The sequence below is a fragment of the Clostridium estertheticum genome, from assembly GCF_011065935.2.
Classification (GTDB): Bacteria; Bacillota; Clostridia; order Clostridiales; family Clostridiaceae; genus Clostridium_AD; species Clostridium_AD estertheticum_A.
In genome coordinates, this window is sequence record NZ_JAAMNH020000002.1 from 1 (window position 1) to 57,671 (window position 57,671).

47 protein-coding genes, 2 pseudogenes and 1 riboswitch (1 of these 50 running past the window's edge) are annotated in these 57,671 nt (G+C 31.4%); of the genes and pseudogenes, 42 read left to right on the top strand and 7 right to left on the bottom strand.

Annotated features, from left to right (window positions below; translation table 11 throughout):
• Window positions 1-383 precede the first annotated feature (383 nt).
• The 5 genes from G9F72_RS26230 (at window position 384) to G9F72_RS26250 (ending at window position 11,323) form a co-directional block, all read left to right on the top strand.
• On the top strand, window positions 384-1,988 hold the full coding sequence (locus G9F72_RS26230; protein WP_164960148.1) for a hypothetical protein: 1,605 nt from the start codon (window positions 384-386) through the stop codon (window positions 1,986-1,988).
• On the top strand, window positions 1,988-3,961 hold the full coding sequence (locus G9F72_RS26235) for a hypothetical protein (RefSeq protein ID WP_164960147.1): 1,974 nt from the start codon (window positions 1,988-1,990) through the stop codon (window positions 3,959-3,961). Before G9F72_RS26230 ends, G9F72_RS26235 begins: the two co-directional genes overlap by 1 nt.
• On the top strand, window positions 3,954-5,027 hold the full coding sequence (locus tag G9F72_RS26240) for a hypothetical protein (protein WP_164960146.1): 1,074 nt from the start codon (window positions 3,954-3,956) through the stop codon (window positions 5,025-5,027). Before G9F72_RS26235 ends, G9F72_RS26240 begins: the two co-directional genes overlap by 8 nt.
• Complete coding sequence (locus G9F72_RS26245) at window positions 5,024-10,327, top strand: DEAD/DEAH box helicase (protein ID WP_164960145.1); 5,304 nt, start codon at window positions 5,024-5,026, stop codon at window positions 10,325-10,327. The genes G9F72_RS26240 and G9F72_RS26245 overlap by 4 nt, the downstream gene beginning before the upstream one ends.
• Window positions 10,328-10,720: 393 nt before the next feature.
• Window positions 10,721-11,323 carry a Wadjet anti-phage system protein JetA family protein gene (locus G9F72_RS26250; RefSeq protein ID WP_224676327.1) on the top strand — a complete coding sequence of 201 codons (603 nt, stop codon included), beginning with the start codon at window positions 10,721-10,723 and terminating at the stop codon, window positions 11,321-11,323.
• Between the two features lie 112 nt (window positions 11,324-11,435).
• Here G9F72_RS26250 and G9F72_RS26255 read toward each other — a convergent pair whose 3' ends face one another.
• Window positions 11,436-12,896 carry an IS1182 family transposase gene (locus G9F72_RS26255; protein ID WP_164960224.1) on the bottom strand — a complete coding sequence of 487 codons (1,461 nt, stop codon included), beginning with the start codon at window positions 12,894-12,896 and terminating at the stop codon, window positions 11,436-11,438.
• A gap of 135 nt (window positions 12,897-13,031) precedes the next feature.
• Here G9F72_RS26255 and G9F72_RS26260 point away from each other — a divergent pair, with 135 nt between their 5' ends.
• From G9F72_RS26260 to G9F72_RS26325, 14 genes and pseudogenes are all read left to right on the top strand, one after another.
• Window positions 13,032-13,883 carry a Wadjet anti-phage system protein JetA family protein gene (locus G9F72_RS26260; protein ID WP_224676328.1) on the top strand — a complete coding sequence of 284 codons (852 nt, stop codon included), beginning with the start codon at window positions 13,032-13,034 and terminating at the stop codon, window positions 13,881-13,883.
• Between the two features lie 5 nt (window positions 13,884-13,888).
• Window positions 13,889-14,512: a DUF4194 domain-containing protein gene (locus tag G9F72_RS26265; RefSeq protein WP_164959379.1), complete on the top strand. Its 624-nt coding sequence runs from the start codon at window positions 13,889-13,891 to the stop codon at window positions 14,510-14,512.
• The gene (locus G9F72_RS26270; protein WP_164959380.1) at window positions 14,484-17,690 is read left to right on the top strand and encodes an ATP-binding protein; all 3,207 of its coding nucleotides are present in this window, start codon (window positions 14,484-14,486) and stop codon (window positions 17,688-17,690) included. Before G9F72_RS26265 ends, G9F72_RS26270 begins: the two co-directional genes overlap by 29 nt.
• The gene (locus G9F72_RS26275; RefSeq protein ID WP_164959381.1) at window positions 17,687-18,862 is read left to right on the top strand and encodes a Wadjet anti-phage system protein JetD domain-containing protein; all 1,176 of its coding nucleotides are present in this window, start codon (window positions 17,687-17,689) and stop codon (window positions 18,860-18,862) included. Before G9F72_RS26270 ends, G9F72_RS26275 begins: the two co-directional genes overlap by 4 nt.
• Before the next feature lie 335 nt (window positions 18,863-19,197).
• The gene (locus G9F72_RS26280) at window positions 19,198-19,479 is read left to right on the top strand and encodes a hypothetical protein (RefSeq protein ID WP_187356109.1); all 282 of its coding nucleotides are present in this window, start codon (window positions 19,198-19,200) and stop codon (window positions 19,477-19,479) included.
• Window positions 19,480-19,603: 124 nt separating this feature from the next.
• Complete coding sequence (locus tag G9F72_RS26285; RefSeq protein ID WP_164959382.1) at window positions 19,604-24,241, top strand: hypothetical protein; 4,638 nt, start codon at window positions 19,604-19,606, stop codon at window positions 24,239-24,241.
• A gap of 25 nt (window positions 24,242-24,266) precedes the next feature.
• The gene (locus G9F72_RS26290) at window positions 24,267-25,733 is read left to right on the top strand and encodes a metallophosphoesterase family protein (protein WP_164959383.1); all 1,467 of its coding nucleotides are present in this window, start codon (window positions 24,267-24,269) and stop codon (window positions 25,731-25,733) included.
• Between the two features lie 81 nt (window positions 25,734-25,814).
• Window positions 25,815-26,354, top strand: coding sequence for an AAA family ATPase (locus G9F72_RS26295; RefSeq protein WP_164959384.1), 540 nt, complete (start codon window positions 25,815-25,817; stop codon window positions 26,352-26,354).
• A 36-nt stretch (window positions 26,355-26,390) separates the two neighbouring features.
• Window positions 26,391-26,639 carry a hypothetical protein gene (locus G9F72_RS26300; protein ID WP_164959385.1) on the top strand — a complete coding sequence of 83 codons (249 nt, stop codon included), beginning with the start codon at window positions 26,391-26,393 and terminating at the stop codon, window positions 26,637-26,639.
• A gap of 894 nt (window positions 26,640-27,533) precedes the next feature.
• Entirely contained in the window at window positions 27,534-28,073 is a 540-nt protein-coding gene (locus G9F72_RS26305) for a sigma-70 family RNA polymerase sigma factor (RefSeq protein WP_164959386.1), read from the top strand.
• Between the two features lie 164 nt (window positions 28,074-28,237).
• The gene (locus G9F72_RS26310) at window positions 28,238-28,462 is read left to right on the top strand and encodes a DUF1659 domain-containing protein (RefSeq protein ID WP_164959387.1); all 225 of its coding nucleotides are present in this window, start codon (window positions 28,238-28,240) and stop codon (window positions 28,460-28,462) included.
• 71 nt (window positions 28,463-28,533) lie between these two features.
• A complete protein-coding gene (locus G9F72_RS26315; RefSeq protein ID WP_164959388.1) occupies window positions 28,534-28,770 on the top strand; it encodes a DUF2922 domain-containing protein in 237 nt (78 codons plus the stop codon).
• Window positions 28,771-28,835: 65 nt separating this feature from the next.
• Window positions 28,836-29,372: pseudogene (locus G9F72_RS26320) on the top strand (N-acetylmuramoyl-L-alanine amidase family protein); the annotation flags it as partial.
• 95 nt (window positions 29,373-29,467) lie between these two features.
• Entirely contained in the window at window positions 29,468-29,893 is a 426-nt protein-coding gene (locus G9F72_RS26325; protein WP_224676329.1) for a hypothetical protein, read from the top strand.
• A gap of 398 nt (window positions 29,894-30,291) precedes the next feature.
• On the opposite strand, the gene guaD (G9F72_RS26330) is transcribed toward G9F72_RS26325, so the two are convergent.
• Window positions 30,292-31,569, bottom strand: coding sequence for a guanine deaminase (gene guaD, locus G9F72_RS26330; RefSeq protein WP_164959391.1), 1,278 nt, complete (start codon window positions 31,567-31,569; stop codon window positions 30,292-30,294).
• A 264-nt stretch (window positions 31,570-31,833) separates the two neighbouring features.
• Between guaD (G9F72_RS26330) and G9F72_RS26335 the strand changes: the two genes are divergently transcribed.
• The 7 genes and pseudogenes from G9F72_RS26335 to G9F72_RS26365 all read left to right on the top strand — a co-directional run.
• Window positions 31,834-33,354, top strand: a complete 1,521-nt coding sequence (locus tag G9F72_RS26335) for a 4Fe-4S dicluster domain-containing protein (RefSeq protein WP_164959392.1) — start codon at window positions 31,834-31,836, stop codon at window positions 33,352-33,354.
• A gap of 274 nt (window positions 33,355-33,628) precedes the next feature.
• Window positions 33,629-34,063 (top strand): MarR family transcriptional regulator, encoded by a 435-nt coding sequence (locus G9F72_RS26340; RefSeq protein WP_164959393.1) that lies wholly within the window; start codon window positions 33,629-33,631, stop codon window positions 34,061-34,063.
• A 185-nt stretch (window positions 34,064-34,248) separates the two neighbouring features.
• The gene (locus G9F72_RS26345) at window positions 34,249-34,803 is read left to right on the top strand and encodes a nitroreductase family protein (protein ID WP_164959394.1); all 555 of its coding nucleotides are present in this window, start codon (window positions 34,249-34,251) and stop codon (window positions 34,801-34,803) included.
• A gap of 32 nt (window positions 34,804-34,835) precedes the next feature.
• Window positions 34,836-35,999 carry an iron-containing alcohol dehydrogenase gene (locus G9F72_RS26350; RefSeq protein ID WP_164959395.1) on the top strand — a complete coding sequence of 388 codons (1,164 nt, stop codon included), beginning with the start codon at window positions 34,836-34,838 and terminating at the stop codon, window positions 35,997-35,999.
• Between the two features lie 107 nt (window positions 36,000-36,106).
• Window positions 36,107-36,760 carry an oxygen-insensitive NAD(P)H nitroreductase gene (nfsB, locus tag G9F72_RS26355; protein ID WP_164959396.1) on the top strand — a complete coding sequence of 218 codons (654 nt, stop codon included), beginning with the start codon at window positions 36,107-36,109 and terminating at the stop codon, window positions 36,758-36,760.
• Window positions 36,761-36,859: 99 nt separating this feature from the next.
• Window positions 36,860-37,066: a hypothetical protein gene (locus G9F72_RS26360; RefSeq protein ID WP_164959378.1), complete on the top strand. Its 207-nt coding sequence runs from the start codon at window positions 36,860-36,862 to the stop codon at window positions 37,064-37,066.
• A 14-nt stretch (window positions 37,067-37,080) separates the two neighbouring features.
• Window positions 37,081-37,236, top strand: a pseudogene (locus G9F72_RS26365) (ssDNA-binding protein); the annotation flags it as partial.
• Window positions 37,237-37,523: 287 nt separating this feature from the next.
• Here G9F72_RS26365 and G9F72_RS26370 read toward each other — a convergent pair.
• Window positions 37,524-37,901, bottom strand: coding sequence for a hypothetical protein (locus G9F72_RS26370; protein ID WP_164959398.1), 378 nt, complete (start codon window positions 37,899-37,901; stop codon window positions 37,524-37,526).
• A gap of 140 nt (window positions 37,902-38,041) precedes the next feature.
• Between G9F72_RS26370 and G9F72_RS26375 the strand changes: the two genes are divergently transcribed.
• The 3 genes from G9F72_RS26375 (at window position 38,042) to G9F72_RS26385 (ending at window position 40,233) form a co-directional block, all read left to right on the top strand.
• Complete coding sequence (locus tag G9F72_RS26375; RefSeq protein WP_224676330.1) at window positions 38,042-38,233, top strand: hypothetical protein; 192 nt, start codon at window positions 38,042-38,044, stop codon at window positions 38,231-38,233.
• 305 nt (window positions 38,234-38,538) lie between these two features.
• Window positions 38,539-40,020, top strand: a complete 1,482-nt coding sequence (locus G9F72_RS26380) for a ComEC/Rec2 family competence protein (RefSeq protein ID WP_224676331.1) — start codon at window positions 38,539-38,541, stop codon at window positions 40,018-40,020.
• Between the two features lie 12 nt (window positions 40,021-40,032).
• Window positions 40,033-40,233, top strand: coding sequence for a DUF3006 domain-containing protein (locus G9F72_RS26385; RefSeq protein ID WP_164959454.1), 201 nt, complete (start codon window positions 40,033-40,035; stop codon window positions 40,231-40,233).
• Between the two features lie 369 nt (window positions 40,234-40,602).
• Here G9F72_RS26385 and G9F72_RS26390 read toward each other — a convergent pair whose 3' ends face one another.
• A complete protein-coding gene (locus G9F72_RS26390) occupies window positions 40,603-41,847 on the bottom strand; it encodes a glycosyltransferase family 4 protein (protein WP_164959400.1) in 1,245 nt (414 codons plus the stop codon).
• A 336-nt stretch (window positions 41,848-42,183) separates the two neighbouring features.
• On the opposite strand from G9F72_RS26390, the gene G9F72_RS26395 reads away from it, so the two are divergent.
• From G9F72_RS26395 to guaD (G9F72_RS26415), 5 genes are all read left to right on the top strand, one after another.
• Complete coding sequence (locus G9F72_RS26395) at window positions 42,184-43,110, top strand: NTP transferase domain-containing protein (RefSeq protein WP_164959401.1); 927 nt, start codon at window positions 42,184-42,186, stop codon at window positions 43,108-43,110.
• A gap of 293 nt (window positions 43,111-43,403) precedes the next feature.
• Window positions 43,404-45,521: a xanthine dehydrogenase family protein molybdopterin-binding subunit gene (locus G9F72_RS26400; RefSeq protein ID WP_164959402.1), complete on the top strand. Its 2,118-nt coding sequence runs from the start codon at window positions 43,404-43,406 to the stop codon at window positions 45,519-45,521.
• 54 nt (window positions 45,522-45,575) lie between these two features.
• Window positions 45,576-46,049, top strand: coding sequence for a (2Fe-2S)-binding protein (locus G9F72_RS26405; protein WP_164959403.1), 474 nt, complete (start codon window positions 45,576-45,578; stop codon window positions 46,047-46,049).
• Window positions 46,043-46,870 (top strand): FAD binding domain-containing protein, encoded by an 828-nt coding sequence (locus G9F72_RS26410; RefSeq protein WP_164959404.1) that lies wholly within the window; start codon window positions 46,043-46,045, stop codon window positions 46,868-46,870. The genes G9F72_RS26405 and G9F72_RS26410 overlap by 7 nt, the downstream gene beginning before the upstream one ends.
• A 25-nt stretch (window positions 46,871-46,895) precedes the next feature.
• Window positions 46,896-46,996: riboswitch (purine riboswitch) on the top strand.
• A 121-nt stretch (window positions 46,997-47,117) separates the two neighbouring features.
• On the top strand, window positions 47,118-48,383 hold the full coding sequence (guaD, locus tag G9F72_RS26415) for a guanine deaminase (protein ID WP_164959405.1): 1,266 nt from the start codon (window positions 47,118-47,120) through the stop codon (window positions 48,381-48,383).
• Between the two features lie 130 nt (window positions 48,384-48,513).
• On the opposite strand, the gene G9F72_RS26420 is transcribed toward guaD (G9F72_RS26415), so the two are convergent.
• Window positions 48,514-48,702, bottom strand: coding sequence for a hypothetical protein (locus tag G9F72_RS26420; protein ID WP_164959406.1), 189 nt, complete (start codon window positions 48,700-48,702; stop codon window positions 48,514-48,516).
• Window positions 48,703-48,968: 266 nt separating this feature from the next.
• Between G9F72_RS26420 and G9F72_RS26425 the strand changes: the two genes are divergently transcribed.
• The 5 genes from G9F72_RS26425 to G9F72_RS26445 all read left to right on the top strand — a co-directional run bounded on the left by G9F72_RS26425 (window position 48,969) and on the right by G9F72_RS26445 (window position 51,747).
• Window positions 48,969-49,079, top strand: coding sequence for a DUF1016 N-terminal domain-containing protein (locus G9F72_RS26425; RefSeq protein ID WP_411955974.1), 111 nt, complete (start codon window positions 48,969-48,971; stop codon window positions 49,077-49,079).
• A gap of 100 nt (window positions 49,080-49,179) precedes the next feature.
• Window positions 49,180-49,491: a hypothetical protein gene (locus G9F72_RS26430; protein WP_164959407.1), complete on the top strand. Its 312-nt coding sequence runs from the start codon at window positions 49,180-49,182 to the stop codon at window positions 49,489-49,491.
• Window positions 49,492-49,875: 384 nt separating this feature from the next.
• Complete coding sequence (locus G9F72_RS26435; protein WP_164959408.1) at window positions 49,876-50,790, top strand: RDD family protein; 915 nt, start codon at window positions 49,876-49,878, stop codon at window positions 50,788-50,790.
• A gap of 411 nt (window positions 50,791-51,201) precedes the next feature.
• Window positions 51,202-51,426, top strand: a complete 225-nt coding sequence (locus tag G9F72_RS26440; RefSeq protein ID WP_164959409.1) for a DUF1659 domain-containing protein — start codon at window positions 51,202-51,204, stop codon at window positions 51,424-51,426.
• Between the two features lie 84 nt (window positions 51,427-51,510).
• Window positions 51,511-51,747: a DUF2922 domain-containing protein gene (locus tag G9F72_RS26445; protein WP_164959410.1), complete on the top strand. Its 237-nt coding sequence runs from the start codon at window positions 51,511-51,513 to the stop codon at window positions 51,745-51,747.
• Window positions 51,748-51,789: 42 nt separating this feature from the next.
• Here the strand turns inward: G9F72_RS26445 and G9F72_RS26450 are convergent, their stop codons facing one another.
• Entirely contained in the window at window positions 51,790-52,104 is a 315-nt protein-coding gene (locus G9F72_RS26450) for a hypothetical protein (protein WP_164959411.1), read from the bottom strand.
• Window positions 52,105-52,218: 114 nt separating this feature from the next.
• Window positions 52,219-53,178, bottom strand: a complete 960-nt coding sequence (locus G9F72_RS26455; protein WP_164959412.1) for a helix-turn-helix domain-containing protein — start codon at window positions 53,176-53,178, stop codon at window positions 52,219-52,221.
• 111 nt (window positions 53,179-53,289) lie between these two features.
• Between G9F72_RS26455 and G9F72_RS26460 the strand changes: the two genes are divergently transcribed.
• The 3 genes from G9F72_RS26460 to G9F72_RS26470 all read left to right on the top strand — a co-directional run.
• Window positions 53,290-55,911: a DUF5054 domain-containing protein gene (locus G9F72_RS26460; RefSeq protein WP_164959413.1), complete on the top strand. Its 2,622-nt coding sequence runs from the start codon at window positions 53,290-53,292 to the stop codon at window positions 55,909-55,911.
• Between the two features lie 229 nt (window positions 55,912-56,140).
• Window positions 56,141-56,962, top strand: coding sequence for a response regulator (locus G9F72_RS26465; RefSeq protein ID WP_164959414.1), 822 nt, complete (start codon window positions 56,141-56,143; stop codon window positions 56,960-56,962).
• Window positions 56,963-56,965: 3 nt separating this feature from the next.
• Window positions 56,966-57,671 carry the beginning of a sensor histidine kinase gene (locus tag G9F72_RS26470; protein WP_164959415.1) on the top strand. 1,022 nt of this gene lie beyond the right edge of the window, so 706 of the gene's 1,728 nt are visible here — the first part of the coding sequence; its start codon is at window positions 56,966-56,968; the stop codon falls past the right edge of the window.

Genomic DNA, 57,671 nt, shown 5'->3' on the forward strand with positions numbered 1-57,671 from the left:
AAATGGGAAGCTGGTATTCCATAAATTGAGTGGGGAAATAATAGCATAACAATTTATGTTCACATGTTCATCGTCTCTGGTAATTATATAAAAAAATGAAGATAAAGCAGATTATTTGTATTTTCTATGAAAGGCTACGCACTAAACAGGGAGATTTAATAGGTGTTTCAAGGTACACTATTATGCAGGTTGCAAACAAAAAATCGAAGAATACCTGAAATGTATTTTTTAAAAATAGTGATACTGATAGAATGTGTAGCGGGCTTGAAATTTATACAGATCAAAGTAATAGTGTGTTGAAATTAATAGGGTAAAATGAATACGAACTGAGATTATTTGAAAATTAAATATTGTGGTTTTTTAAGTTAGGGGGGATATGAAATATGGCTTCAATCGAATATGCAATAGACATAAATGGGAAAAGAATATCTGCACAGGAAGCAATTTGTTACTTAACTTACCAATGTCCATACTGTTTGGACAGCGTAAATGTTCGTAAAGGTAATGTGTATGTTGATTATTTTGCACATTCAAAAATCAAGGATAGAACGCCACTCCAGCAAATATGTCCTGGTTATAAAGGCAATGAGCATTCTATCATTAATAATACACTTGATAAAATGTACATTAATAATGGGGGTGTTCCATTATATTTGTGTAGTGAAAATGATAGATTTGAGCTAAGAGCTTACTTTCCAACACTTAGTGATACTAGCATGTTGAAATTAAAAGAAATTAATGCGAAAATATGCGTTAATACTAAAGCTACATATGACACTGATAGAGCAATTTATAATATAAATAACTTACACTATTATAAAGTTGATACGCCAAGGGCTTGGATTGATATAAAGTGTGAGCCCAATGTGTATTTACCAGAAATGCAAAGGAAGTGGCTTTGGGGCATTAGAGGTATTGATCTGAACAATGATATTTATCATTGTAATAAAGCAGGTGGATATAGAGTTGCATTAAAGGCAAATATTAGTGTGGGTAAAACATATAGGGTTATATTTGAAAATTGTAATCCAACTATAAACGGCATTAAATTTATTGAACTTGGTAGTATTCAATTAAATCAAGGCTACTTAAATAGAAAAGTAATATTTAGTGTTTATTCAATGAAATTAAACTTATATACAGAAGAGGCAAGGAAATTCATAGAAAGTAAGGGATACAATTTGATTGATGGTGATAATGAACTGTTGCCACTATGGCCACCTGCTGTGTTTGAAGGTAATGAACTTAAATATGATCATTCTAATGCACTTTTTTTACATATTGATAACACAAATAAAGAACGTGTATATTATACACATGCTAATGGACTTACTCCAGTAAGTGGTGATAACAAATCTGCAATTATAAAAATTGCGATTAATGATAACAAAACTGTCGCTGTGTCAGGCACAAAGGATAATCTAATAGAAGAAATAAAGTATAATATAGTTCGAGTAGATAGTCTCGTGCAAAAAGATCCAATAACACTAAATTTGATAGTGAGGGATATTAATGATAACATATTTGATTTTACGAATGAGTACTTAAAGCCAGCTGAAGATGGGATACTTATGATAAATTCAAATATGCTTTTTACCGCGGTTGTTTCAAATGAAAATTATGTGGTATCTTCTAGCAAAGTTCGCTTTGAAAAGGTTAGGTCTTTCGATGAATTAGTTATAAATAGTAAAGCGTTTGGTATTCTTAAATATAAATATAAATATAAATATAAAAGTAAAAACCAAAAACAAAATGTACCAGTATTAGATTTTAGAAAAATATATTTGGTTTTATATGGGTGTACGGCGCCTACAACAAATACAAATGAGCATAATGTTGAGTTATTATATCTACTTTCAAAAAATAGTAATGACGATAATATTAATCTATACAGATTAATTGAGTTGTGGGTTAAAACTAATAGAATTCCGGTATCAGCTATAAAACACTTAGAAAGAATGAGAATAGCTTTAGGAGGTATTAACTAATGAAACAAAGAATTCAAATATCCGAAAATGTTTTGAATGATTTAAGTGATGATGAACTGCATTTATTAATAAATATAATTAGTAAAGAAGACCTAATTGATTTAATAAAGAATAATCAAAAAGAATTTAAGAAAGATATTAGGGGATTTAATAGACTTGATGTCAAACATTTCCCCACCAATTTATTGCACAAAATTTATTTGAATCGATTTAAAAAAGGTGATTATATTGTAATTAAAAGAATAAAGATATGCGCAAAGTTTGTTGTAAATATTGTAAATGATTCGATGATTGAGGAAACCTCAAATGAAAACTATTTTTATGACACAGTTCAGAACAATGATATTAATAATTTTTCTAACCTTGTTGAAAAAATTTTAATTGAATTAAAACCAGAAAACATAAAACTTTTCTTTAAATTAATGGGACATGAATTAAATGCTATCCAAAATGATTATATTGATAAAAATATGCAGTTCATATTAGAAAAACAGGCTTTGAGTGTAAAGATTAAAAAAGATTTTGAAGAGAAGGCTAGTGAGTTAAATTCGCAACATAAAACTGAGATTTCTACTTTAAATGATGAAATTAAAGATTTGGAGAATCAATTGAAGTTAAGGAAACAGGAAGTTGTGGATGAGCAAAACCGTTCAAGTGCATCAGTTGATAAACTTAATTCTATAGGAGAAACTGCAAATACTAAAGTGAAAAATCTAAAAAATAACATTAATGATTTAAATAAAAAAATTGAAGAACTGATAACAGAAATTTCAAATAAAGTTGCTATTATAAAAGAGCGAGATATAATGATAAATTCTTTGAATGAAAGATTAAATTTGAAATTTGAAGAATATTCTGTCATAGCAAAAAAGCAATGGGAAACAGAAAATCAAGTTTTATTGAATAAGCATAGGGACTTGGATAACGCTTGCAGTGAATTTCAAAAGGAAGAGAAAAGATTAAAAGCTGTTATAGAGTTATTAGTTGGTAAGGTAGGTTATTACGATTTGATAGTGAAACAATATATTCAAGATATTGATAAAAATATAATAGAAAATGCATTAAATACTTCTTTGTTAAAATTTAGTACTAAAATAAACAAACAAGAAACTTCCAACATTAACAGTACAAGCAGACCGTATACGAAAATAAACGTAAAAGGCGAGAAATTATCGGGTTGCCAAGATATAAACACCTTTTCTGAAAATATAGCAAATAATTTAGAAAAAATAGGGGTTGGAAACATCTCAGATGAAATCGCAAACTATATTATTGGCATTTTAGCTTCCGGATTAACCCCGTTAATTTGTGGTTATAAATCTAGGGAAGTTGCAACTGCAATTAGCACAGCATATGGGGGAGAAACACCATATATTATTACATTGCCGAATGGTTACACAAATGCTAGAGAGTTGACAGATATATATTATGAATCGAGTGCTTCGTCAATTTTGATTGAAGACGCACTGGGAACTATGAATGAAAATGCCTTATTGCCATTGCTAAGGGATAAATCGCAAAATGATTTTGCACAGAAAATGCTAATCCTATCAGCAGAAAATTCTGATTCAGTTAAATATATGCCAAAAAGTTTTTTCAATTATGTCGCATTAGTATCTATTGACAAGTTTTCATCAGCTAAAAAAGTAGAATACATATACAGCAATGCGCAGGATGTATTAGAGAAATTTATTGTTTATGAGAGTTTTGATGCTGAGCTCAAGAAAATAAAAAAACTATTAAAAGATTTAAAATTGGGAAATTCATATAAAGCGCTAAGAGCAACTATTGTTGCTTATTCGAATAGACTGTCTAATATTAAAGATGCTATTCAAGGGTATGCAAGGTGTGAATTGAAAATGGTATGTCAGTATAATGATTTATATGATCAAATAGAGAAAAATATTAATTCAAATATAAGCGATTTAGAAAATAATTTATTCGACATTGTCAAAGGTGATTTTGATGAGTAACATTTTAATTGAACAATTATGTTTTGATTTGAATATTAGTAAATTCAATACAGAAACTGAAGAGGAATATGGCAGTAGACTAATATATTCAGCATTAGTATCATGGGCAAGAGTTCAAGTATTAGGTAAATCATATACTGATATTCATTATTTTAATGATGAGGAATTAGAGTATCATAATGTGGATATTATGCATATTCAATCTAGATTAGCACAAGTCGCATATGGTATGTTAAATGCTATACCACATAATTCTAAATGGAATAAGAATGCTGATTTTGAAAGTTGCTCTAATGAATTATCAAGCAGCATAGTTGATGAATTAATTTTTTGCTATGAATTATCAAAACTTAATAATAGACGATTGACACCTTCACCTAAAAGAATTGCAACCTTTAACAATAATCAATTGGTGTTGGGTGGAACTACCTGGAAGGAGAAAAACCTATATTCTGTTGGCATCGGTAGATGGTCAGTTGCATCAGCATTACCCATTGATTACAAAGATACTATGAATTTATCTAAGTATCCAACTATTGAATATTGCAAAATATTAAAAAATAATGCTGTATGGCAAGTAAATGAATTAAATGGTATATATCAAATTTTCAAGGTTGGTAGTAACAGTTGGTATTCAAAATCATGGGTTGATTTAAACAGCAATAAAATACCAATAGGATTATCTTTGCTAAAGAATATGGAAACAGATGGTGGTTATTTTTTAGTAAAAAATGACGATGATGGTATTTTGTCTGCTAAACTTGATAAGTGGTATTATGATGAAAAAGAAATATATAGAATTATGTATTCATTAAATACTTATAACAAAACTCCTGCTATATTTAAGGCTGAAAATCATGATGACAATATATTGCTTAAATGCAACAGTAGAATACCTAATGCAGAAATGAGAATTTTACTTATGTCATCTTGGCCACAAACAACATATGATGATATTTTCAGAAGAATAATCCCCAAGTTTCTTTGGGAGGATGTTGAAAAATGTTTAAATGACCTAGGAGTTATTATACAATTTGAAAGTGAAAATAAGGAGTTGACACGATGAGCGAACTTGGTATTAGAAAAACGCATGAAAAATTAAAAGGAAAATTATCTGATTATATTAAAGCACAATATTTTGCTGAAAATGAACTTTTACTTCAAGCAACTGATGAATTATTAAACAAGAGAGGCGTGCTTTTTCAAGATCCATTTATAGAAGCAACAAAAAGTTATGAAATAGTATCTGATGGCTTTCAAAACTCAAACTTGAATTTAGATATAAAAAATTACTTATCAATGCTTATTGAAAATAAGCTTGGTGTATTCAATACTCCATTTTATCATCAAGTTAAGGCCTTAGAAGAATTTTATGAAGGTAAGGATTTACTTGTAACAACGGGGACAGGTTCTGGTAAAACAGAATGTTTTATTTGGCCTATATTAACAGAATTAATTAGAGAGGCTTCAACATCAGAAAAAAATTGGCAACAAGAAGGGATTAGGGCGTTAGTTTTATATCCAATGAATGCACTTGTATCCGACCAATTAGGAAGAATACGTAACATAATTGGGAGAGAAGATGATGCTTACATGGATATTATAAAATCTATGTCAAATAAAGAAATAAGAAGACCACGATTTGGTATGTATACAGGTAGGACTCCCTATGCTGGAGACAATAATGAAGATAAAAACAAAAATTTAGCGAAATTAATAGCTAAAAACTATATAAATTGCAATGAGAACGCTTATATAGAGCTTTCAAAAATTGGTCGAATTCCAACAAAAGATTTGAATTGTTTTGTAAGCAACTTAAGAAACAATGAACAATCCCCATCACCTAATGATTCAGAATTATATACAAGGGGTGAAATGCAAAAGATATGTCCAGATATACTTATTACCAACTATAGCATGCTAGAATATATGTTAATGCGACCAATTGAACAATGTTTTTGGAGCAAAACGCTTGAATGGTTAAATAGTTCAAAAGAAAACAAATTACTGTTAGTTATTGATGAAGCTCATATGTATCGTGGTGCATCTGGTGGAGAGGTATCATTGCTTGTCAGACGACTAATGGATAAATTAAACATAAATAGAGATAAAATCAGGTGTATCTTAACAAGTGCCAGTGTTCCAGATGGAAAAGAAGCAGAACTCAGAGAATTTGCTTGTGGATTAACAGGACAAAATTTAGAAAATGATAGATTTTCTATTATACGAGGAAAATCTGAGAGTTTTTCTAAAAATGCAAAGGGCACTCTGGTTGATGCTGAAGCATTAGGTTCTTTAAATCATGACAAGTTACAAGGCTCAAATCAAGAGGTAATAGTAGAATTAAATAAACTGGTAAATATATTTAAATGGAAATCTGAAATAGAAAACATTCCTGTTTGGTTGTATGAAAATTTATCAACATATCCACCAATGTTAGAATTGATTATGATGTGCAGTGGCAAAGCCATAGAATTCAGCAAAATTGCAAGTGGTGTTTTTGAAAATGTAGAGCAAAAACAGGCTGAAAAGGCAACAGAAATATTACTTTCACTTGGGACTTTATCAAAATCAAAACAAAACAAGGTATTACTACCATCTCGGGTGCATTTGATGTTCAAAGGATTAAATGGTATATTTGCATGCTTAAATCCTAATTGTACTCATAACCACGAGTTTATGGGAATTAAAATTGGTAACATAGATGAAAATTTAAATTTTGAATGTCCTCATTGCAAAGCAAGAGTTTTTGAACTTATTTGTGATAGAAGATGTGGAACTATTTTTATTCGTGCTTTTAAAGATAAAAGTGATCCGAATAATTTTCTATGGCAAGAGCAGAACAAGCTTATATATGAACCTGAAGAAATACATTTATGGATTGCGCCCAAAGATAGAATGGATATATTTAAGAATGATGTTAAAAAAAGTAAGGCTAAAGAAAATTCCATGTTTGGATATATAGATTCTAAAACAGGCATATTATTTTACGATGAAAAGTATGAGAATAATTGTGAATTCATTAAAGTATTAATACCAACAACGCAATACAACAAAAATCTTAGGGCCTATACTTTTACAAGTTGTCCTAATTGCGGAAGAGAAAAAACCAAATTAACTCCATTTAGAACGAGAGGAAATGAGCCATTTGCCAATATTGTAACCGAACAATTATTAGCTCAACCAGTGCGGGATGGAAAATTAAAAAATGATGGTAAAAAAGTGTTGTTGTTTTCTGATAGTAGACAACGGGCGGCTACGCTTGCCCGAGATATAACTATAGCTACAGATGGAGATGCTGGAAGGCAAGCATTATTTTTAGCTGCAAAATTATTAGAAGGAAAATATGGGCACGGAGCTGTACCGATAAGCCTGCTTTATTATGCATTTTTAAAGGTAGTTTATGATAATGAGTTGAGCTTTTTCTATGGGGACGAAAAGGATAGCTTTAAATCTCAGCTTAAGAATTATGCAGAGTTATATGCAGATAAAGAAAATCCACGATATATTAAGATGGCAAGTAATATAGGAAGTCCACCAAAGATGTTTTATCAATTGATATTAAAAAACATAAGTGACAGTTATAGGTCTTTTAATAACCTGTGCTTAGGACAAATTATTTTAATTGAAAATGGAGAGGATGGAGAGGATTTAGAAGAAGAAGTTTTGGATAAGGTAGCAACAAAATCAAAGATTTCGATTAATTTAATAAGAAAAATTTATAATGCTTGGATTCAAAGTTTAATTGTTAGGGATATTGCGGTTTTTCCGGAATTAGAAGATGAAGTTAGAGATAGCATATTATCATATGACAGTGGTGGATTTGGTATAGATGAAAAGGATAAATTTCCACAATACTTAATAAAATTACTTAAAAGAAACAATATTACAGATGAACAGATCCTAATATTGCGTGAAAAATTTGATTTACTTACAGATAATATAAAAGATATTGAGAGTAATCATAATAGAAAATATATATTGCCAGGCAGGTTAACTCTAAAAACTAATGAAAGTGGAATATGGTATAGGTGTAACCGATGTGCTGGAAAATCAACTTTCACACTGTTTGATAGTTGCATTTATTGTGGAAGTGATAAACATATATCAGAAATATCTAACAAAGGATTAGATAGATATAACTTTTGGAGAAAACCTGTTATAGAAGCTATTAATGGTAGTCAGATTAAAAATTCCACTACTGAAGAACATACCGCTCAATTATCACATAAAGACCAGAAAAATGATGTGTGGGTTACTACCGAACAGTATGAAATGAGATTTAGGGATATTGTTATCGATGAAGATAATGAACCAATAGATATATTAAGTTGTACGACCACAATGGAAGTTGGTATTGATATAGGTTCCTTGACTGCAGTTGGACTTAGAAATGTACCGCCTATGCGTGAAAATTATCAACAACGTGCGGGAAGAGCAGGAAGAAAAGGAGCAGCGGTTTCAACGATTGTTACATATACGGAAAATGGCCCTCATGATTCTTGGTATTTTAAAAATCCAGATGAGATAATAGCTGGTGAACCAAGAATACCTTGGATTGATTATAATAACCCTAAATTAATTAAAAGGCATGTTAATTTAATTTTTTTACAAGAATATTTTTTAACTAAAAATAGCAGTATTGATGCTGCAGATGTTGTTATATTTTTCAATTCAACTTCAACAATGAATTATATGGACTTTATTGATTGGTTACAATCTAAAGTACCTTTAGACGAAAAGAGAGCAAAAATATTAATGCCTAACGTAGCGGATTTTGATTGGTCTATATACAAAAGAGAATTTGAAAGAGACTTATCATTATTAGGTGATAAGGTAAAAAACAATCCGATACTTTATAAAAGAAAAGAGATATCTAAAGTAGACAAAGATGAATCAGAACAATCAAATAATATTAGGTTACTTGATGTATTGTTTACTGAAGGATTTCTTCCTACTTACTCATTTCCACGCAATATTGTTCATTTTTGGATAGAAGATAAGTATGGCAAGATAAAGGAAAGTCCAGAACGAAGTGTTGACCTATCTCTTAGTGAATATGCACCTGGAAGAATGATTGTTGTAGATAAAAAATCATACGTTTCTGGAGCAATATATGATCACTATACTAAGTATGAACCGGATTTTAGATATAAAGCAGCTGAGCCTTGGCTTAAAATTAAAGAATATAATAAGGATGTATATTGTTGTACTAATGACAATTGTGGCTGGTTCGGTTTAGAAAATGATACTTTAACTTGTCCATTGTGTGGTAATTCAGTAGAAAAACATACACTAATTAAACCTTGGGGGTTTGCCCCAAGAGATGGAAAAAATATTCCGGAAACTCGTGATACACAAGAATATTCAACAGTAAGCATTCCATCATATTCAGCAATGCCGAAAGATTTGAGTAAAATGAAAGAGATTTCAAACACAGGCTTGCTTAAAATGGAAAACAGAGAAAATCAATTGCTGGTGATGATTAACAAAGGACCTAAAGATAGTGGCTTTGATTTGTGTACAAAGTGCGGTGCAATAGATCCTACTGAGTTATCACCTGATGAAAAAAATAATCGCAAACGCCCATATAAAGTACCATTTTCAAAAAATGATAATCAATCTTGTTCTCATGCAAGATCGAATGTATATTTAGGACATGAATTTAATACTGATATGCTTGTGTTAGGACTGAAAATAGATGGAAGTAAAATTAATATTACTCCTGATTATTTTAATGTTTGGTTAATACCAGCGTTGACGACTTTGTCTGAAGCATTAGCTTTATCTGCAAGCAAGGTTTTAGATGTAGAATTTAGCGATTTGAAATGTGGATATCGAATTAGATGTGTAGAAGATTGTACTTATGCAGATGTTTATTTGTATGATAGCTTGTCAAGTGGTGCAGGATATTCTAATAGAGTTGCTGATTTAATTGATGATGTGCTTGATGGAGTTGAAATATTATTAGAAGGCTGTGACTGTGATTCATCTTGCCCAAAATGCATTCGACATTTTTGGAATCAAAGAATACATGAAAATCTAGACCGTAAAGCAGGATTGCAGTTGCTAAAATGGGTTAGAGAGGGCATTATTGAAACGAAATTGCCTATTTCTAAACAGAAAGCTTATTTAGACACATTGCAAAGCATAATAAGACTGCAGTGTGATAAACAAAGTGGAATTGAAGAAAATCACACGGGGTTTAAAATTAATATCAATGGTAAAAAGCGCGACATATTGGTATATCCATCTATGTGTGCTATTAAATCCATATCAAATGAAAATAATGCGATTCTTATACCAGATAGATTATTTAAAGTGGCAATATCTAATGTTTGGAAAATAGTCAGAGAAAATATATGAATCACCGACTAAATTAAGTCGCTTGCACAAAGCAACAGTGATTATACGATTCACTACCAATCTCTGAAAGATGCCTGTGAAGCTTCGAAAAGGTATTTGTTTAAAAACTGGCGATACCATAGGGTCGGGAAGTATAGGATTCAACCACTACCTATGGTATAGTTGGTTACTAACTAAGCTTTTTTGGAGGAGTTCCTGTCATTTTCTGTTGTTTGATGGACACCAATGTAAATCAAAGCCATTGTGATAAATAGAAGATGATAAGAAGTGATGTTATTTTCGCGATTGATGTGGTGAACAGGGGATATCTGCAACTTGATTATTTGAAAATGTAATAGCAATTGGAGTAGTGGTAGATATAGCCTGCAGAATTGTATATGTATTTTAGTATTAATGAAAAAAGAGGTGATTCAAATAAATATATTTAACATAGTACCAGAAGAATTTTTTAAACCACTAACAAGTAAATATAAATCTACCTATATTGATTGTCTAAGGCTTATTTATAATACCTATAAAACTGAACTTTCTTTTGGTGTGGATAAAGAAGTTATTATTTCAGAATTAGAGAACTATTTTGACAATGAATCAAATATAGAAATGGTGTTTGAAGAGGATGAAGAGATTGCAAAGGATTCACGCTCAAAGGCAAATGCGATAGTACGTAGACTAAAGGACAATGGCTGGATTGAATATGAAGTATCAAATAATTACAAGGTAAAAGTAAATTTATTTGATTATGCCGCCACCATGATTGAGTCTTTCAATAAAATAATAAAGAATGAAGAAATAGAATATCAGAGTTTAGTATCTCAAATTCATGCTACCCTTTTAAATCAGGAAATGTATATGAAGCCCTATGAATATATTATAAAACGTGTTAAAGAGAATACAGAAGAATTGATGGTAGGACTTAAAAAACTAAATAGTAACATTAAAAAATATATTGATGCTATCACCAATGAAAAAACAGCAGGTGAAATAGGAGGCCACTGAAAAAAGCACTCTTTTTTCAGTAAAGTTTTTAAGCTTGAACAGAAAAAGCATGAGATATCTATATTTATGGATATTTCATGCTTTATATTTTTATAATTAAGTTAAAAAAGCCCTATTTCATGCTTTTCAACTTAATTATTCTCTTTAGATTCACTGTGAAGATTGATAACGCACCTTGCATTTGCATGCCAATTAAGCCTGACGATATTGCTACATCATAGCCATGCTGGTGCTTAAGTTCACTGTTTTTAGCCTCTATCATATAACGTTGCCTAGCACGTGTTTTAAAATATTCACTTTTTTCGAACTCTATTTGATCTTTGTGAGTATTTGACTTTATTTTAACTGAATAAGTTTTAGATTTAGCGCCTTCTTTATAGCATCCATCTTTATGAGCACAATTTTTGCACTTTTCTACATCAAAATAGTAAGTTAGCACTTGATTTTTACCAACATTCTTCTTTCCTTGTTTTGCTTTTTTAATAGCCATATGGCCTACTGGACATACAAATAAACCAGCATCTTTATTAAACTCAAATTCATCTTCTTTTCTTCGTGTTCCTTGTGAAATTATAGGATTTAGTCTTGAAATTAATGCAATTTTATTTTCTTTCGTATATTCTAGGTTTTTCTTTTCAGAATAAGCTGCATCTCCAATAACTTCATTAACAACAACACCAGCTTCACGGCTTTTTTCTATTAAGGTTATGAGTTCCTTTCCATCACTTTTTTCGCCAGTTGTAATAACAGCTGCGGTAATTATACGTTCTTCACTCATAGCAAGGTGTGATTTATATCCAAAAAAGGAACTATCCTCAGTTTTATGTCCCACTTTTGCATCCGCATCTTTTGATAGTTTTAGATTTTCTAAGTCATCATTAAAAGCTTCAGTTAAGTAGTTTAATTTAGTTTTTACAGCTGGATTTGCTACAATTTCTGGCTTCTTGTTTATGCTATCAATTAATAGTTTACAGTACTCAAGAATATCTTCAAGTACTCCCGTTGTAACTTTATTAGGTAAATCTTCTTTTATCTCAGGATTTACCCCGTATAACGTTTTTCTTAAGTTTTTTGCGCGTTCCAATAATTCTTCTCCTGCTGATTTTTGGTTATAACGTGACTTGGTATGTGTCGCATCAACTATTATTGCTTTACTTTTTAAAACTCCCTCTTTTATAGCAAGTTCTACAGTTTTATTTATTAACAAATCCAATAAATTCATGTCTTTAATGCGAAGCTTTCTAAATTTAGTTAATGTACTTGAGTTTATTAAATTTGTTTCTTCTGGGGCTAAATTTAGAAAATATTTAAAGGACATGTCATAAAGGGCTCTTTCAACAACATCTTCATCAGACAATTCATAGATTACTTTCAAAATCAAATATTTAAATAGCATTATAGGATTAAAAGCACCTCTACCCATTGATAAACTATAGTTAACCATTAATTCATCATAAACAAATGAAAAGTCAACAAGGTCATTAATTTGCTTTAAAATATTATTTTTTGGAATAATTAACGAGTATAAGTTATGATATGTATTTATTTCTATCTCCAACTGTCCTTTTAGCATAATAGTTTAGCTCCTTTTATTTTACTCTACTATACTTATTCGACATATCTTTTGAAATTCCTTTTTGCCTTTTAGTCATTTATACAAAAAAATCGCCATCTTTAATTTGATGACGATTTTTTATATAGTTTTTCAGTGGCCTCTGAAATAGTGCAGGATTTCTTTGTTTATCATAAGGATATTGGTTCAAAAGCATATCACCGTATTAAGACAAGTGATAATATCTCTCATTTTAGAACAGCGATAATTGAAAATCTATATAACATTATAAATGATAAAAATATTTTTGAAAGAGCAATTTTAGGATATATGGAAGTAGAGCAGGTGGAAGATAAAGAACAAGCTGAGGATGATTTTAGAGGTCAAATAGTACAAATTATAGGGGCTTTTAGAAATTATGATGATATTATTTCTGAGATAGATAATAAAAACTCAAAGTATATCGCAAGTGCAATAGCAAGGGCGAAGTTTTTGCTTACTAATACAAATAACGCGGAGGGTAAAATTTCAAAAATACTTTCATTCCTATCGGATGAATTTAATAATGATGAAACCTTAAATCTATATGATGAAGTAGATGATTCACTCTTTGAGGTGTTCAACATATTCCCTCAGGGCTTTATTGATAGTGATTCATTATATGTTGTTCCCATTTCAAAGAAAATGTGTTTGCCACAAGAGCTTGATACAACACTTGGAATATCAGTAGAAGAACGAGAATTACGCAAATTAGCATTGCAAGAAAAAAACAAAAATAGATTTTCACGCAAGAATATTAATACCTATGTTGGAGAGCTTTTAAAGAACAAGAAAGTTATACTTGTTTCTACACTACCACTAGATTGTAAGCGTGATTTAATTAGAATTATTTTTATTAGCCTTTATGGAAAGGATAATAAATCAATATATAAAACAACCTATACGAATGAAATTATAGCAGTTAATGATTTTAGCTTTTGTGATTTTATGATAGAAAGGTGTGAATAGTAAAGATGGATATTTTAAAAGAAAGTGTCACCCAAAAAGAAAAATTTAGAGTTGCTGCTAATAAACTTCTCAATAACTGCTTTATTATAAAGAAAAAAGAAGATACAAGAAATGACTATATCTTTATTATTCAAAACAAAGACATTTTTATAGAGTATTTTGACTTACTTGGATATAAGATTGAGATTAATGATATACAGGGGGTTGTAGCACTCACTAGCGTAAGTGGTACAGGTAGATTAAGACTTAAAAAAATTGAAAGTATTATTCTACTTATATTAAGATTACTGTATATAGAAAAACGTAGAGAATTAAGCCTTAATGAGGAGGTAGTAGTTTTATCAGATGAAATACATCAAAAGTATAGTATGCTTAAAATCGAAGCTAAATTAATCTTAGATAAAACAATATTTAGAGATACAATCAGGTTATTTAAAAAATATAATATAGTTACTAACCTTGACAATGATGTTACTATATCTGATGCCAGGATTAGAATTTATCCATCAGTATTATTTGCTATAACAAATGACAATTTAACTGGGATGTACGATGCTATTAATGAGAAGCTAAATAGATATGTTAATGGAGGTGAACAAAATGATGATGAAGAAGCTATGCAGGATTAGATTAATTAACTGGCATCATTTTGTTAATGAAACAATCAACGTTAGTGGCTCATTTCTGATAAGTGGTGAAAATACCGCCGGAAAATCAACGGTTTTAGATGCGATTCAATTAGTGCTGACTACTAATAATAGGAAATTTAACACAGCCGCAAATGAGAAAAGCAGTCGTGATTTAAAAGGTTATGTACGCTGTAAAACTGGTAATGAGGGTAGTGCATATATCAGAAATGGAAGTGTAATTACATATGTTGCATTAGAATTTTATGAGGAAAAAACAACTAAATATTTTACCCTTGGCGTTAAAATAGATTCTCCTGATGAAGAAAGTAAACTTACAACCAAATGGTTTCGTGAAGAATGCAAGCTAGAAGAACTGACATTTTTAACAGTAGGAAGACCGTCTTTAGCAGAAGAATTCCGAAGAAATAATAAAAAAATACAGCTCATTTCTCAAGTATCAGAAGCAAAAGCAAGATTTGGTCAAAGGCTAGGTAATTTAGAGGATAGATTTTTTGACATGATACCTAAGTCGTTAGCATTTAAACCCATGGATAATGTTAAAGATTTTATAAATAAATTTATACTTTCGGAAAAAGCAATTGAGGTTGCCACTTTAAGAAATAATATTGCGGCATTGAAAGAACTTGAAGATCTAATGGAAAGTACTAAAGAAAAGATATCAGAACTTAACACTATACTTTCTAAAAATGAAGATATTACTTTAAAAGAGCGTGAAATAAAAACTAATGAAATCTTAATTAATAAAGCTGAAGTTGATGCTAAAAAGATAGAGTGTGAGGGGATTGAGAAAAACAATCACATTTGCCATCAAAAACTAAGTAATGAACAAAACAATGAAATAACTTTAAAAGCAAGCCTTGGAAATGAGAGGGATAGATTTAATAATTTATATATTGCACTTGGTCAAAATGAAACAACTCAACTTATTACAAAAACAAAGCATAGAATTGAAATACTGCTAAAAGACAAGGATAAACCTTTTAGTGCAGTTAAAAAACTTCAAAATATGTTAAAAAAAGTTGTTGAAGCATTGAGTTTGCTAAATAAACATGAAATTTTTGTAATAACTAAGGAACAAATTTTGAAGATAAGTGCTTTAGATTTAGAAACAGAAGAAAAGATGAAAATTATATATCCATTGAAAAAAGAGTTTGAAATATTATTAGATAAGTACAGTACTGATAATGTTAGAACAAAAGATTTGATTGACAAATATAAACTTCAAAAGTTTAAATTGGAAAATGAAATAAAAAATCTTAGAAATAAAAAGTTAACTTATCCGGATAATGCCATTAAACTTAAGGTAGCTATTGAAAAAGAATTTTCAAACCTGGGAATAAATAGCAAGGTCAGAATATTTTCTGATTTACTGGAAATAACAGATGCTAAATGGCAAAATGCAGTTGAAGGATATTTAAATAGCCAGAGGTTTTATATCATTGTAGAACCACAGCATTATAAGGTGGCTTCAGAGGTTTACAATAAGATAAAAAAAGAACTTCATACAGTTGGACTTGTGAACACAAACAAACTTGATATAAATGCCCAAGTAGATATTAATTCTCTTGCTTATTTGGTAAAGAGTGATAACCGTTTTGCAAAAGCATATGCAGTATATTTGCTTAATCGTGTAATTCGATGTGATGATGTTCAAAGTTTAAAGGACCACAAAGTGGCCATAAATTCAGATTGTATGTTATACCAAAACTATGCACTTCGGAAAATTAATGAGGAGATTTATCGTACTCCTTTTATTGGTGCCTTTGCATACGAAAAACAGCTTAAAAATAAACAATCTGAGCTTGAAATTTTAAATGAGGATATTAAAAGTGAAAATAACAAACTAATTATTTGTAAAGAGATTATAGAGAAGTTAAACCCTTGCAAAATTGATGTTTTAGAAGAAAATATAGATGCGCCTAAGGAATTACAACAGATTGAGGAACTTATATCTAATGAGAAAATAGAGCTAAAAAAAGCAGAATCCGATCCTAGCTATCTTCAGATACAAATTCAAATTGAAGAGTGTAGAAGAAATGTTAGCAAAAAAGAGACAGTGCATTCATCTTCTATTGAATCAATAGGAATACTTAAAAACAAATCAGAAACTAATAAAATAATTATAGAGAGTATGCTGAGATTAATTTCTACTTTAGATAATAACTTCAAGGTGCTTTGCGATAAAGATATGGAAACAACAATATCAGGTATAAATAAATTTAATGAGCAAGTTAAAATTAAATCTCCTGCGACCATTGTTCAAAACTTTTCACCACTTAAAGTGGGATTAGAAAAAAAGAAAAGTGAATTTTGTGGGGAACTTATTAAGCTGCAAAGCAATTATTGCAGTAAATATGATTGTGATTTAGGCTCAGGATATCTGCAAATCCATGAATATATTAAGGAAAATCATAAGCTTGCCTCATCTGATATTATCAAATACGAAGAAGAATTAAAAAGAGCAAAGGAAAACTGTGAATTAGAATTTAGAGAATCCTTTTTAGCAAGATTAAAGGAAAATATTGAAAATGCAAAACTAGAATTTAGAAATCTTAATTTAGCATTGAAAGATATTTATTATGGTGAGGATAGTTATAAATTTGAAATAACTCACAACAAGAAAAAAGAAAGTATTTACCAGATGATTACTTCAAAAAATAATGTCGAGGGATTTAATTTATGGTCCAATTCTTTTGATGATGAATACAAAGAAGAGATGGAAGATTTATTTTCCAAGTTAACCGCTTATGATGATAAGGGTGAAAAAGTTCTTGCGGAATATACTGATTATCGTAGCTATTTAGATTATGATATTCTCGCTCTGAAAAAAGATGGTACAGTTCAGCGTTTTTCTAAAATTTATGGAGAAAAAAGTGGTGGTGAGACCCAAACTCCCTACTATGTTGCAATAGCAGCATCATTTGTACAGCTTTATAAGCTTGGTGATACCATTAGAATAATTATGCTTGATGAAGCATTTGACAAGATGGATGATAATAGAATAAGCGCCATGATGGACTTTTTTAATAGCCAAAACTTTCAAATAATACTGGCTACACCACCTGCTAAAATTGAAGTGATTGGTGAAAAAGTAGACACCATTCTAATGGCAATGAGAGAAGGAACTACAAGTATAATTGAGGAGTATGACCTATGATAAGTAAGTATGAGAGGGGTATTATTGACAAGTTATTAGATAAGTATGAGAAAAGCAAAAGTTTTACTGGGGAAAATAAGGTTAATCAAAAGTTCTCTATAAAGATTACTTCTCTATTCTCAAAATATATTGATCACTCAAATTATGAGATATTTCAGGGGGTAAATGAAGCAATTGATATTTTAGTTAGGAAGCAATTTATAATTGCAAAAGCAAATTCTGCGAATGTGTATAATGATGTTCTTTTGAATTTAGCTGAATTGGAACAGGTATATGAGTATATTGGTAGGATGGCTAAGAAAGATATTAATAAATCGGTATTGAAACTTTTAGAAAACTATAAAAATAGGAATGAAATATTAAATCGATATTGTGAAACCCAATATAAAAGGATTAATTCAAATAAATCTATACAATACTTTATTGATGATTTAATAGAATTAGAAAATGTTTTAATAGCAGTTGATGAATTGTTAAAGGTTGATACTGAAACCTTTGTTAGGGATTTTTCAGTTAGGATTTTTAAGGACTCTAAGGTGTTTGAAGGATTAATATCTAAAGTGGTAAACCTTCTTTATGAATATGGTAGTTTTCCAGAAAAGGAACAGGTATTAGGCAATTTAAATATTATAAAAAACCCTACCTATGTAAATTTTAAAGGTGCTGGTAGTATTACAATTAAGGAGCAAAGAATCGATTTAACAAATCTTAGTAGTGACATTGCAATCTCATCCGCTATGCTATCAGATATCCATAGAATTGATGTAACCGGGAAGGCTGTTATAACTATTGAAAACTTAACAAGCTTTCACACATTTTATGATGAGGATATGTTTGTTATTTATCTTGGAGGTTACCATAACAGTGTCAGACGTAAATTTATTAGAAAAATACATCAGCAAAATCCAAAGGTACTCTTTTACCATTTTGGTGATATTGATGCTGGAGGATTTTATATATTGGAACATTTAAAGCATCAAACAGGAGTAGATTTTAAAGCCTTTAAAATGGATATTGAAACGTTAAAAGCCTATAGTAAGTACACCAAAAAACTAACAGAAAATGATAATCAAAGACTTATGAGGTTAGTTAACAGTGAGTATAATCCTGTAATTAAATATATGATTGAGAATAATTGTAAGTTAGAACAAGAAGCTATTAACGTAAAATAGTTAGGTATGACAATTAAAGTGGAGGATCCATAGCAGTAATATAAAATTAACTTCTAACCATTAATTTGAAAAGGGTGATTTTCTTGTTAAGGTCATATAACATTCCCCGAAATATAGTATTCAGGTAAAATAAAGGGCACTTAATCTTATGGTTGAGTGCTTTTGTTATGCATTTAAAACGCTTTAATATAAAAATAAGAAAAAAATAGAGTAGCCTCATTTTTGAAAATGTAAAAATTATTTACAACATTTATTGTATGTATTTATTCCTTATGGAAATAACTTGTACAAAATGTTACAATGGAAAGTAGAATATTGTAAATTGAGGTGAAAAAATGCAACAACCTAAGGTATTAGACAATAAGAGGTTTGGAAAAGTCGGAGATGAGCTTAAGGAACATATAAAGATAGGTTCTAAATTATCAGTTGTTTCTGCATATTTCACTATATATGCATATAAAGAATTGGGCAGAGAACTTAATAAAATAGATAATATGAGATTTATTTTTACAGAACCTACCTTTACAAAGGAAGATAAGGGAATAACACGACAATACTATATTGATAGAGGCCTTAAGCGAAATAATTCCATATTCTCCTCAAAAAATAAGAATTAGTAATACTCACGTTTTAAAACCAGGAAAGACTACAACTTTGTAGGATTTCAAATAGACTATAAAACATATATAAGGAGCCAGTAAGCTTATAGTACGTACGAAAAAAAGAAGGAGGTAAATTAGTATGAGTTATGTTGAGAATGATATTACAAAAACAATCGAAAATCCATTCTATGAAGTTTTTAGAAGTGGAGATCGTCTGACACTTGGATTAAATAATAGAACATATTTAAGCTCAAAAGCTTGGGCAGCCTGGTTTGGTGTTTATCAAGATGCTTTACGTACCCAGTTGTTGAATGGTTCTAAATTTACAAATATAACTATAGATTTCACAAACTTTTTAGGCGCTGATCCTCTACCACTAATATCTTTGACTATGTCATTAAAAGAGTTTAGTGATTTAGGTGGTAAAATTGAATTTTCGATGTTTAAAAAAATGGATATAGGAGACAATGCTAAATGCAAATTAGCTAAGTCTATGCTTAAAAATGGATTTATAAATACTCTTTCGGATATTACAGATGAAATATACCTATTTTCTAAAAAATATGAGAAAGGTAGCACGATTCTCTTAAAAGGGTTAGATGCAGTTGATGAGCATCATTATATTGATATTATGCCTATTACAGTAATTGATACATTGGATATTAAAGATATTGAAGAGTGGATAGATGAGAGATTAATTGAATTCTACACTATTATAAGCAGTACGATTCCTGACTATGCGATTGAAGATATGATGACGCGTATTAAAATATTTTTGACTGAAACCGTTGAGAACATTGCCAGGCATGCATACCCTAATAAGGAAAAATATAAGTATGCTGGAATATATATTAGATTCAGGGAAGGGCTCAATATAAAAACAACTACAGAAAAGTCTTTTGAGCAAAGAGAGTATATTAAGAAACTACTAAAATTAGAAGAAGCAAACAATCCCAAACTTATAAAGGAATTGCTTGAGGAGAGAGCGGGAGCTATAGAAGTATTTATATTAGATTCAGGTATTGGAATTTCTGAATCACTAAGGGAGTATTTAGATTATGCTAACAAAAAATTTAAATATCCATTTGTAGAAGCCTTTCGTTTAGCATTTATAGAAGGGAAAAGAAGGATGGGAAGCCAAAAAAATAATTTTACTAATATGGGAGGACTATATCTAATTGGTGAACTTATGAGAGAAAATAAGGATTTTATATGGGGAAGGGATGATAATAACTGGGTGGGATCTTATTTTCCTGTTGATTTATCTTCCGCTACAACTATATATCAAAATAATTTGTCATATGAGCACTGCGGTAGTAAAATTAATGGATTGTCTTGGGTGTCTAGATTTACGTGGATTGAAGAAACTGAAAATATAAAGAAGTTTCAGTTTGAATGGAATAAGGCACCTAGTGAGCATCCAGTGTATAAGTTACTTCAGTCAGAAAGTACAGCATTTACTCAGGACGATGATATTTACTTTCAAGATTATAGATTCTCTGCTGATCAGAAATTTTACCAGGATTATAAAAGCAACAATACAAAAAACTCAATGTTTTTTATTTTTCCTAAGGAAAGGTGCAGTAAGAAAAATGTATGGAAAATGATACAAGATTATTCGGATATTATTGTAGAGGTAAACAATGCAACCCTTATAATTGTAGACATTCCAATATATGATATGGTTACTTATATAAATGCGCTTAACAATTCACAAATTTTCGATTACAGGAACCACTTCAGCAGAAAGTTTGATAAGATCATACTCGTTTCTCGAAGAATGGGAGTTTCGGTTCTCAAACTTGAGAAAGGGGATAAAAAATATACATATGAGTATAATCTTGAGTTTACAGAAGCATTATTTGAGACACAAGATGGAGAATTTTCAAGAACTGAGTTACATTTAGACGACATTATGTCATGGGTACGATGGCATGATTCACTGGTATTCTGGAATATAATAAAAAATAGCTATAATAAAGACCAGCTATTTATAAATGCAAAAGTAAAATGGGGAGATAATTTTTATGTTAAGGGATTTTTGAATTTTGCACAAACCATAACCATACCAATTTGTATGAATTTATATCGTATAAATTTAGAGCGGATAGCAGGTTTGTTTAATAGTAGAGAATGCAAATTTAATAACCTAGATTCACTTACAAGTAGAATTAGTTCTGAACTTAATTCTAAACTTTTACCGAAATTTGAAGAAAGTAACCTAGTGAACTTGGGAAGTGTATACGCTACAGGATATACTGAAAAAGACAAAGGGGAATCTGGAGATAGTAGTAACTTTAGTATAAGTATACACCTATTTCAACATGATGATTCAAAACATAAAGTAGCTCACTTATTTTTGTGGCCAAAGAAGGAATGGATAGATAGACATTTCAATAATAATAATAATGATTTTGAACGAATAGGTAAGACATATGCAATAACAGAGGTTAATGGCAAATACTTTAGTGAAAATAGAAAATCACTTTATTATGAAGGTGTTTATAGAAGGTCTTTACAAGAGAGTTATAAGGATTTTCAGAAAATTACTCCTCGGCTCGTCAGATACGGCCATTATGTAGATGAAGCTTATCATGATTTAATACAGTTTAATATAAGGGACGAATTTGACCAAAGTTTTAAGACAAAAGGTGAACTTGCTTCATTTGTATTAATAGAGATCTTTATTTCTTTAGGGGGAAAGGATATAAGTGATTTATCAGTAGCTGGACGCCAATGGTGGAAAATTATTGAGAAACAAATGGAAGTATTAAAGTATGAGGAGTCAGTACTACTTGTATATAATTCTAATCTTAATACTGATTTTGTAATGGAGAAAATTAGAATACTTCTTTCAGATGAGCTGAATAAAAAGATATTTGCATTTATACCTATCAATAAGCATCGTGATGGATCATCACTACTAATATCTCCTCTGTTATTTAATGATATAGAGACTAAAATAAAATTATTCAAGGATAAAAAAGAGAGGGCAACTATTGTTTTATTAAGCTCAGTAATTGTATCAGGACGCACTATTAATGAATTTAAGAATATACTTCTTGGGCTAGGAGCAGATGACATAAAAACACTAAGTATAATTGATAGACAACGTTTAATGTATTGTAATCAAAAGGATATTATGCACAAATCATATTGGAGAGTTGATTTGCCTAGATTAGGGTTTAAAGATGCATGTCCTTTGTGCAAAAGTTTAGAATTAGCAAAACTTTTTATAAATGAATTAATATCAAACTTGGCCAAAAAGAGAATAAATGAATGGATATATGCTTGGGGTGAAACACAGGACTTTGTAAATAGACAAGAACATGGAATTACTAAATCGAACGTAAATCTCGAGGATACCAAAAAATGGGATGTTGATATTAAAGACTCTATTGGACTAACATTATATGTTACTGAAATGCACAGTATGACTTCAAGAAATGATATTGCTATTGAACTATGTAAAAACGAGAAATTAACATCAGCTAATAAGATTGAATTGTTATGTAGTCAAATATTGCTATTTGGAAGAGAATATTCTAGAGCTATGCATATTCAAATATTAAAAGAGCTGTTTGAGGCTACAAATTTAGTATATGAAGCTGACAATTATTCCGCATTAGCTGCATTGGTTCTCATTAATCAAGAAGATTATTATATTGATAAGTTGATAGAAGAGTTGTGCAAGAACCCAGAATTTGACGAGGACTACATAATAAATGAAGACATGTGTATAGTTTTAGCATATTTCAACCAACGAGTAAACAACTTGAAAAAAATAAAAGAGTTTAAAAAATTAGAGAGATTAATTAAAGGAAGGAACGATATTAGAAGTTTATACAACTGCCTTCATTCAGAAATATATAGTGACCATGGTAGCATACATTCAAAACCGATTCCATTTTTAATTAATAATTCTATTGATAATTCTAACATACTTAAGAGCAAATTAGAGGACACTTTAAACAGTATTGACCAAATTATATATATCCTTAAATCCATTTCTAACTCATACTTTATAAAGGGAAAAGGTGAAAATGTTAAGAATATTAAAGAAGAAATTATTAAAGATTTGCAAAATTTATATTGTGAAATTGAGTGTATTATTATTGAGATGAAAGTAATGTCTATTAGTGATAGTGGGACGGAACTGTTGAAAAGGGTTAAAAAAACTATAAGTCCTGTTTTAGGACTATTGATGGAGATTCATGAACTTTTATTTTGCAAAGTAGGTAAAAATGATTTTGCTTGCCAAAAATACTCACCTTTAAATAATAAAATTGACAGTATAATAGATGGCCTACCACAAACAGAAGAGTATTGGTTAAATTCATATAGAAATAAAGGTTTGTGCCATCCTGCAAAAGTATATATTATAAAAAACGTTGGCTACATTAGTGCTACATTTCCAAATTCGCCTAAAAATGAAATTTGGTTCTGCTGGGATGCTATAATAGAGGAGGAATTTAAATTTTTACTTAATAATATTATTTATTCTGAAATACCTATAGCTAATCCGTTTACAGATGAGGAATATGATGAAACTGCTGATATGTGGGTGAATTATGAGTTTAACAAAGATAATCTTACTGTATCTTTAGCAAATTCCACATGTTTAAAAGCAGAAGAGATAATGAATCGGGTCAATAGAAATAAAAGATTTCAACAAGAGCACATTGAAAATATCGGTGGAAAAATTACATATAATCAAAGAAACATTAAGAAACAAAATATAATAATTGTAAAGATAATGATTCCTTATTTACTTTAATATGTAGTGCTTGGAGGAAGAAAATATGAAAAAATTTAAATTGTTGATTATTGATGATGAGGTTAAAACTAGAAAAAGTAGTTATAAAAAAATCCTTGATAATAATTTTGATATATCTTTTATAGAAAGTTATATGGTCGCAGATGAGCTATGTGAAAAGATAAATGATTTTCATGCAGTGGTTTTGGACGTATATTACGATAAGAACTGGAACGATCTAAGGTTGATAGACATAATTAAAGGTATCCAAGGAAGAAAACCAATTATTTTAGTAAGTAGCAAATGGATGGAAGCTGATGTCGATCTCATGAGATTATTAAATGATATAAAAAATAATGGTAATATAATACATTTTTTTTCTTGGTCTGAATTTGATGAGGAAGCTGGTTCAGATGAGATGGAAGAGAAATCAAAAATGCTAAGCTATAAGATTAATAGAGAAATATCAATTTTTTATAAGCGATTTATGGATAAATTAGAAGAAGATAAAACAATAAGACTTTTGCATATCTCAGACTTACAGTTTGGTGATATTGGTACAGAAGAGTCAGGTTACTTGGATTCAAACAAAATAGCCAAATACCTAAAGAGATTAAAAATAGTTCCAGAAATCTTAGTTATATCTGGGGATATAGCATATAGCGGAAAACCGTCAGAATATAATATGGCTTATCTTTGGATAGTAGATTTATGTAAAAAACTTTGGGGAGACATTGACTATAAGGATAGGATTGTTTTAGTTCCTGGAAATCATGATTTTAATGTGCAATTTTGTGCATTGAACAAATATAAATATGATTTTAAAGAAAAGAAATTTATTGATATTAAGGATGGAGATAAAGAAGAATACTACGATGGATTTGGATTGACACCATTCCGAGACTTTGCATATAGATTAACAAGGGATACTAGATGGATAACATGTGAAAACAACTTATATATTATAAATGAAATATTTGTAAATTGGGGTATAAGATTTATTCATTTGAATACGGTGTTTAGCATAACAGAAAAGGAACCCAATAAGGTTAATATAGATATGCAGGCTTTAAAAAGGCTTAGTGATGAACTTGATCCTGAAAAAAATAATAATGAAATATTTAATATTATGGTAGCACATAACAGTCCAGGTAATATTGGATATGGAGCAGATGAATCAAGTAATGAATGGAGATGTGTCAGGGAGTTTATAGAAGATGTACATGCTAATTTATTTATGTATGGTCATTTTCACAGAAGTAAAATAACTTTATTAAATGATGATGGTGAATTTTCTAAGAAGTTAATTACTTCACTTGCTTCGACATTAACCCTTAACCAGACTTTAAGGCAGCCAGATCAGCGTCGTGGATTTAATGTGATTGAGTTAATAAGAGAAAAGGATGTTGTAAAAAAGGTTGAAGGTAAAATTTTTGAATTTAATGATACTAAAATTGAATTTGTTAACGAAAGCAAGATGGAAGAGTATATATGGGATGGAATAATTTACTAGGAGTTGTGGAATTAAAGGTTACTAATTGCAGTAAGTATTACTATGAATCTAGAAGCGTGAAAAGATAGGAGGGTTTGATATATGAATAACAATAGGATAATTTGCATAATAGGAAAAAGTGGAAGTGGAAAAACAACAGTAGTTAAAGAATTGGAGAGACAGGGATTTAATATAATACATTCTTACACGACTAGACCAATGAGAGAAGATAATGAATGGGGTCATACATTCGTTGACGCTCCGTTCTGTTTTGATGATAATTATCAATTAAATATTAATGTTATAGCTTATACATTTTTTAATAATTATCATTATTGGGCTGGAAGAGAGCAAATAAAAGATGCAAGTATTTATGTTATTGATCCTAAAGGAGTCGAATATCTAAGAGAACGAGTTAAGGATATACCTATTGAAACTGTGTATTTTAAATGCTGTGAGAGGATATTAGTGGAAAGGATGTGCTCAAGAGGTGACAGCCAACAGAACATAGAGCAGAGGATATCACACGATAGATTAGCATTTAAGGATTATGAGATTATTTCAGATAACATTGTAAATTGTGAGCGGGATCTAAAGGATGTTATTGAGGAGGTTAAATTTATAATTGATAAAACCTCATAAAAAAAAGATGGTATAGGCATTAAAAGTGTTGTGTCTATGAGACCCAAAGATTGTGAATTAAGAAGGACAGTCCAGAAGCAGTCATTGGATATTGTGTCTTTAAGAGAAAAAATAAGTCCCGTAGTGAAGAGTAGTTTAGGAATAGATGCCTGTTCTAATGAAATTGGCTGTCGTCCAGAAATTTTTGCACAAGCATTCAGATTTTTAAGTAGCAAACAAAAGTTGTCCACTTCGTTTCCAACATTTATAACGACCTCAGAGGAAGAACTAATTTTTACCAAATGATAAGATTTAATATTGATATATATTTGTTTTACTAATGATATTTATCAGAGTAGTTAAGTACTTGTAGGTGGATATTATTTAAGATTTAGATTTTACATTAATAATAAAAATAACAAAACTGCACTTGGGGGGGAACCCGGTGCAGTTTTGTATTTAATTAATTCACTATTTAAGAGGACTGAAAATTAAATTATAGACTATTTGGGTGATTCAATTCAGTGCCGTGTTTATATTTTTAAAACTTGCTTAAAAAATCCGCTTAATTCGATTTTACCTAGAGCTAAGTAAAACCCTTATATTTCATTAGTAAGCTCAGACAATGCATGGTAAAGTGTGAGCAACAAATACTCATTAAAGATTGAGGGGTGGGAGAATATTAATGATAGAGTTTACTTACCTATTTATGGAAGACAAAGAGTTTTAATGAGAAAATTTGCGGGACAGTGTGGACAGTAGCTTATAGGTTGTCCCATAACCTTGTCCTACCACTCAAGCCGTTATGAAATAAAGGTTTGGAGATGATTTGGGACAGTTAGGACAAGAATTGTATATAGAGGTATATGAATTAGAGAGAATAGTAAGGACAGGTGTGCCTAATACGCATACCCGCGTAAGAGAATCTTGTCCTCATTGTCCCAAAGATCTATTAAAACCTAGTAAATAAGCCATTTGTACCTGGGACAAGGGGACAAGAGGCAAAATAAAAGTATTGATCAGGTAGCCCAGTTAAATGTAGTTAAGATAAAGATTAAAAAATCACAGAGTAATGGGAGGATTTTATGGAAAAAAGAGAACTAAATTTTACTTAAATTAAGGCCTTTTGATGCTTAATTAACCATGGATAAATGCGAGGGATGCATAGAGCTTTTATAATATAAAAAGGCGGTGTATATCATGGAAAAATTAGTTGAAAAGGCGAAAACTAAAGAAGAAAGCGCTACAGAAGAAATAATGGAAAAATTTAAATATCTAATATTCAAGGAGGCCTCCAGATATCACATTCCAAGTTATGATTTTGAAGACCTAGTTCAACACGGGTATCTTTCAGTTTTGAAAGCAATAGCCATGTACAAGCTAGGCAGCAACAGCTTTAACGGTTATTGCGTAAATTCCATAAAAATGAACTTTAGAGCCCTTTTAAAAGGACAAATAAAGCATTTTAGAGAGACGCCAAACAGTGAAATGTTAGATTTTGATACAATCGGAGATTATGAATTCACCTTAGAAGATGAGGTAATAGCATACGAGGAGGTTAAAAAACTATATGTAGCTCTTGATAAGCTGAATCCCACAGAGCGTGAGATTGTGGAGAAATATTATATTTTGGACCAGTCCCTAGGTGAAATAGCCTGTGATAGTGATAAAAGCTACCATCAATTTGCACTAATGAAGAAAAAAGCTTTAAAGAAACTGAGAACACTTATGTCCCCTTAGGGTAACTGTGACTTGGGAAAAACAGTAAATCATAAAGAGAATTATAGATTGAATATAGAAAAATTAATAGCACTTATATAAAACTATATATTTAAAAAAACTTCGCAAAAAACTTTCATAGGGCATATATATTCAATGAAAACAAAATGAAAGGGGGAATTAACATGGCAGTTAAATCAACAAAGGTAGCCAGTGCGCTAAAACTTACTATGATAGTAGGCGTTGACACAAAAGGCAAAGATAAATTTGCAACAAAGAGGCTCAGCAATTTAAAAGTTGCTGCATTAGATGCAGATATTTTTGCCGTAGGACAAGCTATTTCTAATATCAAAGCTTATCCATTATTCGGACTAGACAGAGAAGATCAGTACAGCTTAGTTAATGAGTAGTTGTTAGTTGAAAATTGAAAGCAGAGAATTCAAAGCCCATGAGTCAAATAATTAAAAGGAGGTAACGTGATATGCATAAATTAGCTATGAGATTTTTAACATCTACAGAAGGTAAGTATTTTACTTTAACGGTAGATGACATTAAATCAGATGAAGATGGAGTTCCAACTGTTACAGAAGCTGAAGTAAATGCTCTTATGGATTTAGTAATTGCGAAAAATATTTTTGCATCAGCTAATGGTAATTTAATTGGCAAGAAAGATGCTAAGATAGTTACTACTGATACTAGTATAGTTGAAGTAGCTTAGGGAAGATAGTGCCTGCGAGGGCACTATTTTTCTGCTTAAAAATTTAAATAAGGAGGATTAGAGTAATGGTTAGATTATGTTTTGATTATGGACATGGAGGAGAAGATAGTGGGGCAGTATACAGTGGAAGGAAAGAATCCAATGATGTCTTAAGCTTAGGCAGAGCTATAGCTTCAGATATTAGAAGGCATGGAATTGCTGTAGATGAAACAAGAACTTGCGATATGACAGTAAGCCTTAGAGATAGAAGTGATTTTGAAAATAGAAGCACATATGATTATTTTATATCTTTTCATAGAAATGCGTATCTGCCTGAAAAAGCTAAAGGAGTTGAAACTTACACTTACTTAAATCCAGGTGCAAAGTCTAAAGGGTTAGCAAAAGGGATACAAGCTTCACTTGTTGCTATGGGTTTTGTTGATAGAGGAGTAAAGGCGGCTAATTTTCATGTGCTAAGAGAAACCAAGGCCTCAGCGGTACTAGTTGAGGTTGGGTTTATTGATAATAGTAATGATAATAACATTTTTGATAGTAAAAGAAGTGAGATTATTAAAGCATTAGCTAAAGCTATACTTGCAGAATTAGGTGTAAGCTATATTGAGCCTTGTCATGTGCTCTAAATATTGTGTGGATTGTAAGTTTTTCTTATAATCTAATTGGTTTGTCTACAATTTTTATTTTTACTTTTTTAATTATCATGGTTTTGGTTACAAAACAAATTGGAAAAATTCAGTCTCAAAAACGTTGGTTGCTCCCTCTTACTTTTGGTTTATATTCAGGATGGCTTTTTATAGCAACTGTTGTAAATATATCTGCTTGGCTAGTAAAGATTGAATGGGGTAGATTTGGTATTGCGGCTGAAATTTGGAGTGTAGCTATTCTTCTTGTTGCAGTAGTTTTGACAGCGTTGGTAGTATTAAACATTAAAAATGCTATATTTCCAATTCCTATTGCATGGGCCTATTTCGGAATCTATAATGCTCAATTAACTACAAATGGTAACACTATATTGCTACAGAGCGTTTCATTAATTGGAATAGTTCTCTTAGTTGAAGTATCAGCAATTCAATTTTACAAAAATCATTATCATATTATTTCAGTTGTTTCAGTAAAAAATGTTTAATTTGAAGTAGCAAGTGACTCCAGTATGTGCTCACTAGGAACCCTAGGTAAATGAATTTTTTGATAAATATATTTGGAAATTATAATTTCAGGTTGAAAAATAGAAACTAAAACTTTGTTGTAGCTAGTATCATAGTAATTTTAATTTGTAATATACAAAATATTAAAACATCAGATAATTTCTGATGTTTTTTTGTGTAAATATAATTCTAAATAATCCTAATCCATAAAAAGAAGTGTATTTGGATATCAAAAAAATCATTATTTAAAAATAATAAAAATGAGGCATTAGAACAACTCGGGGGACGTAACAATACCCTGGGGATGAAGCCTCTCCTAAAAATTCAGTATAGATATCTTACCCCATGCTAGAGAAATTCTGAATATATAATGTAGATGCTAAAAGATAGGTTCCTCAATTAATTTACCACAAACATACCTATGAAGAATATGCCTATCATCTCCTACATAAATGAACCTTTCTAATCTTTCCTCTAAGGTATAATTAAGAAAATTTAATTCTGAATCATCAATGATAAGGGCATCGAAATCATAGTCTTTTTCAAAGCTACCAACTTTACCGAAGAAACTGCCACCACCTTTTGTAGCTATATAGAAAGCTTCAGAGTTTGTAAGAAAGTCAATTTCCTTATTAGAATTAGACCAAAAGAGCTTCGAAACCTGAATTGCATATACCATGGTTTTAAAAATAGAACAAGTGTGGCCTCCACTTATATCAGAACCTAAACCAAGATGGATATTATTATTAATAAACTTTCTGATGGGAAGCATACCACTACCTACATTTAAATTAGAAGTTGGGCAATGAACGGCTACTACATTATTGTTTTTCATTAATTCTATTTCTTCTTCAGAAGAAAAACTGCAATGTGCCATTAAAGTTGGGGTTTGACCAAATAGCTTAAAATCATTATAAACCTGGCCATAATAGTTTGACTTTGGATGCAACTGTTTTACCCATTCAATTTCACTTTTATTTTCTGATAAGTGAGATTGTATAGGCACAGTATATTTATCACATAAGGCGCCTAAACCTTTAAGTAACTCACTGCTGCAGGTTGGTACAAAACGAGGAGTTACTATTGGTTTTACTAAGGAAGATTTATTTCTATAGGAGATAAGGATTTCTTCTGTGTCTCGCAGTGAATTTTCTAAGGTTTCGCAAAGAGACTCCGGACAGTTTAAATCCATGTTTACCTTACCAACAAAAGCTCCTAGACCAGACTTTATAAAAAGGTCCATTAAGTTCATGGAGGCAACTTTATGTACCGTAGCAAATACAGCTATTCTAGTTGTGCCTTGCTTCCATATTTCCTTTATAAAATGTTGATATACTTTTTTGCTATAATTTAAATCTTTAAATTTTCCTTCTTCAGGAAAGGTATAGTCATTAAGCCAAGGCAATAATTCTTTATCCATTGCAATACCAATATTCTTGAATTGTGGAGCATGACAATGAAGGTCATTCATACCAGGGATAATTAACTTATCACCATAGTCAATTATTTCAGAATCTGTATGTTCTATAGGTAATTCTTTATAAACATTTTGAACCTTTCCTTTAATTACAACTATATAACCCTGCTTTATAACTGTGAAACTTTCAGGTGTTTTTGTAAATAAAATATTTCCTTTATATATTTTAACTGAATTCATTGAGTTTTTCCTCCTTATTTATATAGTATAATATTCTTATATTATACTATATATATTTTGTACTTCAATTTGTCAAAAAAAATTAGAACAAAAATTGAAAATTCATTTCCAATTTTTGAAAGGTGATTTTCTTTTATTGTCATCTTTAAAGCAGGAAAGTATTCGTTTAGAAACAAAATTGACTAAATTGTTACTATATGATAGTCTAACGAAGAATATATATATTTTGAGTTTTATAAATATTAAAACATAAAAGGAGTTACAATGAAATACGAATATAAAACACTTGCTGATATTAGACACAAAGTTTTTACGGCCGTAAGTAAGATGGCTTTTGAAGACAATTTAAAACAAATAGAGAATATCCCATATGAGATCATTCCTGGAGATGTGGGGAAGTATAGAGAAAGTACATTTCTAGAAAGAGCAATAGTTAGTGAGCGAATCCGCTTGGCAATGGGACTAAATTTAAGACCAAGTGATAAACCAAGAGCAATTACGGAGGGGTTAGAGGGGGCAACAAAACCTTCAAAATATTATGAACCACCACTTGTAAATATTATAAAATTTGCTTGCGATTCTTGTCCAACAAATAGCTATGAAGTTACAAATATGTGTCGTGGCTGCCTTGCACACCCTTGTGTAGAAGTTTGTCCTAAAGACGCAGTTAGTATGGTTAAAGGGAAAAGTGTTATTGACCAGGAAAAATGTATAAAGTGTGGTTTATGTGCTAAAGTGTGTCCGTATTCAGCAATAATAAAACATGGGCGGCCCTGTGCCATGGCATGCGGAGTGGATGCAATATATTCGGATGAAGATGGAAGAGCATCAATAGATTATGATAAATGCGTTAGCTGTGGAATGTGTTTGGTAAATTGTCCTTTTGGAGCAATATCTGATAAAAGCCAAATATTTCAACTGATTCAGGCAATCAATCAAAAGAAAGAAGTAGTTGCAATTGTAGCACCATCCTATGTAGGGCAGTTTGGTAGAAATGTTGGATTTAATGATTTTAAAAGAGCAATGATTACACTTGGATTTAAAGATGTTGCTGAAGTTGCAATAGGTGCAGATATTTGTACAATTGCTGAGGCAAAAGATTTTATAGAAAATGTACCTGAAAAACTTTCCTTTATGGGTACTTCATGCTGCCCTTCATGGTCTGTTATGGCTAAAAATTTATATCCGCAGTATGCTGAAAATGTTTCAATGACTTTGACTCCAATGGTTTTTGCTGCTCGACTTGTGAGAGAAAAATATAAAGATGCAATGATTGTTTTTGTTGGGCCATGTAGCGCAAAAAAATTAGAAGCTTCCAGAAAAAGCGTAAAAAGTGAAGTAGATTTTGTAATTACATATGAGGAGTTATCTGGAATGCTTACAGCCAAAGAGGTAGAAATAATTGGTACAGATATGAGCTTGAGTAATGAAGCAACTGGTTCAGGAAGAGGCTTTGCGGTTGCAGGTGGAGTGGCTAAGGCTGTAGCTGATTTGATAAAAAAAGAACAGCCAGGGAGAGAAGTTAAGATTAAAGCTGCTAATGGACTGAGAGAATGTAGGGAGATGCTTAATGATGCTGTAAAAGGAAAGTACGATGGATATCTCCTTGAAGGAATGGGGTGTCCAGGTGGATGTGTTGCTGGAGCTGGGTGTATTGCCAAACCTAACATATCCGGTGCTCAGGTTAAACAATCGGCTAAAAATTCTGAGCTGAAGATTTCAGATGAGTCTAAATATGCTGATAAAATTTACTTGTTAGATGAAAAAAATTCAGAGGAAAAATAGAACATATTATTATTTATCTATTTATATTTGAGTCATTAGCAAGTAAAAATGCCTTCGCTACTCTAGAGGTCACTGAAAAGCTATATAAAAAATCGTCATCGAATTAAAGATGGCGATTTTTTTGTATAAAAGACTAAAAGGTTATCAGGTGATAAGGATCATTTACACTACAGAGTATTTGATATTTAAAATGAAAAAGTAATTGACAATACTCGATACTTATGTTAAAGTAAATTTACAAACAAGTCCATACGCGAACGAATGAGGTGAGGAGATGCAAGATAAGTGTATTATTAGAAAGATTAATGATATTTGTAATATTTCTGATAAATATATTATAAAAAGAATAAATGAAGAAAGATTGCCAATTTTAAGAAATCATGTTCCATTATTCTATATTCTTTCAGGAGATGGAACACCATTGCTTTTTAACGAAATAGCAAAAATTTGGAAAATTTCAAAATCCTCTTTATCAGATATTATCTTAAAGTATGAGAATCAAGGATTAATTAAAAAGTGTAGTTGTTCTGAAGATAAAAGGAGTGTATACATAAGTTTAACTCCTGAAGCTAATATTATTAAGAAAAAACTATATGAAATTGAAGATGAATTTTTAAATTTATTACAAAAGAATTTTGATAAAAATCAATGGAATACTTTTGAAAATGACATAGAAAAAGCTTTAAGCAATCTTGAAAGAATGCTGTAAAAGCTTTTTTCAAGATTGAATAGTTCGTACACGTACGTAAGAATTTATAATATATAGCATAAAAGATATTATTAAAATAAACGAAACCTTAAGAGTTATAAGAGTAAATGAATGTTTGTAAAAAAGTAATTTAAAAAAATAAGTTATGTATAAAAAAATCTAATATTAATAAGGAGCATAAACATATGGAAAACCAAGTACTTAAAGCAATAGAAAATAGAAGAAGCACAAGAAAGTATACAGACAAGCAAATAGGTGAGGAGGAATTGCAAAAAATACTAGCGGCCGGAATACAAGCACCTACTGCAAATAATTCACAACCATGGCATTTTACAGTAATACAAAATAAAGAAATGATTAAACATATAAGTGATAAGTCAAAAGAAGTGATGCGTCAAAGTGATGATAAAGACATAGTAAATATTGGAGAAAACGCTGTAAATATATTTTATGATGCACCTACTCTAATAATAGTTTCAGGTAAAGAAGATGTTAGTTCATCTTTAGTCGATTGCTCAGCAGCCATAGAAAATATGTTAATAGCTAGTGAAAGTATGGGTCTTGGAACAGTATGGGTAGGCCTTGTTAAATTTTTCTTTTCACTTAGTGATGAAGTTAAAAAATTAGGACTGCCTAATGGATATAAACCGTTTTATGCTGTAGCCGTAGGACATAAAGCGAATAATAGTATTTTAGGACCATCAAAGAGAAATAAAAATGTTATAAATTACATCAGATAAAAAAGCTAATTTAAAATAAAGGGGATTATGAAATGTTAAATTTTGATTATTCAATACAGACAGAAATATTTTTTGGAAAAGATAAAATAAATCACCTTGCAGAAAACGTAAAGAAGTATGGTTCTAAAGTTTTGCTTGTTTACGGAGGTGGTAGCATAAAGAAAAGTGGATTATATGGTAAAATTACAGACATTTTTAACAAAAATGAAATAAAATTTTTCGAGTTATCAGGTGTAGAGCCTAACCCAAGAATATCAAGCGTAAAAAAAGGGATTGAAATATGCAGAGAAAATAAAGTAGATATTATACTTGCTGTAGGTGGAGGAAGTGTAATTGACTGCTCAAAGGTAATAGCAGCTGGCTATTATTATGATGGTGATGCATGGGACATTGTACTTGATCCAAGAAAAATAAATAAAGTTCTTCCCATTGCAACTATACTAACATTATCTGCTACAGGTTCTGAAATGGATGCAGGAGCAGTAATTACAAATCTAGAAACTAGTGAAAAATTAGCCACTGGTAATAAATATATGGCACCTAAGTTTTCAATATTAGACCCTACTTATACATTTTCAGTACCTGCAAATCAAACAGCAGCAGGTACAGCTGATATAATGAGTCATATTTTTGAAGTATACTTTAGTAATACAAAAGGAGCTTATCTTCAAAATAGAATGGCAGAAGCACTTCTTAAAACTTGTATAAATTATGGTGAAAAAGCTATTGCTGATCCTGAAAATTATGAAGCAAGGGCAAACTTAATGTGGACCTCAAGTCTTGCTATAAATGGCCTGTTAAGTTATGGAAAAGAAACAGAGTGGAGTGTTCATGGAATGGAGCATGAGTTAAGTGCATTCTATGATATTACTCATGGAGTTGGTCTTGCAATTTTAACACCACATTGGATGGAGTATTCACTAAATGATAATACAGTAAACAAGTTTGTTGAATATGGAGTTAATGTTTGGGGACTTGATGCTAGTGGTAACAAATATGAAATAGCTCATAATGCTATTAAAAAGACAAGAGAGCACTTTGTATCATTAGGAATACCTTCCACCTTAAGAGAAGTTGGAATTAAGGAAGAAAAACTAGAAGAAATGGCAAAACAAGCTACTGTACGTGGGAAACTTGGAAGCTTCAAACCTTTAGATGCACAGGATGTACTAAATATATATAAAGCTGCTTTCTAAAAAATACTAAATTATTTATAATTGGTAAGCTTGTTAATGTTCCAAAGTAAGTAAGTTGTTGTACAAAGGCTATAAAAAAGATATAGAAATAAGAGGAGGAAAAGAATATGAACTTAATTGAAATTTTAAACACACGTTATTCTGTAAAGGAGTTTGATTCTACAAAGAAAATTTCTGATGAGGATTTAATTAAAATCAAGGCTCTTTTAAGACTTAGTGCATCTAGTGTTAATGGTCAACCATGGCACTTTGTAATTGCAAATACAGATGAAGGTAAAAAACAAATTAGTAAAAGCACTCAAGGCTTTTTTAATTTTAATGAAGCTAAAGTATTAGGCGCAGATCAGGTTGTTGTATTTTGTTCAAGAACTGATATGGATGAAGAATATTTACTTCATGTATTAGAAAAAGAGGATGCTGATGGTCGTTTTAATGATAAAGTATTTAAAGATAACCAACATATGGGACGTTCAAAATTTGTAAATATACATCGTGATGATGAGAAAGATTTACAACATTGGATGGAAAAACAGGTATATTTAAACATTGGTAATCTTTTACTAGGTGTTGCGACTCTTGGCATTGATGCCGTACCAATGGAAGGGTTTGATGCGAAAGTTTTAGATGAAGAGTTAGGTTTACGTAAAAACGGATATACAGCAATTGCTATAGTTGGATTAGGTTATCGCAGTGATAATGATTTTAACGCTGAATTACCTAAATCTAGATTAAAAGATGATGAAATCATTACTATCATCTAATAGATAAAAAATTTACATTGTCTATACCATGGGAAGCATCGCAAAGTGCCAGTAACCATTACTCGTTAAACTATAGTTTTAAGCTTAACGGGTATTTTTTTGCTCTTACCATCTTTATTACCTCTAAAGTATTTTTATTTAATTTATTGTAAAAATAAAAGGGGAGGAACACTGGCAAGGCTTTCAAAAGATGGTAAGCAAGAACAAGTGAAAGCACTTATAAAAAGTTTTGGTGTTACAAAGCTCACAGAGATTCCAAAAGAAAAGTATGGTGAGCTTTTGAATGGAACAAATTCTATAAATTAGAGGAGGATGTATTCATGAAAGTAATTACTGGAAACGTGAGATTTAGTTATGCAAATGTGTGGGAACCAAAGAGTATTAATGGTAGTGAACCTAAATATTCCGTTAGTATTATAATTCCAAAAACAGATGTGGAAACTCTAAAAAAAATAAATGCAGCAATTGCCTCCGCCTAAAGCTATACTTGCTGAAGTAGGTGTAAGGTATATTTAAACTTTAGTACCAGAAACAGCAGTGCATGTATAAAGGCATACATAAGAAAAATTTTTAAATATGCCTATTTGCATGGATTGTCTCGCATAGAATTTAAAATGTTTTTATGTTCATAAAGCAAATAATAATTAGCCCATGAAATAACATATATTTTAGCAAACAAAATAGCAGCAGTTATAACTTCTTCTATTTATTTTTATATTAATTCATTCGCTTTATAAGAAAATTGAGAACTAAATATTAAAATTTAATCCGTATATCCATAGCCTATTAATTTATTAGTATCCATTCCTAAATACACACCCATACTACTTTGTATTCCACCTTTTGTTTGGAAATCTATAAGATATACTTCTTTACCAATATAAGAAATATTATTAATCCTCCCCATACTTTCATGTAAGGTTATTTTAGAAAGTTTACTATCCTTCCAAGTTTCCAATAGCCTCTCCTTATCTTTTGAGGTTAGTTGATTATATGCCACTTCTCTAATGTCTTGTTCCTTCACAGTTGTACTTATTGGTTCTTTATTAGTTATGATATTTACTTCCTTTGGGCTTGAACAAGCAGTAAATAACCCCAAAGAAAGAACTGATGAAATAATAAGTATATTTACCTTTTTCATAATACACCTCTCTTTATTATATTAGACGGTCTAAATTACAATTTAGTTTCACTTAAATATGAATTATATCTATATTATTTTAAACGCAACCTAAACTTTATATGCCATACTTTTAATTTATTGTATTGTAATTCCTCAAGATGTTATCTGGTATTGGATTTTTGGGTATGCTAACCGCAACTATAGCTACATTCTTTCTAAAAGGAAATAATAGTAGGAGCTATAAAAATCAAACAATTGAAGATATTAAAGCGAGATTAGATAATTTTGATGAATTAAATATAGAAGACATAAATAATATCCATAATGTACTTATAGCGCTAAAAAAATAGAAAATATATCAATTTATTAGTTATACTCAAACATTAATTGAATAACTTGTGTAATTAATTTATGGAGCAGATAGTTTTGCTCTATTTTTATGTACTTAAACATAGGTGTACATTTGAAATTGGAAAGAATTACATACATCGCTTTAAAGGTATTTAATAAAGTATGTCAAAAGTGTAAATAATATCAGCTCTTAAGCTCGCTAAAATTATTGGCACAGGAGCCGTTTTATATGTAATAGGAATAATTGATATATATTTATATCGTTTATTATAAAATATTAGAATTTAATAGGGGGAGTACAAAGTTGAAATTAAGTCATAATAAAATTTTTAGGAGTAAGTGGTTTCAAGTAGTTGTTTATATATTTTTAGTTATTGTAATTGAAACTATTTATGCAAAAGCTGCGGGATGGTTTGTTGTTGCAAGTAGTATAGGATTAGTAACATATCAATTTTTCATAAACGAGAAATTTAAACGACGTAAGGTAATATTGAAAATTGGTGTAGGTATTATGCTCTTTATGATGTTTATTGTAGGCATAGCTATGTCAAATCCTCTAACAATGGATGAGCAAAAGGTACTAGCTGCACAACAAGCAGCTGCAAAACTAGAAACAAAACAGGCTAGTGAACAAGCTACCTTAGATGAGAAAAAAGCAGAAGAAGCTAAAACAGCTAAGGAAGATGCCAAGAAAAAAGAGGTTGCTGTAGTTAAACCTACAGAAGTAATTGCGCCGAGTTCAGTAAAAGGTTTACTTAAGATTCATTTTATAGATGTGGGACAAGCTAATTCTATTTTAATTGAACAAGGTAATGCTTCTATGCTTATAGACGCAGGCAATAACCCAGATTCAGCTCTTGTTAAAAATTATATATCACAGCAAGGAATTACAAAACTTGATTATGTTGTGGGAGCTCACCCACATGAGGATCATATAGGTGGGTTAGACTATGTTATCAATTCTTTTGAAATAGGAAAAATCTACATGCCCAAAGCTACATCCAATACTAAAGCTTTTCAAGATGTAGTAAATGCCATTAAATCAAAGGGAATGAAAGCTACAGTACCTAAAGTTGGAGAAAGTTTTAAAATAGGAGAGGCCACTGCAACAATTTTAGCTCCTAATAGTAGTAGCTATGAAGATATAAATAATACTTCAATTGTAATTAGATTAACTTTTGGTAACAATAGTTTTATGCTTGACGGAGATGCAGAAGATGTATCTGAAAATGAAATGTTATCCAAGGGTCTTAATGTGAAAGCTGATTTATGGAAATTAGGACATCACGGAAGTTCATCATCTACTACTCAAAATATGTTGGATAAGGTAAACCCTAAGTATGCTATTATAAGCGTTGGAAAAGGGAACACCTACGGACATCCAACTCAGAGTACTATGAATAAACTTAAAGCTAAGAATATATCAGTTTTTAGAACTGATGAAAATGGAACTATAGTATTAACTTCTGATGGTAGGAATATAACCTTCAATACTAAACTCGGTAGTTATGATTATGCAGGAACCAGTTCAAATAATAACGTGAATTCGGGGAGTAGTACCGCTAAATCTACTTCGGCACCAACAGTAGTACCTGTACCAGTAAAAGTACAAGCTCCATCAAATAATAGCAGAATTGTATTTCATACTCCTACAGGGAAATCCTATCACTATAGTAAAAGCTGTAGTACATTATCAAGAAGTAAGACTATTTTAAGTGGAACGTTAGGCGAAGCACTAAGTTCTTCACATAACTACCCTTGTAATATATGTGCAGGAGGTAATTAAGGGAATGTAACAATTGATAGATTTGAAGGCGAATTTGCAGTCTGTGAAAAAGAAAACAGACAAATGATAGATATAGAAAAATCAAAACTCCCCGAAATAGCTAAAGAGGGAGATATTCTAAATATAGAAAATGACATAATAACTATAGATTTTGAGGCAACTAAAAAAAGGTCAAAAGAAATAGAAAAACTTACTGAGGATTTTTGGAATTAATTTTAAGGGATAGTGATAGAGTTTATTTTCCTTTAAGGAGAAAATTGTAAGTATATCTCTAAATACATTTACAAAAAAAGGAAATTAAAGTTATAATATGTAGAAATTAGTTAAACCAAGGGGGACTCAATTTGATACAAAAGAAACATCGAAAAATTATATCAATATTAACAAGTATCATAATAACAGGAAGCTTACTAACCGGTTGTTCAAGTTCTCAGCCAGTATCTAAAAATATTACGTTAACCGCTAAACAACAAACTCAACAGAAGATAGATGCAGACATTAGTTCGTCGGTAGTCTCCTCACTAGGGTGACAGTCATTTGTAAAAAAAATGTAAAAGTAAGCTAATATTGTAATAGCAAAGGCTAAAATGACCTTTCTATGTCTTCAAAGGAACTTTTCCAAGACTTTTTATTGACAGCATTTTTAAGCTCTTCACTTATCACTAACTTATTTTCTAGTTGCTTATTGATAGCCGAGCTTAAACTCCTTTCAAACTTTGGTATATCCTCTTCTACTGGAATATCTATGTCTTTCAGCCTTGGCAAAAATGAGTATTCTATAATTCCGCTATTATTTATGCTGCTCCCCATCCATTCGCGTGCACCGGGTAAGTCTGTTACAACTACTTTTAAACCACAAGCCATAGCCTCTATTAATACTAGTGACAGCCCTTCATAAAAAGACGGCAGTACTAATATGTCACAACTTCTAAAAAGATGCCCTAATTCCTTTTGGTGAATTGCCCCCAAAACATGAATATTAAAACTATAGGTGTGATCCCTACAAATTTTCAGTATCTCTTTTGCTTCATCTCCCACTCCTGAGCCTACAAGATAAAGTTCTATATCCTTATGGTAATTCTCTAATAACTTTATGGCATTAATTAAATTAGGAACCCCTTTAGAATAGCTTAACTTCCCTGCATAAACTATTTTTATATTAGTACTTAAATCCTTATTTTCCTCCATGTAGAATATATCTGGATTAAAACCAGGTCCAGCGACTCTTACTTTCTTTTCATTTATCCCATATTGGTTAATTAGCAAATTTTTTTCATGTCTTTGAGAAGCGATTACTACATCTAGGTTTTTACAATTATATATTACATATTTGACTACATTCTTTGAAAACTGGCTATCCATTTTTCTAAAAGTCTCTAATTGCCTTAAATCAGTTCCATGGCAAAAGGCTATTATATTTCTATTTGGATACATTTCCTTGACCAAAGCGGTTATTATCCATGTATGATGGCATATAATTATATCAGGTTTAAACTCTTTAACAGCTTTATCTATAATTAAAGAAAATTCACTTTTCCACTTTTCTAATATATCTTCAGATAAATCCCTATATCTAGTGCTTTCATAAGGCATTACATCACTCATTCCTACAACGGGAAAAGGTAACTCTTTTGTTTCAAACATAACAGGATAGAATGTAATATCTTTCTTTACATCAAAATAGACATCTTCATCTTTTACAGATATCCCTGCAACCACAGCTTGCTCATAGCCCTTTTTATCCGCTTCCTTAACAAGTGCTTGTAAGTATATTCCGCTTCCTGTTTTATCAGGTTTTTGTGCAATTATGTTTAATATTTTTTTCATATATTTACTCCTATTAATCTTAGCATTATAAGTTATTTTTTTGCAATTCTACTATGTAGTTCACCATTCAATTTCTCTATTATAATACATCAAATTACCATGATTTTCAAGAAAACCTATCCTTTCCGTCAGGCTTACGTCCAGGAACTGCCTTCATATGTTTAGCGTTTATACTAAGGTTTTGATATTCTAGGTCTCATTGAAAAACATTTTATAGCTTAATGATTAGTGTAAAAACACCAAATGTGAAATTTTCATATGGTACCTGGTTTGAATTTTAATAATAATAGTGTAGAATATAATAAGATATCAAGAATCTTTTAATGAGGTGATACTGTGAGACAGGTTGGAGGAATAATTGCTGCTGCCAACAGATTTGTGGCTTATCCAATGAAAAAGGTTGGTTCAATTTCTTTAATTCAAAGAATAGTACTTACATATAAAAAAGCTGGTATATGGCCTATTGTAGTAATTACTGGCTTTGAAGATCCAGAAATAAAGTCAGCTCTTGCAAGGGAAGATGCTATTTTTATTATAAACAAGGATTATGAGAATCCTCCACTTATTGATTCCTACAAGATTGGACTTAAATATCTTCTAGGTAAGTGTGATAGAGTTATGTTAACACCTGTAAATGTGCCTATGTTTAATTATAAGACAGTGCTAAAAATGATTGAAATAAAGGATGAAATCATTATTCCATCATATAATATGCATGGTGGACATCCCCTGCTTATTGATAGTGTATATATTCCTGATATTCTTTCCTATGCTGGTGGGAATGGACTTAGGGGAGCCATTGATTCCTTGGGTGCTTCTATAACTTGGCTCAATGTGAATGATAGAGGAGTTACATGCTCAATTAATGATGAGGACGAAATAGAAGCACTTCTGCCGGCTCACAATGATAGTTTGTTTCAGCCTTCTTTAACTATAAATATAAGGAAAGAGAAGGTTTTTCTCGATTCTAGATTAAGACTTCTTCTTGAGCTTATAGACGACAATAATTCTGTTAATGGCGCTTGTAAAAGGATGTCTTTATCCTTAAGCAAAGCCTGGGATATGATTAATGAACTTGAAAAAAATCTTGGGTATGAAATAGTTTTAAGAAGGCAAGGAGGAGCAAGAGAAGGGAGAACAAGACTTAGCAATGAAGGTAGAGAGTTTATGGAGAATTATGACCAGTTCTATAGTGCGGTAACCAAGTATACTTGGGAGCAATTTAAAAAGTATTTTGAAGACAAAACATCCGATTATATATAATACAATGTATAAAATGCAAATTTTGTACATTGTATTTTTTCGTATACGTACTCTTTCAAATACTTTTTAAGAAGTATTTGAAACTTAGGAAATAATACCATATAATCGAACCAAGTAATATATGATAACGATATCATATAATTTAACTAAAAAGCACAGGATAAGGACCTTATATGATTTTATTATTCAGAAAATTAAGAAATATTATTTTATAATTTCTTGTAAAAAAAGAGATTTAAGAAATAAAGTCATGCAAATGCACTTGAAAACTTATTAAACATAAGGAGGGTATTATGAATAATATAGGAAATTCAGTTCTTAAGAAAGATCATTCAAAAAAGATATTAGGTGTGGCAAAATATGTGGCAGATGTTCCTACTGATGGCATTCTTCACGGTAAGTTTTTGAGATCAACAGTGGCTCATGCTAAAATAAAGAACATTACCTTGCCAGAATTACCAGATGGATACATGATAGTTAACAAGGACGATGTTCTTGGTGAAAATAAGGTTCATATAGTACTGGAGGATATGCCAGTATTTGCTATAGATACTGTGGAATACATTGGAGATCCAATTCTTATGGTGGTGGGACCGGATGAAAAAGTAACAGAGGAAATTGTATCAAAAATAGTAATTGATTACGAGGAACTTCCTTCTATACTGGATATGACTAAATCAGATATTGCATTTTTTGATTACCATCATGAAAAAGGTGATGTGGATGGGTGCTTTGAAAATGCTGACAAAGTGTATGATGAAATTTTAAATACAGGTTATGGTGAACAATTGTATCTAGAAACTAATGGAATGATTGCAGACTATCATGATGGTAAAATCACCGTTAGAGGATCCATGCAATGCCCATATTATGTTCTTACAGCGGTGAAACTTGCAACAGGGCTTGAAAAGGACAAGGTTCAGGTTCAGACGGATATTACAGGTGGAGCCTTCGGTGGAAAGGAAGATTATCCATCAATACTTGCATGTCAGGTGGCAGTAGCAAGTATGAAAGCTAAGAAACCAGTAAGGGTTATTTTTGATAGAAGAGAAGATATTACGTCAACTAGTAAGAGACATCCTTCAACTGCAAGATACAGGGCAGCTGTTAAAGATGGAAAAATTACAGCAATGGATATCGATATAATATATGACGCAGGTGCATATTCAACACTTTCGGCGGTAGTACTGCAACGCGGAACAATATGTGCTACTGGAGTTTACAATATTGAAAACCTTAGGGTTCACGGCAAGGCTAACAAAACAAATACAGTTCCTAAAGGAGCTTTCAGAGGATTTGGAGCACCACAGGTATTCTTTGACATGGATCTTTTTATGAACCACGTAGCAAAAGGTGAAGGAAGAAATAGCTTAGAATTTAAACAAGAACATATTGTAGCGCAGGGAGATGATACACCAACTAATGGAAAATTTCATTTCCACGTTCCACTTAAAGAGATGATTAAAGAAGTGGATATCCTTTGTGATTACAAGAAGAAAAAAGAACTTTATGACAAGCCGCAGTCTGGAAGATTTAGACGTGGAATAGGAATACAGCTGGCGTTCCATGGTGCAGGCTTCACAGGTTCAGGAGAAAGAGACTTAATAAAAGCAGTATTAAAAGTTAAAAAGTATAAAGATGGCACTGTGGAAATACTTACTTCCAATACCGATATGGGACAAGGGCTACAAACAACTTTTGCAAAAATAGCAGGTAAAGAGCTAGGGATTCCATTTGAGCAAATAATAGTACGTAACCCTGATACTGACAAAGTTCCAGACTCTGGCCCAACAGTTGCATCAAGATCACTTATGGTAGTTGGAGAGCTTATACGTCGTGCCACAACTCGGCTAAAAGATGAATGGAAGGATGGACAAGAGCAGATCATTGAGGAGCACTACAAGCATCCAGAATTTCTTATACCCTTCTCACTTGCTGAATTCCGTGGAGATGCTTATCCTACCTATTCTTGGTCAGTTCAGTCTGTAGAGCTTGAGATTGATATGTTAACAGGTCAGCACAATGTTATAGGGGCATATGGGTCTTTTGATGTAGGAACTCCTATTGACATGAATATAGTAGTTGGACAAATGGAGGGTGGAATGCTTCAGGGCATTGGTTATTCATCAATGGAATTTATGGATCATGATAGCACAGGTCGAATTAGAAATAACAGCTTGAGCGATTATATCATACCAACAGCTATGGATGTGCCAGTTATTAAGGCTCAGATGCATGTTAACGAATATCCCTATGGGCCTTATGGAGCTAAGTGCGCAGGAGAACTTCCAAATGTGGGAACCGCAGCAGCATATATAGAGGCTGTGGAACAGATTTTAGGTAAGAAGGTTCAACACATTCCATTTACAGTAGAAGATACACTAAGAGCAATATCCGCAAAAGAGGATTAGATATAAGTAATGATATATGGAAAGCCATATTAAAATAGAGAGGAAGGTATATTCATGAAATATATTGAGTTCAAACTTAATGGAGAAAATGTTCAATACGAGGGTAGTGCATCAAACAGACTCTTAGATGTATTGAGAGAAACCTATAGACTTACTGGAGTAAAGTGTGGTTGCAAGGAGGGTGAATGTGGAGCATGCTCTGTTATCATCGATGGGAGACTTGCTAATTCATGTATGATAGCAATGGGAAGTATTCATGGAAGTGATGTTATGACTATAGAAGGCTTTAGTAATACTGAAAGGTTTAAGGTTATTGATAAAGCCTATGGAGATGTTTCAGCAGTGCAATGTGGATTTTGTATACCGGGGATGGTACTTGCAACAGAGTGTATACTTGCAGTGACTCCACATCCAACGGAAGAAGAAATAAGACGTGGAATATCCGGAAATTTATGCCGTTGCACAGGATACAATTCAATAGTTAAAGCTATAGGAATCGCAGCAAAAGAAGGTAAAGGATTATGGTAAAATTAAATAATGGATACGTGCCAGAAACGCTTGTAGAGGCACTGAAAGTAATGAGGGATGAAAAGGTTAAGCCTTACAGTGGAGGAACTGATCTTATGCTTGAAGTAGAGGAAGGTGCAAGCTATCTATTTTTGAATAAGATAGCTGAGCTTAAAATAATAAAATCAGATTCTGATTATATAAGAATAGGGGCACAGTGTACTTTCACTGAAATAGAGGAATCAGATGTTGCACCTCGAATTTTAAAGGATGCAATGTCACAGCTTGCAGGCCCAGCTGTAAGAAATTTCGGAACTATAGGTGGGAATATAGGAAATGGATCAGCAAAGGCTGATTCAGCCTTGATATTATTTGTTGCAGATTCACTTATTAGACTAAAAAGTGCTAGTTCTGAGAGAACAATTTATATTAAAGATTTTTATAAGCAAAGAAAACAGCTTGACCTAAGAGAAGGGGAACTCATAGTTGAATTTTTAATACCTAAAAAATATCTTGAAAATTACTATTATAAGAAGATAGGTGCTAGAAAGGCACTAGCAATTACTAGAGTGGGATTTGCAGGACTTTTACATGAAGAAAATGGAGTGATTACTCATGTAGCAACTGCATTTGGAGCAATCGAACCTACTATAGTTAGACATCCTGAAATTGATGAGATGTTTATAGGAAAAACTATTAGTGAAGCTAAGGGATTAAAGGACAATTACCTAAATTTATACGAAAATGCAATAAACCCAAGCGCTGGGAGAGTTTCAAAAGAATATAGGAAAACTGTATGTATAAATTTATTAAAAGATTTTTTAAATGAAAATGGTATCTAATTAATCTGGAAAGTTGTAAAATAAAGAGGACAATTAAATATTTTCTTGTATATATTAGAAATATGCTCTAATAGTATCTACCAGGTTGCTGTAAATTACCTGACTACAAGAATAATTTGAAGCTACACTGAATTAAGCTTAAATTATTCTATAGTCATTTAACTTAGCAACCTGTTTTTTTTATACAGTTCTTAAAGTGAGCACAATTGCTAAATTATTTAACCGTAGAAAAAAAGGGAGGATAATAATGAAAGCACTTAAAGGAAACATAATTTTTACTGCGTCTAGTGAAAAGTTCGAAGTCTATGAAAACAGCTATCTTGTAGAGTCTGATGGAACAGTTGTAGGAATATTCAAAGAACTTCCAAGCCACTTAAAGGTGACTAGCGTTGATAATTTTGGTGATTCACTAATAATTCCTGGATTTGTAGATATGCACCTGCATGCTCCACAATTTCAGAATATGGGTCTTGGCCTAGATGAGGAACTGCTACAATGGCTTGAAAAGTATACGTTTCCTGAAGAAGCTAAATATAGCAATGAGCAGTACGCCAAGAGGCTTTACACAAATCTTGCAAAGGAGTTGTGGAGAAATGGAACCACTCGCGTTTCACTTTTCTCAAGCATTCACAGAAATGGAACTGAAATTCTAATGGACGTCTTCAATAGGGCGGGTATTGGGGCTTACGTTGGAAAAGTTAATATGGATAGAAATTCACCGGATTTTTATGTGGAGTCAACTGAGGAGTCACTAGCATCTACTGAAGAATGGATATTGGCTACAAAGGACAAGTACAATCTTGTAAAGCCTATAATAACACCAAGGTTCGTTCCATCATGTTCAGTAAAACTCATGAAGGGTCTTGCTAATCTTTCTGAAAAGTACAATCTTAAAGTGCAAAGTCATCTATCTGAGAATGAAAGTGAGATCCAATGGGTGAATGAACTCCATCCAGAATTTGGTTCATACGCAGATGTATATGATGGAATGAAGCTTCTGACTGAAAATACGATTATGACTCATGCAGTACACAATACACTAGAAGAAATAGAGCTACTTGCAAAAAGAAACGTCTTCATAGCACACTGCCCAAATGCTAATTACAACTTGTCATCAGGTATAATGCCAGCAAGGAAATTCCTTGATGCTGGAATTAGGGTTGGACTTGGAACGGACATTGGTGCAGGTCATCAGATTGGTATATATAAGGTGATGAGCCGTGCCGTTCAATCTTCCAAGATGAATTGGCTTAATAGTGGAAAGGTTGAAAGGTGTCTTACAATGCCTGAGGCCTTCTACATGGGAACAAAAGGTGGCGGAGAATTCTTTGGCAAGGTGGGGTCTTTTGAGCGTGGATACTCACTGGATGCTCTCGTAATAGATGATGAAAACCTTGGTGACAGGGATTTCAGAAGCATTGAAGAGCGCCTCCAAAGGTTTATATACTGCGGAGATGACAGAAACATAACAAAACGTTATGTTGCTGGAAAACTTCTTTCTGAGCCGGTGTGATATTATATATCAATAGATTACCAAAACGGGTGGGTCTATCATTTATTCCTGTAATACCTAGCAGAGAGAAATCTCTGCTAGGTATATTTAGGTATCTGATGAGGATTTAATGATACTAAGCTAATAATTACTATTTTTTTTTCCTGCTCCGTATAAACCATAGGCTATATATAATTGCAAATACATAAATAGCAAAGCCAATCATTATTATTGCACTACGAGTTGAACTATTGAATTTTCCAGTATAAATACTAGCAAATATTAATAATGGTGCTATCAGTATAATGATAATAAGTATAATAATTTTCTTTTTTTTCATTTTCACCCTCCGATTCTAAATCTATTAACTAAATTATACATCTCTACTACACTAAATTCTATTATTTATTATATGTTAGCAAGTAAAAAAATGGTCTCCGCTACGTTATACCCATTTTCTTACAAAGACCCCCGAGCCATGTGAATGGAATGTGAAAAAGGGAAGCGATAAGGTCGCAATCATAAAGTTATGCAAATTAAGTATAAGTTTGGCAATTAATTGGGCGTGAATTCTTTTGTTGTTAAACAGTCAACTTGTTAAAGTTTTTGTCTGAAAAACTAACAAAGGAGTTTGGGAAAGGATTTACTGTTGCAAATTTAAAAAATATGCGACAATTTTATCTGACATTTCCAAAAGGCTACGCACTGCGTAGCTGAAGCCGCAGAAACAGCACAAATTGAAGCTTTTGAAAGTGATGAAAGGGAAGGCATAGTTAGAGAGTATTTAGATAAACTTCTTCCAAGCAATTGGGAGGAGATGAACCTGTATGAGCTGAGAGGTTTTTTTAGAGGTGAGGGAGAACTGGCAGTAAAAGCTTTTGGAACAGTAATACGTGACCATGTTTGTATAATGGAGGTTTGGTGTGAACTCTTTGGGAAGGATGCAAGTATGTTAAGAAAGATAGATTCTTATGAGATAGGTGGGATAATGAGGAAGATTGAGGGGTGGGAAAATATTAGTGATAGAGTTTACTTACCTATTTACGGAAGACAAAGAATTTTTTTTGAGGGAATCTGCGGGACAGTGTGGACAGTAGATTATAGGTTGTCCCATAACCTTGTCCCATAACTCAAGCTCTTGTGGAATCAAGGTTTGGGGATACTTTGGGACAGCTAGGACAAGAATTTAATGGAAAAATTCAAATATCTCATATTCAAGGAGGCCACCAGATATCACATTCCAAGTTATGATTTCTTGATAAACTTGATCCCCCCGAGCGTGATATTTTAGAGAGATATTATATTTTGGATCAATCCCTAGGAGAAATAGCCTGTGATAGTGATAAAAGCTACAATTAATTTGCAAGAATGAAGAGAAAAGCCTTAGAGAAATTGAGGGCACTTATGTAAATTTATATATTTAAAAAATTCCACATAAAACTATAGAGGAATTATATTTAATCTGTGGAATATATTACTATTATTATTATTATTATTAAAAAGGAGGGTTGTTATGCCAATTTATTATGAAAATCCAAACATAAGTGAACATATTAAAGAACACCCAATAGAGGTTTTTATACCTTCAAGTCCTTGGGTTAGATACTTTGCAAGAATGATAGATATGTATTTTGGATCAATGCTAATAGCAATAACGTGGGTTCGACTTTCACCTAATACATATAATAAAATACTTGGTGATAATAGTAATGAGTATGTTGCGGGAGTAATTTTATGTATAATATGGTTGCTTATTGAGTCGATGATGATATCAACATTGGGAACAACATTTGGTAAATGGATTTTTAGCTCAAAAGTGATTAGTATAGATGGTGGAAGGTTAAAATTTTCTAAAGCATTGTTAAGAAGTTTTTCAATGTGTTTTAATGGATTAGGGCTAATGATACCAGTAGTAAGTCTATTTACACTATCTAATTCATTTAAGCAAATAAAAAATCAAAATTATGGTGGGTTTACAAAATGGGATATACAAACTAAATCAGCAGTTATTACAACTAGATTAAAACCTATAAAGGTAGCGCTATTATTAACATTCTGCATAGTGAGTTTAGCAGGTTACAATTATCATTATGATAATCAATCAAAAATCATGAATGAAAATAATGAAGCAGTGGAGCAATTAGACGAAATATGGACTAAACTTGACGATGAAGGAACGTTATTAACTAATTGGGAAAATGAACTGGCAAATAAATATAAAAGCATAGCTGAACTTGCTCAAAAATTGGAGTACTGGGGCAGTAGTGGTAATGAAACTGAGTATAACAATAACATAGATAATTATAATAGGACAGTTAATGATTATAATGTAGAAGAATCTCTATATGAAACTAGACGGTTAAAATATGTCTCGGATACAGATAGTTACAACAAGAAATATGATGAGTTAATGGGTACTACAGAGTAAGTGTAAAAATTAAACATCAACATATTAAGAATAATATGACATTCATCTATCTTCTTATCTTATGGTAAGAAGATTTTTTCATTTTAAAATAAATCGGTGTACAAGCAAATACACTAGATATTTAAAGGGGATGATTTACACAGAATATTGATAGTACCTTTTATAGTTGCATCAAGATCCATGGTGGCTCTTGTATCGAGGCCAAAGAAACTGAGAACACTTATGTCCCGTTAGGGTAACTGTTACTTGGGAGAAACAGTAAATTATAAAAGAAAATTATTGATGAATTATAAATGAATTATAGAAAAATTAAGAGCGCTTATGTAAAACTATATATTTAAAAAAAACTCCGCACAAAACTTTTAAAGGGCATATATATTCAATGAAATCAAAATGAAAGGGGGAATTAACATGGCAGTTAAATCAACAAAGGTAGCCAGTGCGCTAAAACTTACTATGATAGTAGGTGTTGACACTAAAGGCAAAGATAAATTTGCAACAAAAAGGTTAAGTAATTTAAAAGTTGCTGCAGTAGATGAAGACATTTTTGCAGTAGGGCAAGCTATCTCAAACATTAAAACTTATCCACTATTCGGACTAGACAGAGAAGATCAGTACAGCTTAGTTAATGCTTAGTTGTTAGCTGAAAATTGAAAGCTAAAATTGAAAACCGAGAATTCAAAGCCCATGAGTCAAATAATTAAAAGGAGGTAATGTGATATGCATAAATTAGCTATGAGATTTTTAACATCTACAGAAGGTAAGTATTTTACTTTAACGGTAGATGACATTAAATCAGATGGAGATGGAGTTCCAACTGTGACAGAAGCTGAGGTAAATGCTCTTATGGATTTAGTAATTGCAAAAAATATTTTTGCATCAGCTAATGGTAATTTAATTGGTAAGAAAGATGCTAAGATAGTTACTACTGATACTAGTATGGTTGAAGTAGCCTAGGGAAATAGTGCCTGTGAGGGCACTATTTTTCTGCTTAAATATTTAAATAAGGAGGGGAAGTGACAATAACTGGAGGTTATTGTTTGCTACTAGAGATTTATGTTTTTGAGAATTCTCCATGGAAATTCTACCAATGTCTAAATAGCGCTCTTGTGCAGCAGCTGCTTTCAAATCCACACAACCAATATGCACACAAATATTTTCATCTATATATTTAAATTCTAATTTTTGTCCAGGTTCAAGTGCATAATCACACATAAATTCTTCTAATTGAGAGCCATATAATATATTTTTTCCTTTATCATAGAAGAGTATATACTGGTTATCAATTTCATCATCCAAAACTTGAATTTTCAAATTATTATAGCAGCTAATATATATATATTAAGTCAAGATGAAACTGCTGATGTAAATTAGTAGTTTTTGTCTATAATTACATCTTTAGAGTAATAGTAACTGGTGTAGCCTTTATTAATCTGAATTAAGCTTTTCTTTGTGGCGTATTTTACTTGGATTTGGAATCCCAAAACGTTTAAACACTTGATATAGATGAATGGGAGAGGAGAAACCTGATTTATAGGAAATTTCTTCTATAGAAAGTGATGTTTCCTCCAACTGTTCAATTGCAAACTTAAAGCGTTCATTTAAAAGGTATGCATGAAAAGTCAAACTTAATTCCTTTTCCATTATCCTGTTTATCTGTCTAGTACTCAGAAAAAGAAAGGAAGATAAATCTTTTAAGGATATGGAATTCATAAAGTTGTTTTTTATAAATTTCTCAATTCTTTCAATTCGTTCCTGCTGCAGGGATTTTTTCAGTACAGCATATTTAGGAATGGACCCTATAGTTGATGAAACCGTGCGTAGTACATCTATTATTATATCTGTAATTAGGATTTGAATTTTAAGCTGGTATCCTAAATTGCGATGCTTGACCTCAAAAAAAACCTGTTGGAATTTGCTTCGGGTTTCAAAAGTATCCTCGAAAGCAAAGGGGTAGGTTCTTGAAAGCATATCTTTTAGCATAGTAATTTCTTTCTTAGCGGCGGAGTTATTAATTTGAAGGTTATTTAAGATGCTTAACTCGAATTTAAGGCAGTACTCAGACATAGGATCTTTTGCATTTGATAACTGGATGTGTTTTACATAAGGTGCTGTTATATATAGTTGTCTAGCTTTTACGTCAAAATCAGTTCCTTCAATATTTATAAATCCCTTGCCTTGTGGGATTATATGAAGTTCAAAGAAAGTATGATAGTGCTCGCTAGCACTCCAATTCTCATTTGGAATCACTTTGATTAAATCGATTATGTGTAAATTTAGATAACCTATCAAAATATTAAAATCTAAATAATTAATTGAAGAATCATAAGTTGCTATTTCGATAACATCACCATCCATGCATTGAAGTGCTAAAGCATATTTTTCCATATAGAGCCCCCATGTCATTTTTAAGTAATAGGTTGTCATTACTGTTTATTTAATATGTTGATTTAACTATATTATAATGTTTACATTAAGATAAATAAAGGGGTGTCAGCAATGATTAAGTTAAAAAAGATTTTTGTGGTTTTTAAGACTCATTTTGATATTGGATTTACGGGGCTTCCGTCAGAAATAAAAGCGAGATACAGCAAGGATATGATTCCTAACGCAGTTGAAACTTGCATAAAAAGCAAGGAAGAGGACTCCTTGCATCCTTATGTATGGACAATGCCGTCTTGGCCATTAACCAGCGTCTTAAGAGATAATTGTGAAGGTCTTGAAAACTTAATAAACAAAAAACAAATATTATGGCATGCCTTACCTTTTACTACTCATACTGAATTCTGTGGGTTAGAAGAATTTATAAGGGGGATGTACATATCAAAAAAATTATCCTCAAAATTTGACTTTTCTCCTATCAGTGCAAAAATGACAGATGTACCAGGGCATACATGGATTTTGCCCACACTGTTAAGTAATGCAGGAATTAAATTTCTTCATTTAGGTTGCAATCCATGTTCGACGCCTCCAGATGTTCCACCGCTGTTTAATTGGGAGGGACCGGATGGCCGAAGAGTACTTACTATGTATTCAAAGGGTGATTATGGTAGTGGTACATTTCCAGATGAAGACTGGGACTTACCTGTGTGGTTAGCAATGTTTAATACCGGAGATAATCATGGAGCCCACAGCCCACAAATAATTAAAGATATACTTAATGAAGTTAAGTTAAAGAGTCCAGAAACCGAAGTTCATTTCGGAACTTTAGATGATTTTTATAATGCACTCTCAGAAATAGATTTGCAGTTACCCGTGATTAAAAAGGATTTGGCTGATTGCTGGATTCATGGTGTTGGAACTTACCCTAAGGAAGTATCAGAGATTAGAAAACTTAGAAATTACCTTACAGCAATTGAGACAGTAATAAGCCTTAAAGAACTTAATAATGAAGAATTCTCAGGAAGTAATTCAGCGCTTATCGAAAATGCATACGAAAATATGCTACTGTTTGGAGAGCATACCTGGGGATTAGATACTAAGATTGGACTTAACCCCATAGGTAGAGTGTATGACAAAGAGTCTCTAAAAAGCATGCAAAGTGAAGGTAAGTATGACAGGATGGAAGAGTCCTGGAAAGAAAAAGCTAATTATGTTAAAAATGCTATAGGATATATTTCACAAATAGAAGCTAACGTACTTGAGAAGTTTTCTTTTGATGAGAAAAATGTTCATTCAAAATTCCTAAAAATATATAATCCTCTGGTTATAAGAAGAGATGGGTTAATAGAAGTTGATAGATGTTTAGAAGGAGAATTCTCTATAATTGATGAAGTTAGATCTGAGGTACTCAGCTATATAGCTATGGATAATAAATTGTATGTTGAGGTATTGGATGTGGAACCCTTATCTTTTAAAATATTAAAGATAATAAAAGAGAAGCATTGCCAAGAAATGCTGAGTGGGATAGCATATGAAAAAGATAACTTTGTTAATTTGAAAAATAAGTACATTACTCTTGTGGTAGATAAAAACTCTGGTACAATTGTATCTTTAAAGAATAAAGCTACGGGTAAGGAGTGGGTGGATAGCAGCTCTCAATTGGGGTTTGGACAGTTTATTTATGATATCCACTCAAAAAAAGAAGTTTTTGAATACGTAAGAGACTACGCCTATGATCTTCAAGATTGGTATTTGGATGATTTTGGTAAACCGCTATATCCGAAAATAGGTCATAATACTTTTAAACATTGTACACAAAAAGTAAGCTTTGAAAACACCAGTACTTATGGGAGGATAATTATTGAACAAGGGGCGCTTGAAGAAAGTGTGGAGGCTTATGGAAATGCAAAGTCTGTTATAAGCAAAATTACCCTTTTTAAGAATAAGGAATATGTTGAGTTTGAATATGAAATTGTAGAAAAACAAGAGACACCTTACGTGGAATCAGGCCACTTTGTTTTCCCTTTGGCAGCAGATGTTCCAAGCTATAGCGTAAATAAAATAGGGAGCGTTATTGATCCTTGCACAGATATATTAAAGGATGCTAACCATGTATTATACTGCTTAGAAAATTGGGTTGATGTATGTGACAAAGGAGAAGGATTATTATTTATTTCCTTTGATACACCATTACTTTCCATAGGAAAACCCGGGATAGAAAGATATTCACCCGATTATGTTCCACAAGAACCTATAATCTATTTCAATGCCTTTAATAATCAGTGGGGTACTAATTTTCCACAATGGATTGGGGGCAATTTTAACTTCAAATACAGAATAATTCCGCATATTGGAAATTGGCAGGAGGTAAATGCCTTTAAAAAGTCGAAGCAGGCAGTAGTACCATTAATTTCTAACTTTATTGTAGATGCTGAAATATCACTGAAGAGCGAATCTAATAGGCTTGTATTAAATGAGTTAAATTCGTTAGAAATCCTAGCTTTAAAAGCCTCACAGAATGGCGATGGCTTCATACTTAGGTTAAGGGAAACCTTAGGCAAGAAGCAGATACAAAAGATAATATTTAATAAAAAAATAGAAAGTGTATTTAAGTGCAACCTCCTTGAGGTAGTAGAAGGTGAAATAAGGCTGGAGGATTGTGAAGAGGGCAAGGAATTCGATTTAAGTGTAAGTCCCTTTGAAATTATCACATTGAAACTACAAAAAAAGAATCTGTAAACAAAGATGCTAATAGTTATTTTGAACATAGTTAATAATGTATCAGCTTGCTAAGTATGATATGATGAAATTCAAATAACTGTTAAAAATGAAATAAATATTAAAAGTGAAATAAATATAGAAATTCAAGTTGTGATAATCTAGAAAATAGAGTTTGCGCGTTGGATAAATAAGAACGTATATGCAGATATGCTCTAATTGAATTTAATAGGAAGGAATGACTAGATATATGTTTAAATTAATTATCGTAGATGATGAAAAAATAGAAAGAGAAGGAATAAAATTTTTAATAAATATGTATAAGTTACCTTTTGATGTAGTTGAAGCAAAAAATGGAATTGAAGCTCTCGATTATCTAAAAGAAAATCCTGTAGATATAATTTTCACGGACATTAAAATGCCTTTTATGAGTGGCTTGGAGCTATCCGACAAGGCCAAAGCAATAAATCCATCGGTAAAAATTGTTATCTTTAGTGCGTATAGTGATTTCGATTATGCTAAAAAGGCTATAAGCATTAAAGTATTTGATTATGTTCTTAAGCCTGTAGATGAAAATGAATTTATAAATACAGCTCTAAAAATCATCGAACTATGTAAACAAGAGAAAATGGAAAAAGAAAATACTTACAAAATTCTCCACGGCTATAAAAAGAGCTTACTCTACGAAAAAGAAGAGTCACATATTTTAAATGATATAGAAAATGAAAAGGGTGATAATTCTAATGAGGTTAGCAGAAAGGTAATTGAAGATGTTATTAAAATAATTAATGAAGAGTATGCCAGTGACATTGGCCTAGAATATATTGCCGAAAAAGTTTTTCTGTCGCCTGGATATCTTAGTTTTTTATTTAAGAAGGAGTTGGGTAATAACCTTACAAAATATATTACAAAATATAGACTTGAAAGGTCTAGAGACTTACTTAATGATACAAATATGAAAATTGTGGATATCAGCAAAAAAGTCGGTTATTCAAAGCAGGCATATTTTTGCTCGATTTTTAAAACATATTATGGAATAACTCCGTTAAGCTATAGGGAAAGGATGAAATAGATTTTGAATGGATTGATGAATTTTTTTAAAAACTTAAGTTTCAGAAGAAAGCTTGTTTTATCATATATCATAATAATAATTGTTCCGGTTACCGTACTTGGATTATATTCTTATAATCAATCCAAAACATATCTTGAAGAACAAGTTCAGCGACATATTGAAAGTTCAACAAAGCAAATGATTAGCGATATTAATTATAGGCTTCAATGGTATAATAATTTAATTAAAGTAACAATTTACAATCCCAAAGTTAAAAAGATTCTTTCGTATAAAGATGCTATTTCCCTAGAAGAAATGCAGGGACTAAATGACTATGTAGAACCAATGTTATATAATTTCCTGATTGGCAATAGGGATATAAAGAAACTAACAATATTTACTGAGGATGGTAAGCCTATTTCTGGGGATTTTGTACAACCTAATTACACAATAAAAAATACTGACTGGTTTAAAGAATCCAGTAAGAATAATACAATAAATTGGTGGTTTGAAAAAGAGGAATTATTTGCAACCTCAAAGATATTTGATACATCAAACTCTAATATGGATATCGGTATGTTTTATTTGAAGCTAGATTATAAAAGTGTATTAGGAAATTTGTTAGAGAAAAATACTTACGATTCTGGATTTATTATTAGTAATCAAAAAAATGATATTTTGTTTTCCGAAAGTACAAATAAGAATAATAAGACAAATGATAGTTTTGATA

What these genes read in the sequence shown, in the direction of transcription:
- G9F72_RS26230 (WP_164960148.1), top strand. Translation starts at nt 384, where the DNA reads ATGGCTTCAATCGAATATGCAATAGACATAAATGGGAAAAGAATATCT.
- G9F72_RS26235 (WP_164960147.1), top strand. Translation starts at nt 1,988, where the DNA reads ATGAAACAAAGAATTCAAATATCCGAAAATGTTTTGAATGATTTAAGT.
- G9F72_RS26240 (WP_164960146.1), top strand. Translation starts at nt 3,954, where the DNA reads ATGAGTAACATTTTAATTGAACAATTATGTTTTGATTTGAATATTAGT.
- G9F72_RS26245 (WP_164960145.1), top strand. Translation starts at nt 5,024, where the DNA reads ATGAGCGAACTTGGTATTAGAAAAACGCATGAAAAATTAAAAGGAAAA.
- G9F72_RS26250 (WP_224676327.1), top strand. Translation starts at nt 10,721, where the DNA reads ATGAAAAAAGAGGTGATTCAAATAAATATATTTAACATAGTACCAGAA.
- G9F72_RS26255 (WP_164960224.1), bottom strand. Translation starts at nt 12,896, where the DNA reads ATGCTAAAAGGACAGTTGGAGATAGAAATAAATACATATCATAACTTA.
- G9F72_RS26265 (WP_164959379.1), top strand. Translation starts at nt 13,889, where the DNA reads ATGGATATTTTAAAAGAAAGTGTCACCCAAAAAGAAAAATTTAGAGTT.
- G9F72_RS26270 (WP_164959380.1), top strand. Translation starts at nt 14,484, where the DNA reads ATGATGATGAAGAAGCTATGCAGGATTAGATTAATTAACTGGCATCAT.
- G9F72_RS26275 (WP_164959381.1), top strand. Translation starts at nt 17,687, where the DNA reads ATGATAAGTAAGTATGAGAGGGGTATTATTGACAAGTTATTAGATAAG.
- G9F72_RS26280 (WP_187356109.1), top strand. Translation starts at nt 19,198, where the DNA reads ATGCAACAACCTAAGGTATTAGACAATAAGAGGTTTGGAAAAGTCGGA.
- G9F72_RS26285 (WP_164959382.1), top strand. Translation starts at nt 19,604, where the DNA reads ATGAGTTATGTTGAGAATGATATTACAAAAACAATCGAAAATCCATTC.
- G9F72_RS26290 (WP_164959383.1), top strand. Translation starts at nt 24,267, where the DNA reads ATGAAAAAATTTAAATTGTTGATTATTGATGATGAGGTTAAAACTAGA.
- G9F72_RS26295 (WP_164959384.1), top strand. Translation starts at nt 25,815, where the DNA reads ATGAATAACAATAGGATAATTTGCATAATAGGAAAAAGTGGAAGTGGA.
- G9F72_RS26300 (WP_164959385.1), top strand. Translation starts at nt 26,391, where the DNA reads ATGAGACCCAAAGATTGTGAATTAAGAAGGACAGTCCAGAAGCAGTCA.
- G9F72_RS26305 (WP_164959386.1), top strand. Translation starts at nt 27,534, where the DNA reads ATGGAAAAATTAGTTGAAAAGGCGAAAACTAAAGAAGAAAGCGCTACA.
- G9F72_RS26310 (WP_164959387.1), top strand. Translation starts at nt 28,238, where the DNA reads ATGGCAGTTAAATCAACAAAGGTAGCCAGTGCGCTAAAACTTACTATG.
- G9F72_RS26315 (WP_164959388.1), top strand. Translation starts at nt 28,534, where the DNA reads ATGCATAAATTAGCTATGAGATTTTTAACATCTACAGAAGGTAAGTAT.
- G9F72_RS26325 (WP_224676329.1), top strand. Translation starts at nt 29,468, where the DNA reads ATGGTTTTGGTTACAAAACAAATTGGAAAAATTCAGTCTCAAAAACGT.
- guaD (WP_164959391.1), bottom strand. Translation starts at nt 31,569, where the DNA reads ATGAATTCAGTTAAAATATATAAAGGAAATATTTTATTTACAAAAACA.
- G9F72_RS26335 (WP_164959392.1), top strand. Translation starts at nt 31,834, where the DNA reads ATGAAATACGAATATAAAACACTTGCTGATATTAGACACAAAGTTTTT.
- G9F72_RS26340 (WP_164959393.1), top strand. Translation starts at nt 33,629, where the DNA reads ATGCAAGATAAGTGTATTATTAGAAAGATTAATGATATTTGTAATATT.
- G9F72_RS26345 (WP_164959394.1), top strand. Translation starts at nt 34,249, where the DNA reads ATGGAAAACCAAGTACTTAAAGCAATAGAAAATAGAAGAAGCACAAGA.
- G9F72_RS26350 (WP_164959395.1), top strand. Translation starts at nt 34,836, where the DNA reads ATGTTAAATTTTGATTATTCAATACAGACAGAAATATTTTTTGGAAAA.
- nfsB (WP_164959396.1), top strand. Translation starts at nt 36,107, where the DNA reads ATGAACTTAATTGAAATTTTAAACACACGTTATTCTGTAAAGGAGTTT.
- G9F72_RS26370 (WP_164959398.1), bottom strand. Translation starts at nt 37,901, where the DNA reads ATGAAAAAGGTAAATATACTTATTATTTCATCAGTTCTTTCTTTGGGG.
- G9F72_RS26375 (WP_224676330.1), top strand. Translation starts at nt 38,042, where the DNA reads ATGTTATCTGGTATTGGATTTTTGGGTATGCTAACCGCAACTATAGCT.
- G9F72_RS26390 (WP_164959400.1), bottom strand. Translation starts at nt 41,847, where the DNA reads ATGAAAAAAATATTAAACATAATTGCACAAAAACCTGATAAAACAGGA.
- G9F72_RS26400 (WP_164959402.1), top strand. Translation starts at nt 43,404, where the DNA reads ATGAATAATATAGGAAATTCAGTTCTTAAGAAAGATCATTCAAAAAAG.
- G9F72_RS26405 (WP_164959403.1), top strand. Translation starts at nt 45,576, where the DNA reads ATGAAATATATTGAGTTCAAACTTAATGGAGAAAATGTTCAATACGAG.
- G9F72_RS26410 (WP_164959404.1), top strand. Translation starts at nt 46,043, where the DNA reads ATGGTAAAATTAAATAATGGATACGTGCCAGAAACGCTTGTAGAGGCA.
- guaD (WP_164959405.1), top strand. Translation starts at nt 47,118, where the DNA reads ATGAAAGCACTTAAAGGAAACATAATTTTTACTGCGTCTAGTGAAAAG.
- G9F72_RS26420 (WP_164959406.1), bottom strand. Translation starts at nt 48,702, where the DNA reads ATGAAAAAAAAGAAAATTATTATACTTATTATCATTATACTGATAGCA.
- G9F72_RS26430 (WP_164959407.1), top strand. Translation starts at nt 49,180, where the DNA reads ATGAACCTGTATGAGCTGAGAGGTTTTTTTAGAGGTGAGGGAGAACTG.
- G9F72_RS26435 (WP_164959408.1), top strand. Translation starts at nt 49,876, where the DNA reads ATGCCAATTTATTATGAAAATCCAAACATAAGTGAACATATTAAAGAA.
- G9F72_RS26440 (WP_164959409.1), top strand. Translation starts at nt 51,202, where the DNA reads ATGGCAGTTAAATCAACAAAGGTAGCCAGTGCGCTAAAACTTACTATG.
- G9F72_RS26445 (WP_164959410.1), top strand. Translation starts at nt 51,511, where the DNA reads ATGCATAAATTAGCTATGAGATTTTTAACATCTACAGAAGGTAAGTAT.
- G9F72_RS26455 (WP_164959412.1), bottom strand. Translation starts at nt 53,178, where the DNA reads ATGGAAAAATATGCTTTAGCACTTCAATGCATGGATGGTGATGTTATC.
- G9F72_RS26460 (WP_164959413.1), top strand. Translation starts at nt 53,290, where the DNA reads ATGATTAAGTTAAAAAAGATTTTTGTGGTTTTTAAGACTCATTTTGAT.
- G9F72_RS26465 (WP_164959414.1), top strand. Translation starts at nt 56,141, where the DNA reads ATGTTTAAATTAATTATCGTAGATGATGAAAAAATAGAAAGAGAAGGA.